Source organism: Nocardia sp. NPDC051750, assembly GCF_044453135.1.
In the GTDB taxonomy this organism is placed as follows: Bacteria; Actinomycetota; Actinomycetes; order Mycobacteriales; family Mycobacteriaceae; genus Nocardia.
On sequence record NZ_JBITCK010000005.1, the window covers coordinates 535003 to 592673 of the forward strand.

Genomic DNA, 57671 nt, shown 5'->3' on the forward strand with positions numbered 1-57671 from the left:
AGACCCTGGCAGATTTCGAATAGGGATCGGCACTCCGCACCGGCGGCCGAATGTGGCCGCAATCCACCCGGTCGCCGTCGACGCCATTTTCTACCAGGCGCGCATACCGCATTACCGACGCCGCTCGGCTCTTGTCTCCGGCAGATCTTTGCCAGGTCTGCCGCCCCTTATCCACGCACTGGTTCATCATATGCAAAAGGAGATAATTATGGGAAAGCTCGACGGCAAGGTCGCTTTCATCACCGGCGCCGCGCGGGGCCAGGGCCGCAGTCACGCGATCCGGCTGGCACAAGAGGGTGCCGATATCATCGCGCTGGATATCTGTGCCCAATTGGGTTCGGTGCAGTACTCGATGGGAACCGCCGATGAGCTGGCGCAGACCGTGGAGGAGGTCGAGAAGCAGGGGCGCCGGATCGTAGCCCGGCAGGCGGACGTCCGCGATGTCGCCGCGTTGCGGAAGGTCTTCGAGGAGGGTGTCGCGGAACTCGGCCCGGTCGATATCGTCCTGGCCAACGCGGGCATCGGAGCCGGCGGTGCTGCCGTGGCGGAGGAACAGGAGTGGGAGGAGGTGGTCGCGGTGAACCTGACCGGTGTCTGGAACACCGGTCGCGTGGCGATCCCGTCGATGATCGAGCGAGGCAAGGGCGGATCGATCGTACTCACGAGCTCCACCGGCGGCCTCATCGGTGTCGGCATTCCGACGGCAGGATTCCTCGGTTATACCGCGGCCAAGCACGGTGTCGTCGGGTTGATGAGGTCCTGGGCCAACTACCTTGCGCCGCACAATATCCGGGTGAACAGTGTCGCCCCGACCGCGGTCCGCACGCCCATGGCCGGTGACGGCAACTTGGAGGCGATCATGGAACGCAACCCGGCGCTGGCCCATGCACTGTCCAACGCGATGCCGGTGGATCTGGTGGAGCCGCTCGATGTCTCCAATGCCATCGCATGGCTGGTCTCCGACGATGCACGCTATGTCTCGGGCTCTGTCATCCCGGTCGACGCCGGTCAGTTGAACAAGAGATAGTCCGGTACGAATACACCCGTACGCGAGATATGGTCCGAATCCGTAGCTGCGGATTCGTCATCGACCAGGGCGACGCCGGTCGGTGCGTGGTGGAAGCTTTTCGGCTCCGCTCTGCTGACCCGACACGACAGCCTCTCGGCTCGGGGGCGTGGACTCACTCGCCGGAGTCCTGCTCCGGGTCCGTGATGACCAACGTCATGACAACCTCCAGCAATCCGAGTGTCTCGCGTGACGGGTCGAGCAGGGATTGGATGCGCAGGCCGTCCATCAGTGCGAGCACCAGGGTCACCTTCTCGTCCGCCGACAGGTAGGGGCTGTCTCGCGAGGTGGGAAGGTGGCTGCCACTGAACCTGGTTCGCATCCGTTCGCGCCGGCCGACGAAGAAGTCATGGGCGGGATGTGCGGGGTCCGTTGCTGCGATGGCCAATGCCATCCAATTGCGCTGGTACCCGGGATCGTCGAATTCGTCGCGCAGAACTTCGCTCAATATGTGTTGCCTGCTCGCTCCGGCCTCGATGATCCGTGCCGCCAGCTCCTCCTCGTCTGCTTCGCGCTGGGCGAGCGCCGCCAACAGCAGTTCGTCCTTGCCCGAAAAGTGGCGAAGCAATGCCGAATGGGTCACCTGCGCCCGCCCGGCGATGTCCCGCAGTGACGCTCGCTCGTACCCGTGCTGAGCGAAGCTCTCCAGAGCGGCGCGGACGATCTGTGCGCGGCGGGCAGGAGTCGAGGCGTTCGGGCCTCGGCGCCGTTTCCTCGGTTCGGCCTTTTCGGGAGAGGTCACGGAAGTCCTTTGATCGGATGCAGCCGGCAGGAGGTGCGCACGGTCTGTCGTATGCCGAGTGTAGTAATTGTAAAAAGTAACCACTATGGTTACCGTTTAGGTGGGTGCGGCATCGTGCGCGGGCACTTCTGAACGTCGCTCCCACGGCTTCAACAGAACAAAGGAGACCCATGTCCATCCCTGATGTATCGAACAAATCCCTCGCCGAGCTCGTCTCTCTGCGAGGCCGGCGTGCGGTCGTCACCGGGGGTGGCCGTGGCCTGGGCAGGGCGATCGCCCTGCGGATGGCCGAAGCCGGCGCCGACGTGGTGATCGGCGATATCGACGAAAGCCTGGCGTCGACCGCTGCCGCTGAAATAGGGGAACGCTGCGGTGTCCGTACGCTCGGCCTCGCCATGGACGTCACCGACGCAGACTCCGTCGCGGCGGCGGCCGACCGTACGGTGGCCGAGCTCGGTAGCCTGGACGTCTGGGTGAACAACGCCGGCGTCTTTCCCAGCGTCTCTGTCTTCGAGATGAGCGAGGCGACCTGGGACCAGGTATTCGCGGTGAATGCCCGGGGCGTGTTCCTCGGCGCCCGCGAGGCGGCCCGGCACATGGCCGCCGCCGGCGCCGGCGGTGTGATCGTCAACATCATCTCCACCGCCGGTTTCCGCGGCAGCGCACCGGGCCTTGCTGCCTATGTCGGATCGAAACACGCCGCCCGTGGCATCACTCGCGAGTTATCTCTCGAACTCGCTCCATTGGGCATCCGCGTGCTCGGAGTTGCACCGAGCTATGTCCCGACGGAAGGCAATATGATCGCCGCGGCAGCCGCCACCCCGAGCGGCGGCGATGCCGACGCCCCGCCCACCCCGCTCATGCTCACCGCTCCTGTCGGCCGTCTCGGCGTCCCCGACGATATCGCCCGCGTCGCCCTCTTCTGTGCATCCGACCTGTCGGCGTTCATGACAGGCAGCACCTTGCTGGCCGATGGCGGCAGCACGGTGTAAACCTGGCGCGGAGGACGATCATTTCGCGAACGCTGCCGCACTGTTCGCCGCTCACACAGCGCTTCCAGGACCGATCGTGCCCGGCTCCGAGCGTAGGTTTCGGGTTCCGGTCAGTCGTTCGGGATGAGGGTGTACTTCGTGGCGAGGTATTCGTGGATACCCTCGAATCCACCCTCGCGGCCGACGCCGGATTGCTTGACGCCGCCGAACGGTGCCGCAGCGTTGGAAACGACGCCGGCGTTCAGTCCCATCATGCCGGTTTCGAGTCGGTCGATCATTCGGTGTCCGCGAGCGAGGTCACGGGTGTAGACGTAGGAGACCAGGCCGTATTCCGTGTCGTTGGCGAGGCGGACGGCTTCATCCTCCGTGGCGAAGGTGGCGACGGCGAGAACCGGTCCGAAAATTTCCTCGCGAAGGATGGCGCTGCCCTCGGCGACACCGGTGAGAACAGTGGGTTCGTAGAAACTTCCCGGACGGTCGATTCGCGTACCGCCGGTGCGCACCACCGCACCGCGGGCGGCGGCATCGGCGACGAGTTCGGCGGCTTTGGCCACGGCGCCGTCGTCGATGAGCGGGCCGATCGTCACCCCCTCCTCCGTGCCACGGCCGATTCTCATCGCCGCGACACGGGAGGTGATCCGTTCGGCGAACTCCTCGGCGATCCGCTCGTGCACGATGAACCGGTTCGCGGCCGTGCAGGCCTGCCCGATATTGCGGAATTTGGCCGCCAGGGCCCCTTCGACGGCCTTGTCGAGGTCGGCGTCGTCGAAAATAACGAAAGGAGCGTTGCCGCCGAGTTCCATCGAGACACGCAGGACCGTATCGGCGGCCTGGGCGATGAGCTTGCGACCCACCCCGGTCGAGCCGGTGAACGACAGTTTCCGCAGCCGGGGGTCGGCGATGAGGGGTGCCGAGATACGGCTCGCGGAGGTGGTGGTCACCACGTTCACCACACCGGCGGGCAGGCCGGCCTCGGCCAGTAATTGGGCAAAGAGCAGGGCGGTCAGCGGTGTGGCCTCCGCGGGTTTGAGTACCGTGCTGCAGCCCGCGGCCAGCGCCGGCGCGATCTTGCGGGTGGCCATGGCGAACGGGAAGTTCCAGGGTGTGATGAAGTACGAGGGTCCCACCGGATGCTGCGAGACGATCATCCGCCCCGTACCTTCGGGGTTGCTGCCGTACCGGCCGTGTACGCGGACGGCTTCCTCGCTGAACCAGCGCAGGAATTCGCCGCCGTAGGCCACTTCACCGCGCGCTTCCGCCAGCGGTTTACCCATTTCCACCGTCATCAGCAGCGCCAGATCCTCGGCCCGTTCCTGCACGATTTCCCAAGCGCGACGCAGGATTTCACTGCGTGTGCGGGGTGCGGTGGCCGCCCACTGCTCCTGTGCGGCGACCGCCGAGTCCAGGGCGCGGATCCCATCCTCGGGTGTGGCATCGGCGACCTCGCGAACCACCTGTCCCGTGGCGGGATCATGCACCGCGAATGTGGCGCCGCCGGTGGCATCGACCCATTTGCCGCCGATGAACAGCTGGTTCGGGAGGGCGGCAAGTAGCGCATTCTCTCGGTCGGTCACTACGTCACTCCTCAGGGTGGAACAGTCGGGGACGGATCGTCGGGTATCGCCGAATGCCGTTGCTGTTGTGCGGTTCGGGCTCGTTCAGTACGAGGTACGCGGCGAGTCTCCGGTGCTGCCGAGATAGCTCTGAGCCAGCTGCTCGGAACCTCGCGCAAGCAGCGCCACATCGGCGCCGACGAGAACGAAATCGGCTCCCGCCGCGGCATAGTCGCGCGCGGCGGCCGGGTCGAAGGCGTTCACGCCGATGGGTTTACCGGCCGCGGCGATACCGGCGAAGGCACGTTTCACTGCCGCGACCACCTCGGGGTGGGTCTGTTGCCCGAGCAAGCCCATCGAGGCGGCGAGATCGCTCGGGCCCACGAATACGCCGTCCACACCGGGTGTTTCGGCGATCGCGCGAGCGTTCTCGACACCGTCGATAGTTTCGATCTGCACGAATACCGACACATGGTCGGCGTCGTCGGTCAGATAACCCTCGACGCGGTTCCAACGGGCGGAGCGGGCCAGCGCACTGCCCACGCCGCGGCGCCCGGCGGGCGGGTACCGGGTCATCCCCGCAACGGCCGCGGCCTCGTCGGGGGTCGAGATCATCGGCACCAGCAGGTTCTGCGCGCCGAGGTCGAGTACCTGTTTGATGATCACCGTTTCGCCGGCGGGTACCCGGACCAGCGGGGTGGAGGGATAGCCGGAGACGGCGTAGAGCTGGGCGAGGGTGGATTCGAGGCCGTTGGGTGCGTGTTCCATATCGATGAGCAGCCAGTCCAGGCCCGCGCCGGCCATGATCTCGGCGACCACGGGCGAACCGGAGCAGATCCATCCGCCGTAGAGGGTGCGGTCGGTGGCGGCCAGCCGGTCGCGGAAGGTGGGGCTCAGGCGAAGCGGCACGAGATCGTTCCCATCGGTCCGTAGTCGGCGAGCACGGTATCGCCCTGCTCGACCCACATCGGTCGGGTGAAGGAGCCGGCCAGGACGATCTCGCCGGCGTCGAGGTTGTCGTCGTGCTGGGCGAGTTTGTTCGCCAGCCACGCCACACCCGTGGCGGGGTGATTGAGTACCGCCGCGGCGACTCCCGATTCCTCGATGGTCTCGTTGCGGTACAGCAGGGCCGAGACCCAGCGCAGGTCGATATCGCCAGGTTTCATCGGGTTCCCGCCGTACACCAGTCCGCCGAAGGCGGCGTTGTCGCTGATGGTGTCGACGATCGTCCGGCCCGGTATTTCGACACGCGAGGACAGGATCTCCAGCGCCGGGACGACATACTCGGTCGCGCGCAGCACATCGAACACCGTTGCGTCGGGCCCGCGCAGCGGCGCACCGAGGACAAAGGCGAGTTCGACCTCGATCCGGACGTTGGAGAACTGCGCGTGCTCAATGACCGCACCGTTGTCGAATACCGCGTCGGCGAAAATGGCGCCGTAATCGGGTTCGGTGATACCGGTGGCGGCCTGCATGACCTTGCTGGTGAGCCCGATCTTGCGGCCCACCGGCCGGCGGCCCGCGGCGATCCCGCGGCGGCGCCATTCGTTCTGCACGGCGTAGGAATCCTCGACGGTCATCGCCGGGTAGCGCCCGGTCAGCAGCGGTACGGTCGCGCGGTCGCGTTCCGCGGCAGCGAGTTCGTCGGCGATCGCCGTGATGGTTGCGGCGTCCAGCGCCATCGGAAATCCTTCCTGTCGGCCGGTCCCGCGCGGCGGGCCCGGCCTCGGTCGTCAGAGCTGGTGGCCCAGCTTGTACTCACCCTTTTTCCAGTCCGGAAGATCCTCGTCACCGGGTTCGCGGGTGTAGGAGAAACCGTCGGCTCCGATGGTGACCTCCAGCTCACTGGAATCGGTCCGCGACACGACCGGTTGCGGTTTGCCGTCAAGATCGAGTACCAGCGAGGCGTCGGTGTACCAGGACGGCACGACGGGGGTGCCCCACCAGTCGCGGCGCTGGTTGTCGTGCACATCCCAGGTGACGACCGGGTTGTCGGGGTCGCCGGTGTAGTAGTCCTGGGTGTAGATCTCGATGCGGTGGCCGTCGGGATCGCGCAGGTAAAGGTAGAAGGCATTGGACACACCGTGCCGCCCGGGACCGCGTTCGATGCGGTCGGACAGCCGTAGCGCGCCGAGTTTGTCGCAGATCGCCAGGATGTTGTGCTTCTCGTGGGTGGCGAAGGCGACGTGGTGCAGGCGCGGGCCGTCACCGCCGGTGGTCGCGGTGTCGTGCACGGTCGGTTTGCGGCGCATCCAGGCGGCGTAGGTGGTGCCTGCTTCGTCCTGGATATCCTCGGTCACCCGGAAGCCCAGGTCCTGGTAGTGCTTCACCGCGCGGGGCACGTCGGGGGTGACCTGGTTGAAATGGTCGAGCCGGACCAGCGCACCGGGGCTGTAGAGGTCGTAGCGCCAGGCCAAACGCTCGACATGCTCGGTCTCGTAGAAGAATTCGTATGGGAACCCGAGCGGGTCGACGACACGCACCGAATCGCCGATGCCCTTGGTGAAGCCTTCCGCCCGGCGTTCGGTCCGGCAGCCGAGTTCGGTATAGAAGGCGACTGCCCGATCCAGATCCTCGGGAGTCCGCACGCGATAGGACAGTGCGGCCAGCGCGGCGACCGGCCCGCGGCGGATCACCAGGTTGTGGTGGATGAACTCTTCGAGGGTGCGCAGGTAGACCGCGTTCTCGTCTTCCTCGGTGACGGTCATCCCGAGTACGTCCACGTAGAACTCGCGGGAGCGGACCAGGTCGGTGACGACGAGTTCGGCGTAGGCGGCGCGCACGATATCCGGCGGCGGCGCGGTGGGGGTCGCCACCGGGTCGTCGGCGTGGATGGGGGCTTCCTGGGTGACGAAGAAGCCGGAGGAGGTACGGGTGCGTTCGGTCATTGCTGCTGCCTTGGAGTGAGTAAGGGTCGGGAGAGGTCCGGGTGGGAGCTCACGCGGACTTGCCGAAGGTGGGGTTGTGCACCTTGCCGAGCGTGATGTGCACGGCCTGCTGATCGGTGTAGAAGTCGATGGAGCGGTAGCCGCCCTCGTGGCCCAGACCGGAGGCCTTCACACCACCGAACGGGGTGCGCAGATCGCGCACATTGTTCGAGTTCAGCCACACCATGCCGGCCTCGACAGCTTGGGAGAAGTTGTGCGCGCGCTTGAGGTCGTTGGTCCAGATATAGGCGGCCAGACCGTATTTCACGCCGTTGGCGAGTTCGAGCGCTTCTTCCTCGGTATCGAACGGCGTGATCGCCACGACCGGGCCGAAGATCTCCTCCTGGAAGATCCGGGCGTCGGGTTTCACATCGGCGAAGACGGTGGGGCGCACGAAGTTCCCCGTCGGGAACTCGGCCGGGCGGTCCCCACCGGCCACCAGGCGGGCCTCGCTCTTGCCGATCTCGATATAGCTGACGACCTTGTCGTAGTGCTCGGGGTGCACCAGCGCGCCGACCTCGGTGGCGGGGTCGTGCGGGTGACCGACCTTCACTCGTTCGGCCTGCGCGGCATAGCGTTCGACGAATTCGTCGTACACCTCACGTTGCACCAGTATCCGGCTACCCGCGGTGCAGCGTTCACCGTTGAGGGAGAACACACCGAAGACGGTGGCGTCGAGGGCGGCGTCGAGATCGGCGTCGGCGAAAACCACCGCCGGAGATTTCCCGCCGAGTTCCATCGACAGGCCCTTCAGATAGGGCGCGGCATTGCCGAAGATGATCTGCCCGGTGCGGCTTTCGCCGGTGAACGAGATCAGCGGCACGTCGGGATGTTTGACGAGGGCGTCACCCGCGTCCTCGCCGAGACCGTTGACCAGGTTGAACACACCCTGCGGCAACCCGGCTTCCTCGAAGATGCCCGCCCACAGCGACGCCGACAGCGGCGTGAACTCCGCGGGCTTGAGCACCACAGTGTTCCCGGTGGCCAGCGCCGGCGCCAGTTTCCAGCTCTCCAGCATGAACGGCGTATTCCACGGCGTGATCAGGCCCGCGACACCGATCGGTTTGCGGTTCACATAGTTGATCTGACGGCCCGGCACCTTGTAGGTGTCATCGGCCTGGGCGACGATCAGATCGGCGAAGAAACGGAAATTCTCCGCGGCCCGGCGCGCCTGCCCCAGCGCCTGGGTGATCGGCAGACCGGAATCGAAACTCTCCAGTTCCGCCAGGCGGGCGTCGCGCGATTCGACGATATCGGCGATCCGGTTCAGCACCCGGGAACGCTCACGCGGCAACATCTTCGGCCACGGGCCCTCGGTGAACGCCTTGCGGGCCGCGGCAACGGCGCGATCGATATCGGCCTTCTTACCCGCGGCGGCCTGCACATAGGTGTCGTTGGTGACCGGGTCGAGCACATCGAAGGTGGCGCCGTCGACGGAATCGACGAAGGCACCGTCGATGTAATGGCGGATACCGTCGGGTAGATCAGCCGGTACATGATGCTGTGGCGACACACTGTCGGCCATGGGAATCCTCCTGTACGAGGTCGGGGAAAGGGGTCAGTCGGTGGGTTCGGCCGCATCGAACCGGTGCGCGCCGGGTTCGTACTGGCCGAGATAGGCGTTCATGGTGCGCCAGCGGTGCTGCCGCGCGGCCATCTCGATTTCGAGGGGATCGGCCCGCCGGCGGATGAGGTCGACGATCTGATCGTGTTCTTCCACCGATTCACGAGCCCGGTCGGGAACGAACGCGAAGGTCGAGGACCGCAACCCGGACATCCGGGTCCAGCCACGGTGCACCAGATCGAGGATGTGCGGGTTCGGGCAGGGTTCGAACAGCACGCTGTGGAACTGCTCGTTGATATGGGTGAACAAATTCGGGTCGAAATCGTCGAGCAGCGCCCGCAGCCGCGCGTTCACAGCCGCGGCCCGATCGAGATCGGCCTCGGTGAGATGCGGCACCGCCAGCGCGGTCGCCGCTCCTTCCACAACGCCGAGCGTCTCCATCGTGTGCAGGTATTCGCTCTGATCGATCTGCGCGACCCGGGCACCGACATTACGCTCGAACTCGACGAGCCCTTCGGCCTCGAGCCGCCGGATCGCTTCCCGCACCGGCACCACACTCATCCCGAGAGATTCGGCGATCGACCCCAGGACCAGCCGATACCCGGGAACGAACCGGCGGTCGGCGATGCGGGTATGAATCCATTCGTAAGCGCGCTGCGATTTGCTCCCGGCAGCGACAACCGGATCACCCGTCGGCATATGCCCGTGCCTCCTCGTAGCGCGCCCGCCATTCGGCGTTCATCGGGAACAGGCCGTCGACCGGATGCCCGGCCGCGACCTGTTCGGCGATCCAGGCGTCCTCGGCCTCCTGCGCCAGCGCGGCGTCGACAACTTCTTCGGCCATGGCTGCCGGGATGACGATGACACCGTCGTCGTCGCCGACAATGATGTCGCCCGGCAGAACCGTCGCGCCGCCACAGGCCACCGCGATATCGCTTTCCCAGGGCACATGTTTGCGGCCGAGCACAGCGGGATGCCCGCCCTGCCCGAACACCGGCACCCCGATCTGGGCGACCGCCGCGGAATCCCGGACACCGCCGTCGGTGACGATCCCCGCGGCTTCGCGGGCTTTGGCACGCAGCGCGAGAACATCACCGAGCGTGCCCGAACCTCGCTCACCACGTGCCTCGATCACGATGACCTCGCCGGGCGCGACACTGTCGAAGACGCGCTTCTGCGCGTTGTAGCCGCCACCGTGGCTACGGAACAGATCTTCCCGGTTCGGCACGAAACGCAGAGTCTTCGCCGTCCCGACCATCTTGGTTCCGGGCCGCAACGAATGCACACCGTCGATGGACACATTGTCGAGACCGCGCTTACGCAGGATCCCGGACAACCCGGCGACGGGCGCCTCCATGAGCTTGGCGCGCAGCTCGGGCGAAAGACCGGCGTTATCCGGTTCCACCGGGCCGAGCCCCGCGGCTTCCCGCGACCCCCACGCCTCTTCGCGCTGCCGATCGTCGACAGAGGGCAACGAGCCCAGCGCCGGGTCGAAGCTATCCGGACCGTCGGCGACCCGCGTCTCGAGCCGACCGGTCGACAACCCGGCCGCGGGCGCGTCGACTTCTACCTCCACGACATCCCCCGGCACCGCGACCGACGCACCGGCGGGAGTCCCGGTCAGGATGACATCACCGGTCTCCAGAGTCAGATGCTGGGACAGATCGGCCACGATCTGGGTCAGCGGAAAGATCAGTCCCGCGGTCGTATCGTCCTGCACCAGCTTGCCGTTGTGCCAGGTCCGCAGCCGGAGCGCGGCCGGATCGACCTGACGGGCATCGATCAGCCGGGGCCCCAGCGGCGTATAACCGTCGCGCCCCTTGTTACGGACGTTCGACCCTTTGTCGTTACCCCGGAGATCATAGAGCCCCCAGTCGTTCGCAGCCGTAACCCACGCGACGTGCGACCAGGCATCTTCGCGCGACACGCGGCGGGCCGATGCGCCGATGACAAGCGCGATCTCCCCTTCGAAAGCGAGCAGTTCGGTGCCTCCCGGCAGCTCGACCACCGACTCGGTCGCAGCGACCGAACTCGCGGGCTTGAAGAAGTACGACGGCGCACCCGGCCGACGCCCGCGCTGAGCGGCGCGCGACTCATAACTGAGGTGTACCGCGATAATTTTCCCCGGCACCGAGGACAGGCCGGAGAACCGAGTTTCGGCAGGTAGCGCAGGAGAAGGAACACTCTCACCCGAGGTCATATCCGAAATCGTATATGATTTGTGTCGTTCAGGCAACGCTCAACCGGACACCGCGGCGACTCCGGCTGCGCGGCACCGCAGAAGAGGCCGGCTAGCGAGGCTTATCCTGCTTTCCTTCGAGATAGCGGCCGCGCGCTCGGATGAGCGAATAGCGAATTCACTGTTCTATCGTCGAGTGACAGGCGCGACGTGTCCGCGCGGACCACACAGAAGGAGGGCGGCTCACGTGGCCGACAAACCAGGACAGTCCGCTGGATCGCAGACCCTGCGGCGCGGTATCCGGCTGCTCGAAATCCTCGCCGCCGCCGGGCGGAGCCTGAGCATCGACGAGCTCGCCGAAACACTGGGTGTGCACCGCTCGGTGGCCTACCGGCTGCTGCGCACGCTGGAGGATCACGGTCTCGTCGCCCGCGACCCGGCGGGGCGGATCGTGCTCGGTGCGGGCCTGGCCGCCCTCGCTTCCGGTGTGTCCCTCGACCTCCAGCAGGCGGCTTTGCCCGAACTGCGCGCAGCCGCCAACGAACTGGGTATGACCTGCCTGCTGGTTGTCCGGCTCGACGACGACGAGGCCGTCACCCTCACCAGCGCGGCCCCCGAACAGACCGTCGCGGTAACCTACCGGCCCGGTCATCGGCATCCGCTCACCCGGGGCGGCCCGGGCAAAGCGATCCTGATGGAACTGCCCGAGCACACCTGGCCCGCCGAGTTGCGTGCCGAACTGGTGAGCAGTCGCGCCCGCGGCTTCGCCGTCAGCAGCGACGAAGTGGTGCCGTCGCTGCGGTCGGTGGCGGTGCCACTCGTGGTTCCCGGCCAGCCGCGCGGATCCATTGCCGCCATCCATGTTTCCTTTCCCCGGCACGAGGCCGAGATCGCCGAGCACCTGCGGACCGCGGCCGGGCGGGTCGCGCGGGCGCTCGGCGGTTAGCCGGCCGCCGGATCAGGCCCCGCTGGGCCGGGGCAAGAAGATCCCGGCGAAGAACTCGGCCAGTTCGCCGGTGGCGTCGAGCGGCAGCACCTGGGAGATGTACTGGTCGGGGCGGACGACCACGATTGCACCGGCCCGCGAGATTCCCTGGGCGGTGAAGATATCGTCGGCGGGAGCGGTGGCATACACCTTCTCGTAGTCGGTGAGCTGGAACGGCCCGACCTTCGGCAGGAACACCGCGGGCACCTTGCTCAGGTCCACCTCGGTGTGAGGCTGCTGGTAGATCACCTTCACGTCGAACCAGGCGTCGAGATCCGCGTCCGCGGGAGTGTGGGCGAGCAAAGGTGACGACGGCGCGGTGACCAGCCAGTCGGCCAGCTCAGTGGTCCGGGAGGGCTCACCCGCGGCAGGCTCGTCGGCGAAAACGTAGATACGCCACCGGCCGTCGGCCGTCGCGTGATGACCGAGATGCTTCGGATTCGCATCGCAGACCCGGATGACCATATTCGACTTGAACCGCTTACCCACCGGAAACCCCGTCGCGAGTTCTTGATGAGTGTTCGCGGCAACCAGCATCGACGGCGTGTACTCGGTCATGAAACCGGCCGGGAACTCCGCGGTTTTGACGTAGAATTCCTCGAGCTGGGCCGGGTCGTCCATCTCCTCGGGGCGGGTCGCCATCAGCGTCGACCATTCCCGGTCGAAGTCGATGAGGTTCTGTGCGATCACCTGACGTTCGGCCGAATAGGTGTCCAGGATCGATTCCGGCGCCCGGCCGTCGAGCACATGCCCCAGTTTCCAGGCGATATTCCAGCCGTCCTGCATCGACACATTCATGCCTTGACCGGCTTTCGCCGAATGGGTATGGCAGGCATCGCCGGTGATGAACACCCGCGGGGTCCGGGTGCCGCTGTGCTCGGGCGCGACATCGTCGAACTTGTCGGTCACTCGGTGGCCGACCTCGTACACACTGCGCCACGCCACATGTTTCACCGTCACCGTGTACGGGTGCATGATCTTGTTCGCGCGTGCCTCGACCTCTTCCTGCGAGGTCAGCCGGACCTTGCCGTTATCGTCTGCGGGCACCTCGCCGAGGTCGACATACATCCGGAACAGGTGGTTGCCCTCGCGCGGAATGTGCAGGATGCTGCCGCCGTCGTGCGATTGGATCGCGCATTTCAGGCGGATATCGGGGAAGTCGGTCTCGGCGAGCACATCCATCACACCCCAGGCGTGATTGGCCTTCTCACCCAGGAACCGGCGGCCGATCGCTTCGCGGACCCGGCTGTGCGCGCCGTCGCATCCGATCACGTACTTGGCCTTGATGTTCCGGGTCTCCCCCGCGTGCTCGCCCGCCGTACGCCGAAGTGTCACAGTGACGGGATGGTCGCCACCCTCGGACACCTCGAGGCCCACGAATTCGTAGCCGTAATCCGGTTCCAGCCGCGACGGTGAATTCCGGGCCACCTCGGCGAAGTAGTCGAGCACCCGCGCCTGGTTGACGATCAGATGCGGGAACTCGCTGATTCCGGCTTCGTCGTCGAGGGCGCGGGCCGCGCGAACGATATTCGCCGGGTTCTGCGGATCCGGCTTCCAGAACGCCATCTCGGTGATGCGGTAGGCCTCGGCGGTGATGCGCTCGGCGAAACCGAACGCCTGGAAGGTCTCCACACTGCGCGCCTGGATCCCGTCCGCCTGCCCGACCTCGAGCCGGCCCGGCCGCTTCTCCACGAGGCGGGCGTTGATATTCGGGAACTGCGCGAGTTGCGCGGCGGCGATCATGCCCGCGGGTCCGGAACCGACGATGAGCACATCGACCTCGTCGGGAAGTTCGACGGGACGGTCGACGCCGAAACCGGCGGGCGCCTGGATGCGCGGGTCACCGGACACATAGCCGTGGTGGTGGAACTGCACGGGCTCTCCTCACTCCGTTGCGGGCGAGTCGCATTTGTTCGATAATAGAACAGCGAATTCTAATATTGACTGCTGTGGTGATGGTATGCCGTGACCCGGCTCTCACACAAGTCAGCCCCCGACCGGGATCACTTCTCCCATGCATAGATGCCCACCTGCTGCTTTGCCTCGCTGGCGGGGCTCAGATCGATACCCTTGCGATCCCGCAGCAGCAAGGTGCCGACCAGACCCAGCGCGGTCATACCGAGCAGGTAGTAGGCGACATTCGTCGAGGAGCCGGTGCTCTGCTGGATCCACTGCGCGATCGTCGGGGCGAAGGCACCGCCGAGAATCGAGCCGAGCGCATACGAGATCGACACTCCGGAGAACCGTACGGACGCGGGGAACAGCTCGGTGTACCACACCGCTTGGGCGCCATAGGTCAAACCGAGGCCCAACGTGAGCAACACCAGGCCGACGCCGAGCAGTACAACGTTCCCGGTGTTCACCAGCGGAAAGAGCGTGAGTACGAAAATGCCCTGCACACACCAGCCGACGAGGTAGGTGTTGCGGCGGCCGATGACATCGCAGATCCACCCGGCCGCGAGGGTCGCGAGCAGCCAGCTGATCGACGAGACGGTCACGGCCCACAGCACGGCCCCGCGATCGAGCGCGAGGGCGCCGTCCGGATCGGTGGCGTAGCCCTGGATGTAGCCGCCCGTGGTCATATACCCGACCGCGCTGTTGCCGACGAAGACCAGCGCCGACAGCAGCACCAGCGGAGTGAAGCGCGCGAACAGATCGACGATCGGCGCCTTGGTCTGTTCCTTACGCTCGGCGATCTCGGCGAACACCGGGCTCTCCTCGACACTGCGGCGCAGCCAGGAACCCACCAGGATGAGCACCACGGAGAACAGGAACGGAATCCGCCAGCCCCAGTCCAGGAACGCGTCACCCGGGAAAAGCGCATCCATACTCGCCATCATGGCGCTGGCCATGAGCAACCCGATCGGCACACCGATCTGCGGCATGGCACCGAACAGGCCGCGGCGGTTGCGCGGCGCATGTTCGACGGCCATGAGCACCGCCCCACCCCATTCGCCACCCGCGGAAACACCCTGCAGGATCCGCAGCAGCACCAGCAGCAGCGGTGCACCGATACCGATCGCCTCGTACGTGGGCAGCAGACCGATGAGCGCGGTGGAGGCGCCCATCAGGATGAGGGTGGTCACCAGCACCGGGCGCCGGCCGATCTTGTCGCCGAAATGCCCGGCGAGGAACGCACCGAGCGGCCGGAACAGGAAGCTCACGCCGACCGTCAGGAAGGACAGGATCGTGCCGAACCCGGGACCGGCCGGTTCGAAGAACAGGGTGCCGAACACCAGACCGGCAGCCGAGGCGTAGATGAAGTAGTCGTACCACTCCACCGCCGTGCCGACGACGGTCGCGAACGCGACACGTCTCCGGTCGACAGCGGAGACGGTCGAAAGATCCGTGGACATCTGCACTCCTTTGTGAGGTGGGTCTCGCAGCGACCGGGCGATGCCTGAATGATCGTATATGATTTGAGATATGACAATGCCCGAGTCTGTGGTGGGCTTCGATTCGAACAGGAATCGCCTGTTCAAAGGCATAAATCGGAGACGCATAAGGAAAGGCCCCGCCCGGAACACGGGCAGGGCCTGAACCACATCTACGGTGCGTCAACAGTGCGTACCGGTGGCCGCCCCGGCTCGGGCCGGCCACCGCATCGCTCAGCCGATCATTCCGGGTTCCGGTGCGCCGCTCGGCTGCGGGAGGGTTTTGCGGCGCGGCCGAAGAACGGTCGCACCGGTCTCCTGCTCGGCCTGGTTCTCCACGCCGAGATCGATGCCGCTCCGGTCACGCAGGAGCACGGTCGCCGCCACCGCGAGCACGAACATACCGAGCAGATACACCCCCACCGCATGGATGCTCCCGGTCGACTGCACCAGCGCTGTGGCGATCGTCGGCGCGAACGCACCGCCGAGGATGGCACCGAGTGCGTAGGAGATGGCGACACCGGAAAAGCGCACCGAGGCCGGGAAGAGCTCCGAATACCAGGCGGCCTGCGGGCCGTAGGCCAGTCCGAGCCCGAATGTGAACAGTGCGAGACCGGCGAACAGCAGTCCCGCATCACCGGAGTCGACCAGCAGGAACATCGGGAAAACGGTGACGATGAGGCTGCCGTAGCCGATGAGGTAGGTCCGCTTGCGGCCGAAGCGGTCGGCGAGGTACCCGGACAGGTAGGTCGTCAACGCCCACAGGGCGGCGGCACCGGTGATCGCCAGCAGCACAGGGGTGCGGTCGAGACCGACGGGCCCGTCGGGGTCCGTGGCGTAGCCGGTGATGAACCCGCCCGTCGTCATGTACCCCGCGGCGTTGTTACCGGCGAAGACCAGGGCCGCGAGCACGACGAGGAGCCAGTGCTTGCGGAACAGCTCCACCACGGGCACCTTCGTCCGCTGCTTCTTCTCCGCCATCTCGGCAAAAACCGGGCTCTCGTCGACTGACCGCCGCACGATGTAACCCACGCCGATCAGCACGACGCTGATCAGGAACGGCACCCGCCAGCCCCATTCCAGGAACGCATCGCCCGGGGAGATCACGCCCGTCATCAGTGCGGTGACTCCCGAGGCGAGCAGCATCCCCAGCGGCACACCCAGCTGCGGGAACGCACCGGCGCGACCCCTGCGGTCCCGTGGGGCGTGCTCCACGGCCATCAGCACCGCGCCGCCCCACTCGCCACCCGCCGCGATACCCTGCACGATCCGCAGGACGAGCAGCAGAATCGGGGCGAGAATCCCCGCCGTCTCGTAGGTGGGCAGCAACCCGATGAGACTGGTCGCGCCGCCCATGAGCAGCAACGTGAGGACGAGCATGGCGCGCCGCCCGATCAGGTCGCCGAAATGCCCCGCCAGGAACGCGCCGAGCGGGCGGAAGACGAAGCTGATGCCGACGGTCGCGAACGACAGCAGCAGCCCGATCTCCGCACCGGCCGGGGCGAAGAACACCTGCGAGAAGACCAGACCCGCGGCCGTTCCGTAGATGAAGAAGTCGTACCACTCGATGGTCGTGCCGACGACGGTCGCCAGTGCGACCCGCCGCTGAGTGGCCGCCGCGCTGCGCGCGGGGGCTTGTGTACTGCTCATGGTGGTTCCTCGAAATAGGTGGGTCAGGATTCCCAGGTGACGGGCAAAGTGGTGAGGCCGCGGAACACCCAGCCGTGCCAGGCCTCGGCACGGCGTGGGTCGGGGCGCAATCCGGGGAGGTGTGCGTAGAGCAGCGGTACCGCGATTTCGCCTATCGAGATGCGGGCGGCCCAGTGCCCGGCGCACAGGTGGACACCGCTGCCGAACGCGAGGTGCGGTTGCCGTGGGCGCGCGATATCGAACACATCGGGCCGGTCGAAGGCGGCGCCGTCCCGGTTGGCCGCGGCGACCACCACACCGATCGGCGCACCCGCCGGAAGCGGCACGCCCTGCAGCATCACCGGGCGCGTCGTCTCCCGCGGGTACATCCCGATCGGAGAAAGCCAGCGCACGGTCTCCTCGAAGACAGCGGGCCACAGCGCCGGGTCGGCGAGCACGCGGTCGCGCTGGTCCGGATGCCGGGACAGCGCCCACACCGCCCCCGTCACGACGTGCTGGGGTTCGTTCATACCGCCGGAGATCGTGAGCTTGACGTTCGCGGCGACGTCCGAGAGCGGGAGTCCGCCCTGGACCAGTGCCGAAATAATCGTGTTGTCGGGATGTACCCGATAGTGCGGGATCAGTTCGTCGAGCAGCGCGTCGACCTCGCTGCGGGCGGCGTCGCAGCGTCGCCAGATTTCGGGGTCGTCGTGCAGGTTGCCGGTGCCCGCGATGAACGCGTGCGACCACCGCTGCATATCCGCGACCCCCGCACCCTTCAGTCCGAGCAGGTCGATGAGGTTCTGCGCGGCGACCGGGCCGGCGTAGTCGCGGTTGAGGTCGGCCTCGTCCGGTCCGAGTTCACGCAGGACCTCCAGGTGGATGCGCGCGTTGCGGGCGAACACCGGCTCCCATTGCGCACGTAGTGTTTTCGGCCGCAGCACCGGGTTGACAGCCCGTCGCTCATCGGCGTGCTCGGGGTCGTCCTTGCGCAACATCGGCGGCGCGCCGAGGGCCCGGGCCAGGGTGGCGGCGCCGCCGCTCACGTTCGCGCTGAACGTCTCCTGGTCCTCCTCGACGGCACGGCAGGCCGCGGCGGAAGTGACGAGGTAGCGGCCGAGCGCCGGGACCCACGCCACGGGAGTGGAGTCCAGCAGCCGGCGGTAGGTGGGATAGGGGTCGGCCTGCATGGCCGCGGGCTCGACCCAGTCGGCGAGGGGTGCCCGGGAAGTCGACGTCGTTGTCATAGTGCTTCCTTCAGTTGTCTACGTGCGGGCCGCGACAGGGTCCCTGGCGAACTCCTTGAGGCTGAACTCCGGGTCGCCGACCTGGGCGGGACCGGGTGAGCGGCCGGCGGCGAGCAGCCGCCGCGCGGCCATATGGTCGGCAGGCCGGTTCACCGACTCGACCGAGGCCAGGCGGCCGCCCCGGAAGCAGCAGACGGAGAATCGGCCCGTGGCGGGGTCGCCGCAGACGACGCTGCGGTCTCCGGGCAGTCGCAGCCCGGCGATCTGCAGTTTCAGCGCGCCCTGGTGGCTCCAGAACCACGGCACTTCGGTGTAAGGGCCTGCGGTGCCGAGGATTACAGCAGCGACGTGCCTGCCCTGGTCGGTCGCGTTCTGCACCGATTCGAGGCGAATCCGGGTGCCGGTGTGGGTGCTCGGGTGGTTCGCGCAGTCGCCCACCGCGTAGATCGCCGGATCAGGTGTGCGCAGGTTCTCGTCCACGACGATTCCGTCGGTCACCGGCAGCCCTGCCTCGGCGGCGAGCGTGGTCCGCGGCACCACCCCGATCCCGGCCAGCACGAGGTCTGCCCGGTATTCGGTGCCGGTGCTGCTCACCGCGCCGGTCACGCGACCCCGGTCTCCGGTGAAGGCGGTGACGGCCTCGCCCAGCCGCAGGTCGGTGCCCGCGCGCCGGTGTACCTCGGCGATATGGCCGGCCGTCTCTTCGGTCAGTGCCCGGGACAGCGGCCGGTCCGCGGCTTCGAGGACCGTCACATCCAGTCCGTGGGCGCGGGCGGCCGCCGCGACCTCGAGCCCCACGAAGCCGGCGCCGACCACGAGAACGCGTTGCGCACGGGACAATCCGTCCGCCAGCGCCTCGGCGTCGTCGAGAGTGCGCAGGGTGTGGATCCCGGCCAGGTCGGCGCCCGGAACTGCCGGCGTCCGGTTCGCTGCCCCGGTGGCGAGCACCAGGATGTCGTAGCCCAGAGTGGCGCCGTCGTCGAGCAGGACCGTCTGTTCCTTGCGGTCCAGCGCGGTCGCGGTCACCCCCGTGCGCAGGTCGATCCGCTGGTCGGTGAAGACCTGCTCGGCCCGTAGCGGCAGCGGCACGGGTGACCCGCCGGGTGCGAGATGTTCCTTCGACAGCGGCGGCCGCTGGTACGGCAGCACGACCTCGTCGCCGACGAGGGTGATCGGCCCGTCGTGGCCACCGGCGCGCAGCGCTTCGGCGACCTGCACGCCGGATTGTCCGGCACCGACCACGACGACCCGGGCGCCGGAGGCCCGCTCAGATCTGGTTCGCGGGCACATCGACCTCGACCTCCTCCAACCCACCTGCACTGCCGAGGGTCACCTGGCAGCCGAGCCGGCTGCGGCGTTCGTCGCGCGGGGCGGAGGTGCATTCCAGCATTTCCTCCTCGTCCTCGCCGAGCGCGGGCAGCGCGTCGAGGTAGGCCTCACGCACGTACACGTGGCAGGTGGCGCACATGGCCTGTCCGCCGCATTCACCGACGATCCCCGCGACGCCGTTCTGCACTGCCGCGCGCATGATGTTCGAGTCGGCTTCGATGGCAACGACATCCGTCGCTCCGCTGTCGTGATGGAAGATCACCTTGGGCATGGTCACTCCTTCGTTCGTATCTCTGCTCAGCCCCAGCGCACCGGCAGCCTGGTCACTCCGCGGAACACCCAGCCACCCACCGTTGCCGGGGAGGCCGGGTGGAGGCGCAGCCCCGGAAGCTCGGCGAACAGGCGTGGTAGCGCAACCGCCACCACCGACGCCCGCGCGACCCAGGCACCCGCACAGAAGTGGTTGCCGCCGCCGAAGGCGAGGTGGGGTTTCTTGGGCCGGTCGATGTTGTAGGACTCGGGGTCGGTGAAAACGGCGGGGTCACGGTTGGCGGCGCCGACGACCACGCCGAGGCGCGCGCCGCGCGGCACCGCCATTCCGGCGAGTTCGGTATCGCGGGTGACTTCGCGGGGATACATACTGATCGGCGCCACCCAGCGGATCGACTCCTCGAACGCATCCGACCAGCGCTGCCCGGCGAGCACGCTCGCGAGCTGGGCGGGGTGCGACAGCAGCGCCCACACAGTCGTCGCGATCGCGTCGCGGGGCTCGTTCAGCCCGCCGCCGATGGTCATTTTCAGGTTCGCGCGCACCGATTCGAGTGGCAGCGCGGTACCGGCCAGCTGGGACAGCAGGCTCGCGTCCGGTTCGGCCCGCAACACGGGCAGCATCTCGTCGATCGCGGCGTCGACTTCGGCGGACGAACGCTGCGCCAGCGCCCAGACGTCCGGGTCGTCGGCGTAATTGCCGGTCCCGTCGATGAGAGTCTGCGACCAGCGCTGCAGGTCTTCCTGCCCGGCATTACGCAGGCCCAGGATGATCCGCAGGTTCTCCGCCGCGTACGGCGCCGCGAACTCCGACATCAGATCCGCACCCGGCCCCGCGTCCCGTAACCGGGCCAGGTAGGTCGTGGCGTTCCGCGCGAACGCCGCGTTCCAGTGCTCCTTGATCGCCTTGGGCCGCAGTACGGCGCCGTAGGATTTGCGTTCGACGTTGTGCTCGGGGTCGTTCTTGCGGAGCATGCTGTGCCCCATCGACCGTTTCATCAGCGAACCGGTCTCGTCGGCCGAGAACAGTTTCTGGTCCAGTTCGACCGTGTGACAGGCGTCGTAGCCGAGCACCAGATACCGGTTCACCGCCGGGACCCAGTGGATCGGCGCGATATCCCGCAGCTGCTGGTAGATCGGGTAGGGGTCGGCGTAGAGGTCCGGGATCGTCACCCAGTCCGCCGCCGGAATCGGCTCGGCCCCCATCGTTTCCACGGTCATCGTCGACCCCGCCTTCTGCTCGGTTCAGGATTCACCGAGTATGAGCAGGGCCACATCCTCAGGTAAAATTCAAATAATTTCGGTAAAAGCCAAGCAAAGGTTGGTTATGGCGGCGTACACCCTGCGGCAGCTCGCGTACTTCGTCGCCGTCGCCGAGGCCGGGTCGATCTCCGGTGCGGCCGCAACATTGCACGTCACGCCCACCGCCGTCGCCGCCGCGATCACCGACCTGGAACGCATCCTGCGCACCCAGCTCATGGTCCGGCGTAAGGCGCACGGGATAGCGCTGACACCGACCGGAAATTTCCTGTCCGAACGCGCACGGGCCCTACTACGCGACGCCGACGAACTCGAACTCGCGGCAGCCAGCGGCGGAAAGGAGCTCGCCGGCCCGCTCACGCTCGGCTGCTACGTCACCATCGCACCGACCATCGTCCCGATGTTGATGGAGTGGATCACGACCCACCACCCGAAGGTGGAGCTCACCGTCGTCACCGGCAGCCAGGCCGAACTCCCCCAGCGGCTCCTCGCCGGCGCCCTGGACCTCGCGATCGGCTACGACATCGCGCTACCGGAAGGGCTGGAGTCGGTGCTGCTGTACCGGACACCCGCCTACGTCCTGCTACCGGAGGGCCACCCCCTCACCGCACAGGAGGTCGTACCACTCGAAGCGCTGGCGAACGAACCGCAGATCCTGCTCGATATCCCCCCGGCCGCACAACACACCATGCTGCTGTTCGAGAACGCCGGCGTCATCCCGCGAATCGCCCAGCGCACATACGATTTCGAGCTCACGCGCTCGCTCGTGGCCAGAGGGTTCGGCTACGCCGTACTCATCCAGCGCCCCGCCGTCGACCACACCTACGAAGGCCGGCCGGTAGCGGTCCGGGAGATCACGCCGGCCAATCCGAGCGGCGGCGTGCGAATGATCTGGCCGCGAGGAGTGCGGCTGTCGGACCGGGCCGCCGCGATGGTCGCCTTCGCCACCCAACACGCCCACGACCTCGACCCGCGGATCCGGCGCCAGGCGCTGGGCCTACCCTGATCCGGTATCGGCGTGTCGGATCGACGGCTGATACGGGAGGCAGGGCGACCCTTCAGGAAGGCGGCTTCGAGGGCACGACGAATACCGCTCCTGGAAATACGCATTGATAGCCATCTGCTAGTAGTGGCACCTACGCCGGAGCATTGTGGACGACACCGGCAGCCCTCGCCGCGGCAACAGATAGCCCCTGACTATCACCATGGGACAGAATTCTGCGCAACAGGAGATAAGCACTCGGATCCGCGCTATCGAGCCGAAGATTCGGCCGGGACCAGTAGAACTCGTCCACGTCCGGAGCGATAGCCGCAAACTCGCCCACCACCTGTGCCGCCACGCGAACATACAGCCTCGGCCTGACCTCCTGTCCTCGCGATGACATGCAAGCGGCCGAGCCCGGAGCTGTCCACTCCGAACGATCCTTGTTTTATTCGAATCGAAACGTATAGTATCGGTTCTTCCGGTTGTGGTGATCTGCGTCTCTTATCCGAGGCGAGCCGCACCGTCGAACAGAGAGGTTCGTGCCTTCCATGGATGCATCGCCCGGCGCCTCCAACGGCGTGTCCACAGTGACCGATTCGATCGGTCTGACCTGGCGTCATTGGCTCTACTTCGTGCTCATCACCCTGGTCCTGCTCGCCGACGGGATGGAGGTCACGATGGTCAGCCATACTTTCCCGTCGCTGGCCAAGGAGTGGGGTGTCTCGGTCGGCGGCGGGATCACACTGGTTGTCACGGGCGGGTTCATCGCCATGGCGGTCGGCGCGCTCGTCGCCGGTCGGCTCGCAGACCTGTTCGGCCGCAAGAGCGTACTGGTCTCGGCGACACTACTGTTCGCTGTGACAACCGCGCTGGGCGCCACGTCAGCGAACTTCACCGCATTCACGGCGTGGCGGTTTCTCGCCTGCCTGGGAATCGGCGCCGTAATGCCGACCGGAATCACCCTGCTCGCCGACCTTGCCCCGGCGCGGCAGCGCGCTTCTCTGGTTGCGGCGGGCTACGCCGGCGTGGGGCTGGGCACGGTGGTCGGAGCCGGGTTGGCCGGCCTGCTCATTCCGACCGGCGGATGGCGTGCACTGCTCGTCGCGGGCGGCGTCGTCTCCCTCGTTCTCGCCCTCCTGCTCGCATTCGTCGTTCCCGAGTCACCCGCGTACTACGCCGCCCACGGCGCGGTCGACAAGGCGAAACAGGTGCTGGCCCGACTTGCCCCGGGCACGGATCTTTCCGCGGTCGTGGTCGCCGGACCGTCCGATGATGTGGATAAACAGGAAGCGTTTGCCGTTATCCTGTCTCGGCGTTTCGCCGCCACCACGGTACTGCTGTGGCTGTTCGGCTTCTTCTCGCTCGGCACCCAGCTACTGATCGCCCAGTACCTGCCGACCCTGCTCCAACAGCCCGTGCCGGGGCTCACCACCGTGCAGAGCAGCACGATCGTCGGCACGTACGGCTTCGCGAGCGTGGTGGGAGGCCTTGCACTCAGCGGGATCCTGGCGCGGGTCTCCCGTTACCGAGTCATCGGGTTCGCGCTGGCGCTCTCCGTCGTGGTGGCGCTCGCCATCGGCCTCGCGCCGGATCCCGGATTCGGCACACTCTTGCTGCTGCTCACGATCGCCGGCCTCATCCTTCCGACCGCGTTCGGGCCGACACGGAACATCCTCGCAACAGCCGCCTACCCGGCTCGGGTCAGAGGCACCGGGGTGGGAAGCACCGAGCTGTGCGCCCGGGCGGGATCGGCAGTCGGTGGCCTGGTCGGCGGCACGCTGATCGGCGCCGGGCTCGGCCTCGCGGGCCTCTTCCTCACTTTGCTGCTCCCGATCGGCGTGCTCCTCAGCACCCTCGCGGGTCTCAAATTCGACGCGAGGCGAAGCGGAGCCGACTCCATTGCCGGTATCCGGGATGAGGACCTGTCCCTTAGTGCGCCGGAGACGAGGGCCGGCGCACTGAGGGCGGGCGCTACGACGCCCTGACAGCCGACCGATAGCCTGCTGGGCGTGCGAAGCCTGCGCGGCGGAGCGCGCTGCCACCCGATGGCGAGAGAGGCTCCGCGCAGCGGGCCGACACGGCGCCGGCCGGCATCTACGACACAGAGATTGCCAATCTGTCGAGGAATGCCCGAGCGCGGGGTCCGAGTGTCATATGTTTCGGCCAAGCCGCGACGACGGTGGTCTGTCCGGCGCGCGGACGCAGGGGGCGAGTAACGACCTTCGTTCCCTCGGTAGTGGTCATAGGCGGGTTGGGCCGGGACATGAGTAGCCCGTATCCCACACCTCGCCCGACGAGGGCGCGGACCAATTCGATGGTCGGCGCGGCAATACCGACATTCGGCTGGAGACCGAGGCCGGCGAAGACCCGGTGCGTGTTGGCGGTACTCGGCGCCGAGTCGAGCAAGACGAGGGGTTCCCCGGCCAGGTCGCTCAGGGCCACGTCCGGCAGCGTGGCCAAGCGGTGATCGGCGGGAAGTACAGCCATCACCTCGGTCTCGTATACCACCTGCTTATTGAGGTCGGAAGGCAAGAACATGTCGTAGAGAACCGCGAAGTCCAGCCGTCCGTCCGCAAGGGCAGGTAGCAGTTCGTCGTCCCCGCCGACCTGAACTCCGATCCGTGCCCGAGGATGACGCTCGGCGAAGTAGGCGAGCGTGGCAGGCAGGACGGTGTCGGCGAAGCCGACATAGCATCCGACGCGAACCGGTCCGGTGATCTCGCCGCGAGTAGCAGCAAGATCGCCGACGAGCGAGTCCACCTCGTCTGCCAGTTGCCCGGCGCGCCGGGCGAAGTACTGACCCGCAGGAGTCAGTTGCAGCCCTTTCGCCTTGCGGCGCACGCAGAGTTGCTCACCCACGATTCGCTCGATTTCCGAAACTGCCTGGGAGAGACCGGATTCAGAAATATGCAGCGCAGCCGCGGCCTCCGCCAGGGTGGAGTGCTGCGGCAGGGCAGCGAACAACTCCAGGTGCCGCACCGTGAGCCGGCCCATACATCCTCCATAAAACTGAATAAGAAGCGGTGTTTTCTTCACTTTACGAGAATGAAAGTGTGATGTGGACTAAAGACTGCAGGAAATGTGGCATAGGGCATGAAAGGCGAGAACCGGCATGATCAGATCGCAGGTACCGGTGGCGGACTGGGTGGACGCCGCTGCACTGGCCGCAGATCCATACCCGTCCTACCAGCGGCTACGCAACGAAGCGCCGATAGCGTGGGTGCCGGCCCTGGGACGTTACTTGGTCACCGGCTACGCGGAGTGCCACGCAATCGAATGCGACCAGACGACCTACACCGCCGATGTGGGCGGTTCCGGGGCCACCATGAAGCGCGCGCTGGGCGGGCACCCGATGCTACGCAAGGACGATCCCGAGCACGCGTGTGAGCGCTCCGCCATCAACCCGACCCTGCGGCCCAAAGCCATCGAGTCGATCTGGGCCGAGGCATTCACCCGCAACGCCACCGCCTATCTCGACGTGCTGGCCGAACAGGGTCCGGACACCGCCGAGCTGAATCGCGACTACGCGTCCCCGGTCGCGTCGCAGAATTTGATCGATCTGCTCGGACTGCCGGATGTGGACGTGGATTCGATGCGGCGATGGTCGCACGCATTCATCGCCGGTGCCGGCAACCTCTTGGACGATCCGGCGATCTGGCGCCGTTGTGAGGATGCGCGCACCGAGGTCGATGCGCTGATCGCCGAGTTGATCCCGTTCTACGAACGCAATCCGAACGAGTCCATGACCTCCGCACTGATCCATGCCGGACTTCCGCACGAGATCGTCGCCGCCAACGTGAAGCTGACCATCACCGGTGGTATGAACGAACCTCAGCACATGATCACGAACATGGTGTGGGCGTTGTCGGGTCACCCCGACCAGCGGGCGCGAGTTCTCACCGACCCCGCGCTATGGCCCATGGTCTTCGACGAGACAGCACGATGGCTCTCCCCGATCGGCATGTACCCTCGCCAGACCACTCGTGAAGTCGAGCTGGGTGGCGTGACGCTTCCCGCCGAAGCAGCGATCGGCGTGGTGGTCGGTGCGGCAAACCGCGACAGCGGTCATTTCGACGGCGATCCGGAACTCTTCGATATATCCCGTCCGCGACAGCCCCACCTCGCGTTCGGCAGCGGAGTGCACCTGTGCGCCGGCCTGTGGGCGGCAAAGACCTCTGTCGGCCGGATTGCCGTCCCGCTGCTCTATCGCCGATTCCCCGGCCTGCGCGTGGACACCTCGCGTGAAACCCGCTGGTTCGGCTGGGTTTTTCGCGGCCTCACCGATCTCCCCGTTACCTGGGACGACTGACAGGAAACCCATGCCCGAAATCACTTTCCACCACTCCGACGGCCGCAACGACGTGGTCGAGGTCGCCGAAGGTACCTCGATCATGCGTGCCGCCCTGACCCGCTCCATCCCGGGAATCATCGGCGAATGCGGCGGCCAGGCAATGTGCGCGACCTGCCACGTCTACATCCGCTCCGACGATCATCTCGGCAAACTCCCCCGGCTCGGGGAAGACGAGGACGAGATGCTGGATTGCACGGCACATCCCCGTGACCCGCGACGCTCGCGGCTGGGCTGCCAGGTGCCGGTCACCGAGGCCCTCGACGGCTTGGAAATCGATCTACCCGAGACTCAGATCTGACATGACCGGAATCGTCGTCGTCGGCGCCGGACATGCCGGCGTCCAACTTGCCGACTCCCTGCGAACAGGCGGCTACTCCGGCCGGCTCAGCATCCTGAGTGCCGAGAACGAGCTGCCGTATCAACGTCCGCCCTTGTCCAAGGACTACCTCACGGGTGATGATCCACAACCGCTGCCGTTACGCGGCCCCGACTTCTACCGCGAGCGCGACATAGATCTGCGCGTCGGCACGGCAGTCACCGAGATCGATCGCCACGGCCGCCGGCTGAAGTGCGCCGACGGCACCCCCCTGGCCTACACCGAACTCGTGATCGCCACCGGTTCCCGCAACAGAGTCCTGGACATACCCGGCGCCCACGGCTCCAGCGTGCATTATCTGCGGAACACCACCGACGCCACCCATCTACACAGCGAACTCGGCCGCGCCGTCACCGCGGTCGTCGTGGGAGCCGGCTTCATCGGACTGGAGTTCGCCGCCGCCGCAACCGGGCGCGGCATCGCTGTGACCGTCGTCGAGGCCGGGCCGAGGCCCTTGTTACGGGCATTGACCGAACCGACGACCAACCGCCTCATTGCCGAGCATCAACGCGCTGGAGTGACTTTTCGCTTCGATACCACCATCGCAGAGATCGAACGCAGTGACCGCCGGGTCACTGCGGTCATCTGCTCCGATGACGAACGAATCGCCGCCGATCTGGTTGTCGTCGGAATCGGCGCCGAACCCGTCACCGAACTGGGCTCCGCATCAGGACTCCATATCGGCAACGGGATCCACGTGAACGAATACCTGCGCACCACAGACGAGCACATCTGGGCTATCGGCGATTGCGCGGAATTCCCGTGCGTGCACGCCCGGGCTCGCGTCCGGCGGGAATCGGTCCAGAATGCGGCCGATCAGGCCCGCACCCTGGCCCGGACGCTCACCGGAACACCGGCTGTCTACCAGGACCTCCCGTGGTTCTGGAGCCACCAGGGCGCCTGCAAGATTCAGATTGCCGGGGCCGGTGGCGAAGTCGATCGCACTGTGATTCCGGCCGATTCGGGCAGCAAGTTCTCCACGTGGTGTTTCCGCGACGACGTTCTGGTGGCAGTCGAGTCGGTCAACCAACCCGCGGTCCACTCGGCCGCACGGAAGCTGCTCTCGAGCCCGCGGAAGCCGACCTACAGCGAACTAGCAGACGCCGACTTCGACCTCCGGCGCATGGTCCGCCCGCAGAGCGCCTTCGCGTGACGCAGCTGGAAATAGTCAGTTCGATCCCGACAAAGGAGTACGGGACACCTCATGTCTGTAGCCGGTCTCTCACTATTTGTACTCGCCGCAATATTCATCATCGGAACCGTCTGGCCCGTCAGCATCGGCGTGGCGGCCTTCGCGTCGGTATTCCTCGTCGGCATCCTCGCCGCGGGGATACCGACGGAGACGCTCATCGGCCTTTTCCCTGCGGACCTGTTCATCCTGCTCGTAGGAATCACTTATCTCTTTGCTGTCGCACAACAGAACGGGACGATGGCCTTCATCACCGAGACGACCGTGCGACTCGTTCGCGGGCGGGCCGCGGTGATCCCCTGGATCTTCCACTTCATCGCCATCCTTTTCAGCGCTCTCGGCGCCGGGCCGGCGGCGGCGACTGTCGTGCTGGCACCGCTGGCGCTCGGGATCGCCCGGCAGGCGCGAATCAGCCTCCTGCTGATGGGCATCATGGTCATTCACGGAAGTCATGCCGGTTCGATGTCACCCATCGGTCCCATCGGCGCATTCGTCAACAGCGCAGCGGCCAACGCCGGGATTCCCGTTCCCTCGGGCACTGTTCTCATGAACTCCTTGCTGTTCAATGTTGCCCTCGCACTCGCCGCCTACTTGTTGTTCGGTGGTATCGGGCTGCTCCGGCGCGGGCGGGATGAGGTCGTGGCCGTCGACACCGGCTCCGCTACTGCGCGGGAGGACAAGGCCGGTCAGGAACAGATCGCAACCGCTGTACAGCCCACGCCCGCGGATTCGGTGAGCGAAGAGAAGCCTGCGCTCGCAGGAGCCGCCGTGACCGTACTGGCCCCTCCGGCCGAGGACGGACGAGCACGGGCCACTCCTCGGCGCATCGCGACACTTGCGGGTATAGGACTGCTTGTCGTGCTGGGTATCGGCTTCGGGCTGAACATCGGATTCAGCGCGTTCGCGATCGGGTTGGTGCTGACATTGATGTCACCGAAGGACGATACGAAGGCGATCGCCGCAATGCCGTGGTCCACGATCCTCATGCTCGGCGGAATCATCACCTATATCGGCCTGGTCGGCGAAGTCGGCGGAATCGGGCTGATCTCGGATGCACTGCTCGGAACCGGATCTCCCCTCCTGGCAATCCTCCTCATCGCTCTGGTCGGCGCCATCACCTCGCTGATGTCGGCGACAGGAGCCGTCATCGGTGTCCTGATCCCGATGCTAGGAGCTGTTCTCGGAGCGCATCCCGCGGTTCCCGCCGCCGGAGCAGTATCGGCGCTGGCCATATCCTCCAGCGTGGTCGACAGCAGCCCGCTGTCCATGCAAGGAGCTGTGCTCATCGCGAATGTCGAGGAGCAGCAGCGAACCGCGTTCTTCCGCCGGCTCCTCGCTTGGGGAGCGTCGATGGTTGTCATCGGTACCGTAGTGCCGGTATTCATCTTCGTCCTCGTGCCCATGTGGTTCGGATGAGCGGGCCACCGGTGCAGGACCTGGACGTCACGAGAGGCCGTCGGCGCCCGATTCCTTGCGGGACGAGTATCCAATGTCTAGGATTCGATTCGAAACGTTTCGTACCATATATGGAAGTAGGCCCATGACCCTCGTACTCGATGACGCCGCCGTGCGCTCGGTCTTCGAATGGCGCTCCGCCATCGACGCACTCCGGGCCGCCTACGCCGCAGCCGACGACGAGGGCCGCTTCCCGCCCCGCGTGCTCGCCCGCGGGGACAGCGGAATGCTGCGGACGCTCAGTGGCGTGCCCGGCAACGGCGCTTTGATGGGCACCAAGACGATCGCGGGTTCCTTCGGCGAGCGCCGGATGTTCTCGTACCTGGTGGCGCTGTTCGACCCGGCCACAGCCGAACTCGCGGCCCTGCTCGACGGCAACTCGATCACCGGCTTCCGCACCGCCGCGACCTCCGCCCTGGCAACAGACCTGCTGGCACGGCCCGGCGAGCTCGACGTCGCTGTCATCGGTTCCGGATTCGAGGCGCGCAAGCACGTGGAGGCACTCGCCGCGGTGCGCCGGCTCGCCTCGGTGCGCGTTTTCAGTCCGCGAGAGGCCAGTCGGAACCGCTTCAGCACGGACCTCTCGCACACGGCCGCATCCGTTGAGCCGAGCGGTTCCGCAGAGGCTGCCGTGGCTGCCGCGTCCGTGGTCATCTGCGCCGCCCGCTCCTATGACGAGACCCCCACCTTCCGCGGGTCGTGGTTACAGCCGGGCTCGACAGTCGTGTCGATCGGGTCCACCTTGCGCGAACAGCGCGAGGTGGACCCCGAGACCATCGAACGCGCCGATGTCGTCGTCGCGGACATGGTCGAAGAGGTTCTCCACGACACGGGCGACCTCCTCGCCGCGAAGGCAGCCGGAATAGACATCTCCGGCCGCATTCGGTCACTGGCCGATGTGGTCGCCGGCCGGCGGGACGGACGAACCGGCCCCGAGCAGATCGTGCTCTACAAGTCGGTCGGGTCGGCCGTCCAGGACCTCGCCGTCGCGGCTGTCTGTGTCGAGGCGGCGAAGAAGGCGGGTCTCGGCGCCCAGCTCCCCATCCATATCCAGCCGGTCGAGAAGTGAGGCAACCGTGACCGCTACCACCGAAGAATCTGCCGGCGCGTACCTGGGAGACCCGAGCCTGCTGCGCACCGCCGCCTACGTCGACGGGCGCTGGGTCTCGGATGGTGACGCGGGGACCTTCACCGTCACCAATCCCTCGACCGGGGGCGTGCTCGCCGAGCTACCGTCACTGAGCCGCGAACAGACGAAAGCAGCCATCGAGGCCGCAGAGCGCGCGCTCGCGGGCTGGCGCAGGCTGGCAGGCAAGGAACGTTCCCGGATTCTGCGCCGCTGGTTCGACCTTGTCACCGAGCACACCGATGACCTCGCCGCCATCATCACGCTGGAAGAGGGCAAGCCCCTGTCGGAGGCGCGGGCCGAGGTGGCCTACGCGGCGTCGTTCATCGAATGGTTCGCCGAGGAGGCCAAGCGGGTCCGTGGCGATATCTTCCACGCACCGACAGCATCGCGCCGGATCGTCGTGCTCAAGGAGCCTGTGGGCGTCTGCGCGGCAATAACCCCGTGGAATTTTCCCGCGGCGATGATCACCCGTAAGGCGGCGCCCGCGCTGGCGGCGGGCTGCACCATGGTCGTGAAACCGGCCTCGCAGACGCCACTGACAGCACTCGCCCTGGCCGAGCTGGCCGACCGCGCGGGTATCCCCGCCGGCGTGCTGAGCGTCGTCATCGGCAGTGCGCGCACGATCGGCCCCGAACTCACCGGCAACCCGATCATTCGCAAGGTCACCTTCACCGGCTCCACCGAGGTCGGCCGTCAGCTGATGGAGGAGTCCGCGGCCACGATCAAGAAGGTCTCGATGGAGCTCGGCGGAAACGCCCCGGTCCTCGTCTTCGACGACGCCGACCTCGACACCGCCGTGACGGGCGTCCTTGCCGCGAAGTACCGCAATTCCGGCGAATCCTGTATCGGCGCCAATCGTGTGTACGTGCAGTCGGGAATATACGCCCGCTTCGCCCAGGAGTACGCCGAGCGCACCTCTCGGCTGGTCGTCGGTGACGGTTTCGGTGAAGGCGTCGCGATCGGACCGCTCATCGATGCCGCCGGTGTCGCGAAGGTCGACGAGCATGTCCGCGACGCCGCCGCCAAGGGCGCGACGGTTGCCGTCGGCGGCCGCGTCAGCGAAGTGGGGGAACTGTTCTACGAGCCCACGGTGCTGACGGGCGTCACCCAGGACATGAGGATCGCCCATGAGGAGACGTTCGGACCGATCACTCCGCTTATCCGATTCGACGACGAGCCCGACGCCCTCCGCATGGCGAACGATACCGAATTCGGACTCGCCTCCTACATTTTCAGCGCCGACGCCGACCGCATCTGGCGGGTCGCGGCCGCCCTCGAGGCCGGCATGGTCGGGATCAACACCGGCCTGATCTCCAACGAGGTCGCACCCTTCGGTGGCATCAAGCAGTCCGGTATCGGCCGCGAGGGCTCGGTCTACGGCATCGACGAGTACCTCGAAATCAAATACCTGTCCTGGGAAGGCGCCGGGGAACACTGATCCCCGGAGAAAAGAGACGAACACATGGCTACTTACACCAAGACCGAGTCGCGGGTCTGGGCTCGAGAGAAGCTCATCGGCGCCGTCAACTGCACGATCCCCTCGTTCACGGCCGATTTGAAGAACCTCAACGAGAAGGGCATCCGCCACGATATCGCTCTCGCCAAGGAGCACGGTTTCATCGGGAGCCTGGCCATCGGTGAGGTGAGCATCTCCCTCGACGAGTACATCGAATTCGTCCGGATCTCGAAAGATGAGGCCGGCGATGATTTCTTCATCTGCCACCACGCCTGCTTCAACACGCTCGAAGACAACATCGAAATGGCGCAGCGGGCGGAAGCCGCCGGCGCCGACCTCATCCTGCTGACCTACCCACCGAGCTTCTACCCCGAAACCGAGGATGAGGTCTTCGAGTACACCAAGGCGTTCGCGGACGCGACCGGCCTTGCGATCATTCTCTTCCCGATGACGATCTGGAACTTCTCGCGCCTGCATCCGTCCGATATCTCGACCCGGCTGACCCGGCGGATCCTCGACGCCGCACCAAACGTCGCCGTCATCAAAGCCGAGGGCGGCTACCCCAACATCATGAACGCCGTGGAGTGTCATCGACTCTTCGGTGACGAGGTCGTTATCTCGGTGCCGATCGAAGGTGACCTGATCCCGCTGTCGCAGGTCATCCCGATTCAGCTGTCGGCGACCAGCGACCACGAGTACTTCGGCCCGCTCATCCCCCGGATCATGCGGCTCATCCGGGACGGCAAACACGACGAGGCCACCGAACTGTACTGGCGGCTGCACCCGGCACGCGTGGCGAAGAACGGCCTCTTCGCGGCGGTCCACGGCGGCTCGGTACTCAACCGGATGGGCTGGAAGTTCCAGGGCTGGCTGCAGGGTTACAACGGCGGCCCGCTGCGCATGCCCACCATGCGACTTCAGGACAAGCAGATGAAGGGCTACCGCGCGGCGCTGATCGAGGCAGGCTTCGACATCCCGGACGAGCCTTTCAAGAACTTCTTCATCGGCCGCAACCCGGCCTGACCTTACGACCAGAAGCAGCTGGCTTCGCCCACTGGAAATATCGGAGGATCATCAGCCATGCCACAGCAGGTCCGCGGAGTCATCGCCCGGAAGCCCGGTGCACCGGTCGAACTGACCGATATCGTCATTCCCGACCCCGGCCCGGGAGAGGTCGTGGTATCCGTGGCCGCGTGCGGGGTGTGCCACACCGACCTCACCTACCGCGAGGGCGGCATCAACGACGAGTTCCCGTTCCTGCTCGGCCACGAAGCCGCCGGCACCGTCGACAGTGTCGGCGAGGGAGTCGAGTCCGTCGCGGTCGGCGATTTCGTGGTGCTGAACTGGCGGGCAGTCTGCGGTAACTGCCGGGCCTGTAAACGGGGCCGGCCGCAGTACTGTTTCGACACCTTCAACGCCACTCAGAAGATGACGCTGACCGACGGCACCGAACTCACACCGGCACTCGGTATCGGCGCCTTCGCCGAGAAAACTCTTGTCCATGCCGGTCAATGCACAAAGGTCGACGCCGCGGCCGATCCGGCCGTGGCCGGTCTGATCGGCTGCGGGGTGATGGCCGGGCTCGGTGCCGCGGTGAACACCGGCAATGTCGGCCGGGGCGATTCGGTCGCGGTGATCGGCTGCGGCGGTGTCGGCGACGCCGCCATCGTGGGCGCCCGCCTGGCGGGAGCGTCCACCATCATCGCCGTCGACCGCGACGAGAAGAAACTCACCTGGGCCCGCGAACTGGGCGCCACCCACACCATCGACGCCACCACCGCCGACACCGTCGCCGCCGTACAAGAACTCACCGGCGGATTCGGCGCCGATATCGTCATCGACGCCGTCGGCCGCCCCGAAACCTGGCGGCAGGCCTTCTACGCCCGCGACCTCGCCGGCACCGTCGTCCTGGTCGGCGTACCCACCCCCGATATGCGCCTCGACATGCCACTGATCGACTTCTTCTCCCACGGCGGAGCACTGAAATCCTCCTGGTACGGCGACTGCCTGCCCGAACGCGACTTCCCCATGCTGATCGACCTGTACCAGCAAGGCCGGCTGCCGCTGGACAAGTTCGTCACCGAACGTATCGGTCTCGACGAGGTAGAGCAGGCATTCCACACCATGCACGAAGGCAACGTACTGCGCTCGGTGGTCGTCCTGTGACCGGACGGCTCCGCATCGAGCAGGTCATCACCTCCGGACTCTTCGAACTCGACGGCGGCAGCTGGGAAGTCGACAACAACGTATGGGTCGTCGGCAACGACGACGAAGTCGTCGTCGACGCCGCACACGAAGCCGGACCCGTCATCGAAGCCATCGGCGACCGCAACGTCGTCGCCGTCATCTGCACCCACGCCCACAACGACCACATCACCTTCGCCCCGCAACTCGGCGAGCACACCTGCGCACCGGTACTGGTCCACCCCGGCGACGACCCTCTCTGGCAGCAAACCCATCCCGACCAGAAATACTGGCCGCTCACCGATACCCAGCGCATCGCCGTCGCGGGAACCGAGCTGCACATCATCCACGCACCCGGGCATTCACCGGGATCGGTATGCCTGCACGTCCCCGAAGCCGCCGCCCTGTTCTCCGGCGACACCCTGTTCGCCGGAGGCCCGGGAGCCACGGGCCGCTCGTTCTCCGATTTCCCCACCATCATCGGCTCCCTCCGCGACCGCCTGCTCACCCTCCCCGAGCACACCCGCGTCTACACCGGCCACGGCGACGGCACCACCATCGGCACCGAAGCACCCCACCTCGCCGAATGGATCGCCCGCGGCCACTGACCGGCTTCCTCCGACCGCACCGCCCGAACCAGAAAGCGACACCCCGGCCCATGCACCGCAACGCCCCGGCGCACGACATCGACGAGTCCGAGCTCACCGTCACCGCACCGAAAACTCAGGCAGCCGGGGTGAAAGCGGTCGCCGTCGCCCTCGAGCGCGCCGTCGCGGAGATGGGCATACACCGCACCGCGCGCACCCTGACTCGCCTGAATCAGCGGCGCGGATTCGACTGCCCCGGCTGCGCCTGGCCGGAACCATCCGGCCACCGCCGCCCCGCCGAATTCTGCGAGAACGGCGCCAAGGCCGTCGCAGAGGAAGCGACACTACGCACCGTCGACCCGGATTTCTTCGCCCGGCACCCGATCCAGGACCTCGAAGGCAAGTCCGGATACTGGCTCGGCCAACAGGGCCGGCTCACGCATCCCATGGTCGTGCGACCGGGTGACACGCACTACTCCCCCATCGGGTGGGACGAGGCATACCGCGTGATCGCCACCGCCTTGCGTGGCTTGGAATCCCCCGACGAGGCCGTGTTCTACACCTCGGGCCGCACCGCCAACGAAACCGCGTTCCTCTACCAGTTGCTGGTGCGCAGCTTCGGGACCAACAACCTGCCCGACTGCTCGAACATGTGCCACGAATCCTCCGGTGCGGCGCTGACCAGCTCGATAGGCATCGGCAAGGGGTCGGTATCGATCGACGACTTCACCGAAGCCGACCTGATCGTGGTGGCAGGCCAGAACCCCGGCACCAACCATCCACGCATGCTCTCTGCGCTGCAAAAGGCCAAGGCGTCGGGTGCGAAGATCATCGCGATCAACCCCCTGCCCGAAACCGGGCTGCTCGGATTCCGGGACCCGCAAACGGTCAGCGGACTGACCACGGGTGTCAGCATCGCCGACGAGTTCCTGCAGATCCGCCTCGGCGGCGATATGGCCCTGTTCCAGGGACTGGGCAAGCTACTGTTCGACGCCGAGAACCGTGCACCCGGCACCGTGATCGACCGGGAATTCATCGCCGCCCACACTCACGGCTTCGACGCCTACGCGCAGCGCATGCGCGCGGTCGACCTCACCGTCGTCGAGCGCGCGACCGGTCTGACCCGCACGCAGCTCGAGCACACCGCCGAGCTGCTGGCCACCTCGAAAGCCACCATCCTCTGCTGGGCGATGGGCCTGACCCAGCAACGGCACGGTGTCGCCACCATCGAAGAAGGCACCAACCTGCTATTGCTACGCGGCATGATCGGCAAACCCGGCGCGGGCGTCTGTCCGGTACGGGGCCATTCCAACGTCCAAGGCGACCGCACCATGGGTATCTGGGAGAAGATGCCCGAGTCGTTCCTCGACGCGTTGGACACCGAATTCGGTATCACCAGCCCCCGCCACCACGGATATGACACCGTCGAAGCCATCCGCGCCATGCGCGCGGGCAAGGCCACGGTCTTCCTCGGCATGGGTGGCAACTTCGTCTCCGCCTCCCCGGACACCGCCGTCACCGAAGCCGCACTGCGCAACTGCGACCTCACCGTCCACGTCTCGACCAAGCTCAACCGCAGCCATATCGTGCACGGCCGCACCGCACTGATTCTCCCTACGCTCGGCCGCTCCGATACCGACCTGTCGCCCAGCGGAGTCAGACAGCAAGTGTCGGTGGAAGATTCGATGTCGATCGTGCACCTTTCCACCGGCAGACTGCGGCCGGTCAGCGACCGGCTGCGGAGTGAAGTCGCCATCGTTTGTGAACTCGCCGCAGCGCTCTTCGGGCCGGATCATCCCGTACCATGGTCGACGTTCCGAGCAGACTACGACGCCATTCGCGACGCTATCGGGCGTGTAGTGCCGGGCTGCGCCGACTACAACCGCAAGGTACGCGGTCGCGATGGTTTCCAGCTCCCTCACCCACCCCGCGATGCCCGCCAATTCCCGACCAGCACAGGGAAAGCCAACTTCGCGAGCAACGAATTGCACTGGCTCCCGGTCCCGGAGGGCCGGCTCATTCTGCAGACGCTGCGCAGCCACGACCAGTACAACACCACCATCTACGGCCTCGACGACCGCTACCGCGGAATCCACCACGGCCGGAAAGTCGTACTGGTCAATCCGGACGACATCACCGCCCTCGGTTTCACCGACGGCGATCTCGTGAACCTGATATCGGAGTGGACCGACGGTACCGAGCGCCGGGTCACCGGCTTCCGGATCGTCGCCTACTCCACACCCAGCGGCAACGCCGCCGCTTATTACCCCGAAACCAACCCGCTGGTCCCGCTCGACCACGTCGCCGAGCGATCGAACACACCGGTCTCCAAAGCCGTCACCATCCGGCTGGAACCCTACCGCGCAGGATCACGCCATTGAGCCGAGTCACCACCCGCCGGAAGACTCTGCGGATATCACCTGCGGGACATCTCCGCAGGCCCGACACTCTCGCGGTCGAAGAACCCCTCGAGCTGCGCATCGGCGGTGAGCCACTGACCGTCACCATGCGCACCCCGGGCAACGATATCGACCTCGCCTACGGATTCTTGTTCGGCGAGAACCTCATCGGATCGGCCGATGATATCGTCTCCGCCCGATACTGCGCCGGCACTGATGCCGAAGGCCACAACACCTACAACACCCTCGACATCCACCTACGCACGCCCGTACCCCTGCCCGGACGCCGCTTCATCACCAACAGCGCCTGCGGACTCTGCGGCACAACAGCGCTCGACGATGTGCTTTCCCGAGCTCGGTTCCCTGCTGCTGCCCACGATTTCAGCATGGAATCCACCACCCTGATCGAACTGCCCGACAGGCTCCGTTCCCGGCAATCGGCGTTCAGCACGACAGGAGGGCTACACGCCGCCGGCCTGTTCGATGCCGACGGCACCGCTCTCGTCGTCCGCGAAGACGTCGGCCGGCACAACGCGGTAGACAAGGTCATCGGCTGGGCACTACGCGAAAACCGGCTTCCCGCAGCGGACCTCGTGCTCATGGTGAGCAGCCGGGCCTCCTTCGAACTGGTACAGAAGGCAGTGGCGGCCGCGATCCCGATACTCGCCGCAGTTTCGGCGCCCAGCTCACTGGCCGTCGACCTCGCCGCCGAAGCCGGCCTCACCCTCATCGGCTTTCTGCGCGGCGAAACCATGAACGTGTACAGCGCGACCGAACGCATCACTACCGAGCTTCCCGGCGCACCACTCTGAGGATTGACTGATCACATCCTAGACGTACCGTTTCATATGCGTCACGCTGCGGAACGCAGCTCCAAGGAAGGCAGATGATTCATGACCGTTCGACTGCGCCAATCGGTTTTCGTCCCACCACCCGTCTACGTTGTGGCCGACCAGCTCGGGCTACTCGCCGCAGCCGGGCTCGAGGTCGAAACCATACTCACGCGCTCGTCGGATCAGCAGCGGGCCCAACTCACCGCCGGTGAATGCGAGCTCGCCGTTACCGCGATCGACAATCTGATCGTCTGGAATGCCGCCGGAGCCGGCGTCCGGCTGCTCGCGCAACTGGAGCAGACCACGCCCCTCTCACTGGTGGGCGCTCGCGGTGTCGACACGATCGATGCGCTGCGCGGGGCCGAATTGGGGGTGGACGCGGTCGACAACGGTTTTTCCGTCGTACTCCGATATGTCCTGCGCGCGCACGGACTCGCGCCCGGTGACTATCTACTGAGGCCGGTCGGCGGAGTGCGTGAACGCTTCGAGGCGCTTCGGACGGGCCGGATAGCGGCAACACTTCTGGGCCCACCGCTGGACGAATACGCAAGGCAGGAAGAGCTGGTACCCCTGCTCACCGTGGCCGACGAACTGCCCGACTACCCAGGACAAGGGTTGGTGGCCGGTCCCTCCGCGCCGCCCCGGTCGTCGGAGACGATCGGCGTATACCTGTCCTGCTTGGATCAGGCGCGCCGCTGGCTGGCCGCGGCCGACAGTGCGGACGCCGTCGACGTGCTGGTCCGGGGCGGCTACACCGAATCCTCCGCACAGGTGAGCATCGATACCACTCCGGCGTCTCTGCGGCCGGACTCCGCCGGCCTGCGGCGCCTCTACTCCCTCCGTGCCGGATTGGACATGATGCCGCACGGCGCCCCCGGAGCAGACGAACTGCTCGCTTCCGCAGACCTCGCAGCGGGAGAGGCCGGATGAGCACCCCTGCCGTCAGCGGAAACTCGGGCAACACCCACATCGCCGATGCCGTGCACGCACTGCTGGATACCGATCAAGTGTCGCGCTTGCTCGGGATAGAGGTCCCGTCGGCGGCCCAGGGGCGCGCGGTGGCTCGTATGCGGGTCCGCCCGGATATGGTCAACGGACACCGGATTCTGCACGGCGGCCTGCTGTTCACCCTGGCCGATACGGCATTCGCCTGCGCGGCCAACAGTTTCGGACCGGCCGCGGTGACCGCGGCCGCGGATGTGCAGTTTCTGCGTCCGGCGCTTCTCGGCGATCTACTCACCGCGGAGGCAATCGTCGGTACCCGTTCCGGACGGACTCTCATCTGCGACGTAACCATCCGCCGCGACAACGATGTCCTCGCCGAGTTCCGTGCGCGCGGCAGCCTGATAGTTGAGCGGCATCCCGGATTGTAGCTCCGCTACCTGCGTAAATAGCGATCTACACAAGGGCATTGTGATCCGCGCCGCATCGACGTAGAGTAGCAATTCGATACGATACGTTTAGTACACAAGGGAGTGGTTGGTGTCGTACCAATATGAAGTTGCGGTCATCGGCTGCGGACCCGTGGGAGCGACCGCACTGGCACTGCTGGGGCGTGCGGGGATATCGACGATCGGGATCGAACGGGAAACCGCAGCCTGGCCGCATGCCCGCGCCGTGCATTTCGACGGTGAAACGCTGCGGACCCTGCAGGGACTCGGCATCGGCGAGCAGGTCGCCGCGCTCTGCGAGCCGATGACCGGTTTCCGCATGGAGAACGAAGAGGGCGAAACCCTGGTCGAGGTGCCCACCGGTCAGTTCGGTGCACAGGCATGGCACGACGACCTCATGTTCCATCAGCCCGATATGGAGGCGCTACTGCGTAGCGAACTCGAGCGGTACTCGAATGTGGATCTGCGCACGGGCTTGACGCTCGTCGATTTCGCACAAGAGGGCGACGCAGTCCGGTGTCGGCTGGAGGATACCGACAGGGTTGCCGAGTCGATCACCGCCCGCTGGGTGATCGCGTGCGACGGCGCCAACTCCGCGGTCCGGCGCGGACTGGGAATCAAAACCGAAAAGATCGGTTCCGACGACCCGTGGCTGGTCGTCGACGGGATGTTGCGCAACAGCCCGGGCCTGCCCGGCACCATGACTTTCCTCGGACATCACACCCGGCCGGGTCTGTGGGTGCGACTGCCCGGCGAACGCGTCCGGATGGAATTCAAGGTCATGCCGGGCGACGACCACGAGGAGATCGTGACCCGGGAGGCCATCGAGCGCATCAGCCGTGGTGTCCTGCCCGTGACGCACTTCGAACCCGACCGCATCGCCATCTACACCTTCCGTGCCCGCGTCGCCGAGCAGTGGCGTTCCGGGAACGTATTTCTCGCGGGCGATGCCGCCCATCAGGCGCCGCCGCTTTTCGGCCAGGGTCTGTGCGCCGGAATGCGCGATGTCACCAATCTGGTGTGGAAACTGGCGGCGGTCGCTCGCGGCACCGCACAGCCGGATCTCCTCGAGACCTATGAGAGCGAGCGGCGGCCACATGCCCGCTACTGGGTGGAAAAGGCCGCCACCATGGCGCACCTGGTCCAGACCACAGATCCGGCGACGGCGGCCGGCCGCGATGCGCATATTCGCGACCATCCCGAAGACGTCTATCCGCCTCTTCCGGCCCTGGGGCCGGGACTGCACGCCGGGCCCGCCGATCCACACGCGGGGCAGCTGTCGAAGCAGCCGATGCCGGCCGGCGGGACACGTCTCGACGACATCGTGGGTCCGCGGTTCCTACTCGCCACCACTCCCGAACTGTTCGCCGAACTACCTGAGGTCAGGCGAAACGAGCTCGAGGCCAACCCTGAGATCGTGGTGCTGACTGCTCCGGAACAGATCCGCGAACTCCTCGCGTCGGTCGGTTCGGACGCCGTCGTCGTGCGACCGGACCGCTATCTGCTCGGCACCGCCCATACACAGGCAGAGCTGGAGCAACTGCTCGCCATCGTCCCCGCACTCGCTACTGTCCCGCGGCAGCCCGCCGGCGCGCCCAGTAGTGACCTCGTGACCGGTGCCACCAGCTGATCCCGGCATGCCGTACGTCCAAGGAGGAAAGCCCATGTCGTTCAGTCCCATCACCCATCTACGTCATGTCGATATCGCCGTACCCGATTTCGACAAACAGGTCGCCTTCTACACCGACAACTGGGGTTTGGTCACCACCGGTAGCGAGCGTGACGTCACCTACTTCGCCGCCGAAGGCTCACCCGAGCAGTACATCGTCCGGGTCCGCCGGGCCGCCGAGAAACGGCTCGACCTGATCGCGCTCGGTGCCGCCGATCGCGAGTCCGTGGACGCGCTCGCCGCACGCCTCGGCACCGAGGGCGTCACCCTGGTCAGCGAGCCGGGTGACCTCCAGACACCCGGCGGCGGTTACGGTTTCCGGTTCTTCGACCTCGAGGGCCGCACAGTCGAGGTATCGGCCGATGTCCAAACCCGACAGCACCGCAAGATCGAGGAAAAAGAAGACATCCCGGTGCGGCTGTCGCACGTAGTGTTCAATTCCCCCGAGCCGGAGAAGATGACGGCCTGGTACGAACAGCATCTGAACTTCCGGCTCTCGGACACGAATACGCATCCACGGATGGGCGGACTGTTCTGGTTCCTGCGCTGCAGCGACCAGCACCACAGCATCGCGATCTCCCGCGGCCCGCACACGGCGTTGAACCATGTTTCGTTCGAGCTGCGCGGTCTCGACGAATACCTGCGCGGAAGCGGACGACTGATGCGCGCCGGAATTCCCAAGATCTGGGGCCCCGGCCGCCACCGCGCCGGCGACAACACCTTCACGTACTTCCACGACCCCCACGGCAACACCATGGAGTACACCACCGAGCTCGCCACCATCGACGAGGACACCTGGCATCCAAGCATCTTCGATGTCACCGAACCGGAGACCTCCGACGTCTGGGGCATCGCCGAAACCGCGGACGAGTGGATCAGCAAGCAAATGTTCAACGACCCGGACAAGGGTGTGTTCGTCGCACCACCGATGTGAGGCGACATCGCGCGAGCGAAAGGGCGGGGTAGACGGAGGTCCGTCTGCCCCGCCCTTTCGCTGCTCTACCCGTGGGCACGGACGCAACCGTCGGTGGTGATCTGCGGGTGAGCCCTCCGCCCGGATCGGACGTCCGAGGACGGACCGCGGACGTCTTTGTGTGAACGCTTCGAGAAGACGCCGAAGCCCCGGGTTCATGTTTCGAACTCGGGGCTTCGAATCCGCCAGGAGTCGGCCGCCGGGTTGTTTCCGGCCCTATCCCCTGACGATGCCTTGCGCGTTCAGTCTTCGGTGCGGGCGGAGCGACAGACAGTACGCTGACTGCCCAGGCCGGTGATCTCGGCCTCCATCACGTCTCCGGACCGCAGGAAGCGACCGTGGTGAGAACCGTTACCGGCGGGCGATCCGGTGATGACCATATCGCCCGGCCGGAGCGTGGTGTAGCTGGAGATGTAGGAGATCAGCTGCGCGGGTCCGAACAGCATGTCACTGGTGGAACCCTTCTGCATGATGGTTCCGTTGAGGCGCAGCGTGATCTCCAGATCGAGCGGATCCGGGACGAATTTCGCGGGAGTCAGGTAGGGCCCGGTCGGGTAGAAGGTGGGCGAATTCTTCGCCCGCATCCAGTCGGTGCCCATCATGGGAATATCGCTTCTGCCCACCAGGGTTCGTGTGGTCAGGTCGTTGCAGATGGTGTAACCGGCGACCGCGTCGAGGGCCTGCTCCACGCTGACATCGCGTGCCGGGCGCCCGATGATCACGCCGAGTTCCAGTTCCCAGTCGTGGTTGTCACCGACCGCCGGCAAAATCACTTCGTCGTACGGGCCGCTGATGGCCGCCGGTACGCCGACCCAGACGTAAGGGTCGCCGTGTGCCGCGCGTTCATCGGTTTCCCGGGCGGCCTGCTCACGCAATTCCGCCTCGGTCGCCCCCGGAGTACCGATGCGGTGCGCGACGGTGATCTGGATGATGTGCTCACGGTAATTGGCGCCCGCGGCAAAGATCTGACCCGGTGGCTGTACCGGTGCCGAGACGTGGAGCTCCCCCACCGGACGGCCGTCACCGGTGACGCTGCCGGCCAGATGCTGTAACCGTTCGAGAGAGGCGTCCCAATCATCGAGCAGCGCGGCGACGGTCGCAGCGTGCGGCAAGGCGGTTTGCGTGTCGTACACGCGGCCGTCGACAACGATTCCGGGAAAGGGCGACTGCCCTTCCTCCGAGAACGTGCCGAGGGCGAATCTGGTCTCACTCATGGTGTCCTCACAGTGTGTCGGCGGTGCGCGAAGTCCTCGTATTCTCGGAGCAGGCCGCTGTCGTCGACGGCGCCGAGATCGACGACCGCCGTCAGCGGCGACCCCTGCAGCATGCGTTTGACAGGAACCTCGAGCTTCTTCCCGGTTCGGGTGTGCGGGATAGCGCGCATGAACACGATGTCGTCGGGCACATGCCGCGGCGACAGCGACGTTCGCAGTGACTCGCCGATCCGGGCCTTCAGTGCGTCCGGATCCGCACCGTCCATCGCGGCCACGAACAACACCATGTCGTAGTCGTCGGCGCCGAGCTCGGCGCCCACCACGAGCGCTTCACTCACCTCGGCGAAGTCCTCGACCACCCGGTAGATCTCGGCCGAACCGATCCGCACCCCTTGACGGTTCAACGTGGAGTCCGAACGACCACCGATCACCGAGCTGCCGTCGGTATCGAATTCGATGAAATCGCCGTGCCGCCACACGCCGGGGAACATGTCGAAATAGCTTTCCCGGTAGCGCTGATCTCCCGGATCGTTCCAGAAACGCAACGGCATGGACGGCATGGGCTCGGTAACGACCAGCTCCCCAGGTCTGCCGATAACCGGCGTGCCGTCGCTGTCCCACGCGGCGACTGCGACACCGAGAGCCGGCGCCTGCAACCTGGGTTTGCGCACCGGTAGTTCCGGGACACCGCCGACGAAGATGGATCCGATATCGGTGCCGCCGCTCATCGATGTCAGCCACATATCGTCGAAATTCTCGTACACCCAGTCGAAACCGGCTTCCGACAACGGTGACCCGGTGACCTGCAGTGTCTGCAACCGACCCTGCCGCGGTTCGAGTCCTGCCTTCGAACACGCGTGGATGTAGCCGGCGCTGAGCCCCAGGATATCGACACCGTGTTCGGCCGCGACCTGCCAGACCCGTCCCAGCTCGGGCCGGACCGGACTGCCGTCGAGCAGCACGACGGTCGCGCCGGCACCGAGCCCGGAGACCAGTGTGTTCCAGACGACCCAGGACGTACTGGCGACATTCATATAGCGGTCGCCACTGTGCATATCGCTGTGGAACCGCAGCATTTTCAGATGTTCCAGCAGCACTCCACCATGGCCGTGCACGATGCCTTTGGGAATACCGGTGGTGCCGGAGGAGAACAGCACCCAAAGCGGGTGGTCGAACGGCAGCTCGGCGAACTCCGGCTCGGCGGTCCCCGCGGTGACCGCACCCCAGGCGTGCACCGGTGTACCCACGGCCGGTTGTTCTCCCGGGCGCAGGTCCGCCACCCAGATCACCTGCTCGAGGTCCGGCAGCCGGGTGGCGACCTCGGTCATTTCGGTCGTCCGCGGGTGCTCGCGCCCCCCGTGCCGGTAGCCGTCGACAGCGATCAGCACGCGTGGGGCCAGCTGGGCGAACCGCGAAACGATCGCGTCGGTGCCGAATTCCGGTGAACAGACCGACCAGACGGCGCCGACCGCGGCACAAGCCAGCAGCCCGATCACCGCCTCAGCTCGGTTCGGTAGCACCGCGGCCACCCGATCCCCGGGACGGACACCCATCGACTGCAATGTTGCGGCCAACGCCGCGACCCGCTGGTTCAGCTCGATGCCGGTCACCGTGTGGGACCGATTGTCGTCGTCGACGACGACCAGCGCGGTCTCCGGGGCGTTCCGCAGCAGATGCCGGGCGTAGTTGACTGTCCGACCGGGAAACCACGCGCCCCCGATGATGTCGTCCGGAGCGATGGGTCCGGTAGCCGCGCCGCCGAGCTCGACCTGCTCGAAATCGGCCACAGCAGACCAGAACTGATCGGGTTCTTCAATCGACCACCGCCACAGATCCAGGTAATCGGCGTCGCGCAACTCGGCCCGGAGGCCGGACCTGAAACGGGTCAATTCGGCCGCGTCCACCCGTTGCCGAGTGGGCCGCCACACGACATCACCCGTCACGGCCCGCTCTCCTCGAACAACGGCAGCGAACCGATGAGGATGAAAGCCATGCGGCAGGGTTTGTCGCTGCGGTTGGACCACGAATGGCTGGTGCCGCGCTGCACGACCACATCGCCGGCCTTCATCAACCGTTCACCCTCGTCGGTCATCAGCCAGATCTCCCCGTCGAGCACGATGCCGTAGTCGAGGGAATCGGTGCGGTGGAACCAGAAGTGCCGGGAGTCCTCCGCGGCCGCCGCGCGCGCGTGTTCGCCGCCGAACTCGCTGAACATCGTCGTCGCCGCTGTTTCGCTGTACGCGGTATCCGGCGGAAAAGTGGCGACCCGGAATATGGTGCCGCCGGCCTTGGGATACATGGGTATCTGGGTCTCGGCGGTGGCCGCGTCGTCATTGCCGGCGTTGGAGATATCGCCGGGTTCGGTCTGCCAGGCCACGCTCGAACCGAAGCCCGGGACATCGTCGGAGAGGAAGATATTCGGGCACGGGCCGTCGGAGACGATGATGGAACGGCCGTGTTCGTCGTGCCCCGTGACGATCCGGCGCACGGGCGGTACGACGTGGTTGCCGGTCATCGGGCGATCTCCTCGGACTGTCCGGCGCCGAAGGGGTAAGGACGCGGCTCGGGCCACCACGGCGCGACCACGGGCTCGGCGCTCATCCGGTTGCGCAGGACACCGACGCCGCTGAGCTCGAGTTCGACGACATCGCCCGGCCGGAGTTTCTTGTCGATTTCCAGGGCGGAGCCGTTGGGCAGGGTGCCCGAACCGATGAGGTCGCCCGGCTGCAGAACGTCACCGATCGAGACATAGGCGAGCAGCTCGGCGGGCGTGTAGATCATTCCTTCGGCCTTGGTGCTGGTCCATTCCTCGCCGTTGACGCGAACCGATCCCGTGATCGCGTCGAAGTCGGCGATCTCGTCCATGGTGGTGATCCACGGGCCGATTCCGTAGGCGAAGTCCTTGCACTTCTGCGGGCCCATACCCATGCCCATCTCGGCTCCCTGCACGTCCCGCGCGCTGAAATCGTTGAAGATCGTCAGGCCGAACAACCGCTCCTGAGCCTCGCCAGGGGTGAGATTGCTGCCGTGCGCACCTACGATCAGCCCGATCTCGAGCTCGTAATCGACGAATTCGGAGAAGCCCGGATACGGCACTTCCTGATCATGGCCATAGCTCACCCCGGTCGACCCCTTGAAGTAGCCCGGCGTCTTGAACAGCTGAGGATTGGGCAGCCCACCGCCGACCTTCTCGTGGAACTGCTGCATATGCAGCGGAAAGGTCAGACCATCGCGGATTACCGGCGAATCCACTGCCGCCACCCAATCGACGTCGTCGACAGGCACTGACGCGTCGTCTCCGGCCCGGTCCACGGCCCACTGAGCCGCGTCGAGGAACGCGGGACCGGCTGCGATCGCCGCCGCCATGCTCGACGGAAAGTAGGCCGCCGCCAGCCGCCGCGCCGCGGCGGCCGAGGCCGAAGTGCCCTGGCGAGCTATCCGATAGGCCTGCGCCAGATCGATCACTCGCTCCCGCTCGGGCTCGACGGCCACGAGCCGGATCTGGTCACCATCGGGGGACGAACGGGAAATGCGGCCCAGCTTCATTACCAACTACCTCCATAGTATTCGAAACGTTTCGTATCGTATAAGACCAGTCTAGCGATGTCCATGCCATAAGTAGAGGTTGTTTCGCGCTATCATTCGCTGGTGGCTGTACGAAGCGAATCGAGTCGCCAAGCGATTTTGGACGCAACCATGGACCTCTTGGTCCGGGACCGTCGCCGGGCTACCACGGTGCAGAAGCTGACCATCGAGATGATCGCCAAACGCGCGAAGGTCAGCAAGGCGACGATCTACCGCTGGTGGCCCAACAAGGCCGCAGTCGTCATAGACGCCTTCATGGAGAGTCACCTCCCCCAGGTCCGCATCAACGAGGACCTACCGGTACGCGAGGCCCTGGAATCACACGTCAAAGCGCTGATCACGCGCTATGCCGGACCCCAGGGCCGGCTTATCGCGCAGATCATCGCCGAGGGCCAGTACGACCCCGCCACACTCGACGACTTCCGGACCCGGTTCTGGAACGATCGGTATGCCGCGGTGGACAAGCTGATTCGGCGCGGGATCGACGAGGGCATCTTCCGCTCCGATATCAACCCCGGCGATGCCGCAGAGATGATCTACGCTCCGATATACTTCCACCTGCTCATCGGGGTCGGACCACTCGACGAAGCCCTCGCCACCCGGCTCGTCGAACAGGCCGTCCGTGGCCTCGCGGCGCACCTGCCGGAAGCGGGGAATGAGCACGGCCGCCATGGCGCCGCGTAGATTCCGGGGCAAACCAACGGGTTTGATGAGCTCGGTGAACGCAATCTCGCGGATACGGTGGATGTCGGCCGACCCGGCTTGGTTGTTCGCCTGCTTCGCCAACATCTGACGGCACGCGCGTCGACCACTATCCAGGTCCGTCGCGCTCGACGGCAGCGAAGCGAGTGAGGAGCCCACCGAGATCGCCACCACCAGCGAGCTCCTGGCCGAGCACGACACCGCTTTCGAGCGCCATGACCCCACCGGCGCCGAGATGTGCACACATGGTGTGCATCGCATCGCCGAGGGCACGACCCGGGCCGGAATGCCAGGGCGCCGCGCTCTGGTCAAGCCCCGGCCAGCAGAGAGGTACCGGCATCTCGGAGCATGATTCGGTAGACCACGCTGGCGGTTTGGCGTTTCAGGCATCGCAGCGCCGCCCTTGTGGACTGATGCCCGACACAATATGAACCAGGCCTGCGGGTCCGTGTAGCGCTCACTCGATACTTTGCGTACCGGGCTATCACGGCCTCGTTGCGGATCGGATCGGCCAGTGTGGGTTCGTCCGTCCGCTCGCCGATCTCTCCCAGCCGGTGGCGATCGGGCCACGCCTCGGCAGCGGTTTCCCTGAGGTTTCGTAGCCAGACAACTTCCAGGAATTCAGTCTCGAGCCGGTGATTGGCCAGGCGCCATACGTAGGATGCCAGGAGATGACATCGTTCTGGAAGCGCGCCAGCTGACCTAGGCCGTCAGGGAGAGTGCGTTTGCGGTCTTTAGCGAGGTAGGCGTTCCTCACAATCCGAACGCATCTGGCCCGGCACGACCGTGGGTTTCGGGTTCTGGGCCGGGCTCCACTGCTGCGGATCGACTTGTCCCCGGAGCCGTCCGGCGCGCACGAGCCAGGTGCGGGCACCCGAGTAGACGGGGCAGTCAGCGCGGGCGCGGGTGTCGACGGCGACGCCGGTGGTGGCGGCGGTGGTGGCGGCGGGGGCGCCTGCGGTGCCGGTGGAGGCAAGGGCGAGGTCTCCGACGATTCCGGAGTGAGTGTAGGTGATTCGCTCGGTTCTCCCGTGCCCGGTTGCGCGGCAACAACACCGCCCCCGGTCACCACCAACACCACCAACACCACCATCGCGGCCACGCCCGCGCGAACACGCCTTCCACGCCGTAGCGGAGCGGTCGAATCGACCCGCAGACACTCTCCTCATCCCGCAGCCGGTTCTTCACTACAGCCTCGCCAGTCAAACACCAGACTCAGGACCGAACTTCCCCCGTCCTACCCGGTCCACAGGCACATAAAGAGAGCCCGCGTCGAATACTGTTGCCGAACAGCACCTTTAGACGCGATACCAGCGAGTTCTACCTCGAAAGGGGCCCGGCCGAACGATGTCCACTGATTCAACGCCGGCATCGGCTGCCCGATCCCGACGGTGCCGCGGTTGATTCGTCGTCCCGCCCCACTGATCACGCTCTACACGCTGCCGCCTCCTGCCTCCCGACGAAATAGCTCACAGTCGGCGAGGACACCCCCGTGGGGAGCGGGAATTGAGGTTTCCGGCACCCGCAGCGCCACGATAGGGGTTCGCCGCCCCGAAATGATACATACGCGAGTCGGCTCTCAGGACTGTCTCAGCTGAACCCGACTTGCGCCCCCACGCTACTGACCTGCACATATGGTTCGAGCAATTGATGCTCACACCAAATAACTGCAGGTAGAAGGCAGAGAGATATGTGTCCGGAGGGGAACCGACCCAAAACCCCGCGCTTGTACATCGCACGGTGCTGCGGCTGCCGTAAACCACAGGATCAAGTCCCGGATGCCGAGTCGGCGACACCGGCACAAACCGCCAGACCGTGTCGATCTCAACATCGACTACTGCCCGGATGGCTGCGGTCGGCATCGTCTACTCGACCTACGTCACCGGCTCGGGAGAACCCAGCGCCTGGAACGGCAGCGGCAGCCTGATCGAGAAGCAAATTCGCCTTGTCGTAACCGGTGCCCGCCCGAAGCCTCCACTGCAAGGACCGAATCGCTTCGGATTCATGCCGGAAAGGGACCCGAAAAATCTCTCCACGTCTGTACACCGGCTCGCAACCTGTGACTCCCAAACCGGGCGGTGGATGCTTTCGCTCAGATCTGTTGTGTCACTTCGAGCACGATCTTGCCGACGTGGGCGTTGTCGGCCAGCCCTTCCTGCGCCTCCAGTACCTGGCTCCAGGCGTAGGTGCGGTCGATAACGGGACGCAGGGTGTCGGCGTTGGTTTCCAGATCGACTGTTCGTGATGCTCGGGCGATGGCGAATTTTTCTTCGTCGCTGCGGGTCCGGAAGGTCACGCCGATCAACTCGACGCGTTTGCGGGCGAGTTCTTCCATATCCAGTGTGCCGGTGGCACTGCCGAGGCGGCCGACACCGACGATGTGACCTTTGATGGCCGCCGCATGGAGGTTGTCTTCGAGGTAGGGGCCGTCCAGAACCCGCGCATGCGTGCGGGAACGCGTGGTGCCGTAGACCCGGCCCGCGCCGAGCATCCTCGCCAGCTGGATTGCCTGGGTGTCCACGCCCGACGCAGCGGCATGCACGAGGACGGCTTCTCCGGCTCCACACGCCCGGCTGTGACCAGCGCATTGCGTTCGGTCATCAATGCGCTGATGGCGGCAGCACCGTCAACGAAAGACCGGCCCTCGGGACCGGCACCACGGCCGGCACGATGACTCGTTCGGCCAGACCACCGGGCGCCATGGCCATGACGCGATCACCGGCGGTGATCCCCGGTGACATCGGCGGCGGCGACCTCGACGACTTCGCCGCATGCGTCCAGGCCTGCGGCCGCCGGCCCCTCGGCGTTGCCGGGTGTGTGGGTACCGGCGCGGATCGACGGCCAACTGGAACCGGGTCGGCCGACCATCCGGTGTGCTTCTGCGGAAGCGGGCAATCACCGTGCCCGGGTTCCCGTCGACAGCGACGGGCGACTGACGGCTCCGGACTGGGTTACCGAGGAACACTGGGCACCAGCGCCGGTCGGCGAAGCCACACGGCAAACGGAACGGGCGGGAGCATCGGGTAGGCACCGGGCCGATCCCCGACGGCAAACCACATTTCCCCTGGTGACGACCCACGAATGCGGCACGCGCTACCAGAAGCATTTGCGTTCTGTGTGACCTGCGTCGTATGGTCGAGCCCTGAGCGGAATTCGATTCCACTCAGCGGAATTTTCCCTGGTGCGGTTTCCGTACTTCTCGACACTCCTCGCTCAATCCGGAGGTACCCGTGGCGTCACCGATGACGGCCGACACAGCAGTTCCACCACGCGCTCGATGGTGGCGAGTCGGTGTCCTGCTGTTCCTCATCTACCTGGTCTGCTACGCAGATCGATCGAATATCAGCGTCGCTGTGCCGGACATGGTCGAACATCTGCGACTGTCCGGGACGATCACCGGCGTCGTCCTGTCGGCGTTCTTCTGGGGCTACGTGATCACCCAGGTCCCGGGTGGTTTCCTGGCCACGAAGGTCGGCCCGAAACAGGTCATCATCGTGTCGCTGGTCGTGGTGGGTGTCGCTGCCTGCGCCACAGGTTTCGCACCCAACCTGCCGGCACTACTGGCCATCCGCTTCGCGATGGGCCTCGCCGAAGGCGCGGTGTTCCCCTCGTTCGCGGTGATGTTCGTGCGCTGGTTCCCGGGCCGGGAACGCGGTCGGGCCGTCAGCCTCACACAGTACGCACTGCCGCTGTCCTCGGCCCTGATGGCGCCGATCGCCGGCTGGATGATCGATACCTGGCACTTCCAGACGATGTTCGTGCTACAGGGCATTCCGGCGCTGATCCTGGCCGCGGTGTTCTATCTGCTCGTGCCGAACGACCCCGCCGAGGACAAACGCTTGGACCCGGCCGAACTGCGGCTCATCCTCGCCGAACGCGATGAGGAGACCAAACCGGAATCCGGGCTGCTCAAGGCCCTGGCCCGGCCCATCGTCGCCGGATTGTGCGTGACGTACTTCCTCTGGATCACCGGGATGTACGCCTTCGGGCTGTGGCTGCCCACGCTGATCAAGGAGATCTCGTCCAATGGCATCGAAGCGGTCGGCTGGCTCACCGCGATTCCGTACGCGTTCGCTACGGTCGCGATGTACTTCAACTCGCGCTGGTCGGACAAGACCTCGTTGTCCCGCGGCTGGATCATCGCAACCTCGCTGAGCGTGGCGGGCCTGGCGATCCTGGCTCAGCACTACATCAGCGGCGGGGTTCTGTGGCAGATGATCCTGCTGTGCGTGGCCGCGGTCGGCCTCTACTCGTCGTTCGGCACGTGGTGGACCTGGGTGCTGAGTCAGGTGCCGCGTAACCAGGCCGGTCCCTCGGTGGGGTTGGTCAACTTCGTCGGCAACTTCGGCGGCATCGTCGGACCGATCGTGGTCGGCTGGGCTGCGGGGGGCGATTCGCTGGCGGGCGGTTTCTACGTCCTCGGATTCGCGCTGATCGCGAGCGCGGCCGTCGCCGCCGTCCTCGCCGCCCGCGGGTACGACCGGAGTCCCGAACTCGAGGGCGCCGGCGATCACCAGCTGGTGTCCGAGAAGTAGAGCAGCCGACCGAAAGCAGGAGACCATTGACCCCGCCCCCCGAAACGGTCCGTGACACCGGGCCGGCCGACGGATCCGCCGTGGTGCTACTGCACTCACTGTTCTTCGACGGATCAATGTTCGACGCGCTCGTCGCCGAACTTCCGGCACGGCACCGCTACATCCGGCCCGATCTGCGGGGCCAAGGTTCGTTCACCGGTAGCGGCCGGGCGCCGACCATGGATGTGCTCTTCGACGACGCCGTAGCGCTCATCGAATCCCGGTGTAACCGGCCGGTTCACCTTGTGGGTAGCTCCATGGGAGCCTATGTCGCGTTGCGCGTGGCCTCCCGGCGCCCGGACCTGCTGGCCTCCTGCACTCTGCTCGGCGCCACCGCGGAGGCAGAAGCCCGGCCGGAGATTTTCCGGGCGCTCGAAACCGCGGTACGCGGCAACGAGCCGGATATTGTGGCCCGGATCGAACACACCATGTTCGGTGATGTGTTCCTGGGCGATACAGCCCGGTCGGCCACCCGGCGGCACTGGGCACAGGTGTTCGCCGCGCATGTACCCGAGGTGGCGGACGCGCTGCACGGCGTCTACACCCGTCCGGCAATGGTCGCAGAACTGGCCGCGATACCGCTGCCGCTGCTGCTCGTCGCCGGCGAACTCGATCGCGCGAAACGGCCCGCCGATATGGCGGCCATCGCAGATCGAGTCCCGGGCAGTCGTCTCGTCGTCCTCGAGACCGCGGGTCACACCCCGGTCATCGAGGAGCCCGCCGCGATCGCGCGAGAACTCGTGTCGTGGTGGGCCACCCCACCGAATTCACCCCATCCAGACAACGGAGGTCGGAAGTCATGACCCTGCTCGAACCGCTCCACGACCTCGACGAGGTGGTGGCCCTGACTCCGGACAGGACCGAACTGCTGGGAAGTCACTGCGATACCTGCGAATCCCGGTTCTTTCCCCGCCGGCAACTGTGCTTCGAATGCGGCGCCGACACCGTGCGCGACATGGGGCTGGGCCGCACCGGAATCCTCTACTCCTACACGCGAGTCGAGCTCTCCTCCTCCCGGATCACGCCGTACACGCTCGGCTACATCGACCTCGACAGCGGTACGCGGGTGCTCGCGGATATCTCGGTCCCCGAAGACCGGCTCGTCCCGGACCTGCCGGTGACGCTGACAACAGCAGCAGACGGCACGTGGAGCTTCGGCCCGGCCGAGAACCCCGCAGACGGAACGGACGAGAACTGATGAACGACGCATTTGTGGTATCCGCAGCGATGCTGCCGATGGGTAAGCACCTCAGCTCGGGATATGCGGGCCTGGCGGCCCCGCCGGCCCGGCAGGCCGTCCTCGACGCCGGGGTCGAGCGCGGCGATATCGACGCCGTGTTCTGCGGACATGCCTTCGGCGGCATGCTGACCGGCCAGCGGATCGCCAAGGAACTCGGTCTCGGCGGTATCCCGATCGTCAATACCGACAACGCCTGTTCCGGTGGCGCGACGGCACTGCACTTGGCCCAGAAATCGATCGCGGCGGGCGAGCACGACATCGTCCTGGTGATCGGCGTCGACAAGCTCACCCAGTTCGGTGGCGGCACACTACCGCTGGTGGCCGAGGACCCCGAGGTCCGGCAGGGCATGGTCATGCCCGCGGTGTACGCGATGCGGGCCCGGCGCTACCTCTACGAGCGAAAGGCCGAACCCGCCGATCTGGCACAGGTGAGCGTGAAGGCCCGCCGGCACGGCGTGCTCAATCCCTACGCGCAGTTCCAGAAGGAAGTCGACGTCGAGAAGGTGCTGTCCTCCCGCGTCATCGCCGACCCGCTCACGCTGCTGCAGTGCTGCCCCACCGGCGACGGTGCCGCTGCTGTCATGGTCGTCTCGGAGAAGGTGTTCCGCACTATGAACAGACCGGGGATGCGGATCAGTGCGTCGGTACTGCATTCGGGCACCGCGACCAGCGGCGCCCGGAACATGCTGCGACCGGAGATCTCCTACCACTCGGCCCGGGAAGCCTACGCCCAGGCGGGGATAACCGCCGCCGATCTCGATACCGTCGAGCTCCACGATGCCTTCAGCATCGCCGAGCTCGTCTATTACGAGGCCCTCGGCCTGTGCCCGGAAGGCGAGTCGCTCGAACTGCTGCGTTCCGGCGAAACCACGTTCGGCGGTTCTGTCGTCGTCAACCCCAGTGGGGGCCTGCTCTCCAAGGGACACCCGGTGGGTGCCAGCGGCGTCGCGCAAGTGGTGGAGATGTTCTGGCAGCTGACCGGTGCCGCCGGTGAACGGCAGGTGCCGGGCGCGAAAATTGCTCTGACACACGTCACCGGCGGAGGGATCTCCGGCTTCGACCACGGGGCCTGCGCCGTACACATTTTCGAGCGAGCGGACTGATATGGCGACCGACGACGCGAGCAACGGCGAGAACGGCAACAAGAACAACGGGCAGAAGCAGGACAATTCGGCAGCGGGGACGGTGAAACGCACCGTCCGTATGCTGGCCGCGCTCGCCGACCTCGGCGGCGAGGCCGGTGTCGGCAAGATCGCTGACCATATGGCGCTGCCCGCCTCGACCGTGCACCGGTTGCTGAAGATCCTCACCGAGGAAGGTGTGGTGGTTCGCGATCCGGATACACACAATTACTCGATCGGTGCCGAGCTGTACCGGATCTCGTCGCGCGTCACTGCCCAGGTCGATATCACCGCGATCGTGCGGCCGTATCTCGAGGCCGTGGCGAACACCTTCGACGAGACGGTGATCTTCGGCATCTACATGCCTGCGAACAAGGCACTCTCTTTCACAGCCCGCGCGGACGGCGCCCAGTTGCTCCGCTATCGCATCGAACTGCACCGTCCGCTCTCGCTCGTCTGGGGCGCCTCGGGTAAAGCCGTACTGGCACAGCTCGACAGCGCCACGGTCGCCGATGTGCTCGAACACGAGCGCGGGCTCGCCGGCGGCGGCCGCGCGCCCGGCTCGGCGGCGGAACTACCCACCCTCGACGAACTCGAGCGCGACCTACAGGCAGTGCGTGCAGCGGGTTACGCCATCAGCGAGGGCGAGAAGCTGCCGCAGGCACGTGGTATCGGCACACCTGTCTTCGACGCCCGAGGCGTGGTCGGGTCCATCACGCTCACCTCACCGAAGGATCGGCTCCCACACGGTGAGATCAGCACCATCGCCGCCGCGCTCATCGATGCCGCCCAGTCGATATCGCGCGACCTCGGTTCCACCGCAGCGAATTTCCGTCCAGGAGTTGTTTCACCATGACGCCGTCCCGTTCACCGCTAGAGGGCCTGAAGGTTGTCGATCTCACGACCTTCCTCTCGGGTCCCTTCTGCACGCAGGTACTCGCCGATATGGGCGCCGAGATCATCAAAGTCGAAGCGCCGTCCGGTGATTCGAGCCGATCCATCCCGCCGCATTTCATCGACGGCGACAGCGCCTACTACCTCGGGAACAACCGGAACAAGAAGAGTATCGTCGTCGACCTCAAATCCGCTGCGGGCCTGGCCGTCCTGCGCGATCTGATCGCGCAGGCCGACGTGGTGGTGGAGAACTACCGGCCCGGAGTAAGCGCGCGGCTCGGTTTCGATCCCGCCGAGATGCGGCGCCGCCATCCGGCACTTATCTGGGCGTCCATCAGCGGTTTCGGCCAGACCGGGCCGTGGAAGGAGCGACCGGCCTACGACATGATCGTCCAGGCGCTCTCCGGCGCGATGAGCCTCACCGGCGAACCGGGGCAGCCGGCGGTCCGCCTCGGCATCCCCGCGGGGGATGTTGTGGCGGGTATGTACGCCGCCATCGGTATCTGCGCGGCGGCGGCTTCCCGGGCGGTGGACGGCCAGGGCGATCACATCGATGTGTCGATGCTGGACTCGCTGATCTCCCTGCTGTCCTATCAGGGTGTCTACTCGATGATCAGTGGCCGGGCACCCGCCCCGCAAGCCGCCCGGCACGACTCCATCCCGACCTACCGTTCGTTCGTCGGTGGCGACGGCCGTGAACTCGTCGTCACCGCGAACACCGACCGCATGTGGCGTGCGATGTGCGATGTTCTGGGACTTCCGGAGCTCACCACTGATCCGCGGTTCGCCGATCAGCGTGCCCGGCTGGCGAACAAAATCGACCTGTGGGGGCTGTTCGAGCGCGCGTTCACCGAGCGCAGCGCGCTGGAATGGGTGGAGTTGCTCCAGGCTGCGGGTGTTCCGGCGGCGTTGATCACGAATGTGCCCGAGGCACTGGCCGAGGCCCGCACGGCCGGTCGCGAGATGGTACTCGACCTCGATGACAATCGGGGCAATTCGGTCTCCGTGCTCGGTAATCCGATCAAGTTCCTCGACTCGCCGATGGTCGAGCCTGCCTACCCGCCGACGCTGGGGGCGGATTCGGCCGAAATACTTGCCGAATTGGGCCGGACCGCCGCCGAGATCGATGAACTGCTGTCCTCGGGGGCCGTCTCCGCGGGTTCGCGGTGAGTACTCCGACCGTGGTCGCGCTGCATTCGCTCGGGCTGGATTCCGGGTCCTTCGATGCGTGGGCGCATGCGGTATCGCCGCGATACCGCTGGGACGGTGAGGATCTCGCCGGCCACGGCTCCCGGGCCGGACTGCGAAACGCCACGCTGGCCACGATGGCACGTACGGTAAGCAACCGTATCAGCGCACTCGACGGCGTACATCTGGTCGGCCATTCGCTGGGCGGGGCGGTCGCCGCCCTGGCCGCTGCGGCCGCACCACCCGGGGCGGTGCGTTCGCTGATCCTGATCGCTACACCACCGCAGGGTTTCCCATCGTTCGCCGAACGCGCGGAGCCGGTGGCCGCCACAGGTTCCATGGCACCAGTGGTCGAACCCACGCTGCACCGCTGGTTCGATCCCGCCCAGCTGGCAGCCGATACTCCGTCCATACGGTACTGCCGCGACCGGCTGACCACCCTGCCGCCGAACACCTGGATCACGGCGTGGCGCTCGTTCGCACAGTTCGGCGGCTATGCCGAACTCGGCGCCGCGCTGCCGCCGACCCTCCTGATCTCCGGCGCGGCGGACCAGTCCACATCACCCGAGCAGGTCGGAGCCATTCGACCGCATGTTCCGAGGGCGGTCGGCCACGAGATCGTCGCCGACGCGGGTCACATGCTGATCTTCGATCACGCGGACGAACTCGCCGCCCTCTCGTGCCGGTTCTGGCAGACAATGGAGGAGCAACAGTGACTACCAATCACAGCGGCCGCATCGTGGTCGTCACCGGCGGAAACGCCGGCATCGGCCGCGCGTGCGCCCAGGCGTTCAGCACTGCGGGCGCGCTCGTCACGGTGCTCGACCGCGACAAAGCCACCGACCTACCCGACCGTGTCCGGGCCCATCGGGTGGACGTCACCGACGACGCCGCCGTCGAGGCCGCGATCGACGCGATCGGCGCCGAACACGGCCGCATCGACGTACTGGTCAACAATGCCGGGGTCAGCGGTGTCGGCACCATCGAGGACGGCACCCTCGACGACTGGAACAGGCTCTGGGATATCAATGTGCTCGGTTACGTCCGGGTCACCCGCGCCGC

General features: G+C 66.2%; 54 protein-coding genes (2 of these 54 only partly in view). 30 read left to right on the plus strand and 24 right to left on the minus strand.

The annotated features are described in order from the left end of the window. Together ACIA75_RS24350 and ACIA75_RS24355 are read left to right on the plus strand one after the other, a co-directional pair. Positions 1 to 23, plus strand: the 3' portion of a protein-coding gene (locus tag ACIA75_RS24350; RefSeq protein WP_397108028.1) for an ABC transporter substrate-binding protein. The gene continues 1309 nt to the left of window position 1, outside the view; 23 of the gene's 1332 nt are visible here — the last part of the coding sequence; its start codon lies off the left edge, out of view; its stop codon occupies positions 21 to 23. A gap of 185 nt (positions 24 to 208) precedes the next feature. Next, entirely contained in the window at positions 209 to 1027 is an 819-nt protein-coding gene (locus ACIA75_RS24355) for a mycofactocin-coupled SDR family oxidoreductase (protein WP_397107709.1), read from the plus strand. 154 nt (positions 1028 to 1181) lie between these two features. Here ACIA75_RS24355 and ACIA75_RS24360 read toward each other — a convergent pair whose 3' ends face one another. Then, positions 1182 to 1808, minus strand: a complete 627-nt coding sequence (locus ACIA75_RS24360; protein WP_397107711.1) for a TetR/AcrR family transcriptional regulator — start codon at positions 1806 to 1808, stop codon at positions 1182 to 1184. A gap of 170 nt (positions 1809 to 1978) precedes the next feature. Between ACIA75_RS24360 and ACIA75_RS24365 the strand changes: the two genes are divergently transcribed. After that, positions 1979 to 2800, plus strand: coding sequence for an SDR family NAD(P)-dependent oxidoreductase (locus ACIA75_RS24365; RefSeq protein ID WP_397107713.1), 822 nt, complete (start codon positions 1979 to 1981; stop codon positions 2798 to 2800). A 110-nt stretch (positions 2801 to 2910) separates the two neighbouring features. On the opposite strand, the gene ACIA75_RS24370 is transcribed toward ACIA75_RS24365, so the two are convergent. The 7 genes from ACIA75_RS24370 to ACIA75_RS24400 form a co-directional block, all read right to left on the minus strand. Continuing rightward, positions 2911 to 4374: an NAD-dependent succinate-semialdehyde dehydrogenase gene (locus tag ACIA75_RS24370; protein WP_397107715.1), complete on the minus strand. Its 1464-nt coding sequence runs from the start codon at positions 4372 to 4374 to the stop codon at positions 2911 to 2913. Positions 4375 to 4458: 84 nt separating this feature from the next. After that, positions 4459 to 5262, minus strand: a complete 804-nt coding sequence (locus tag ACIA75_RS24375) for an HpcH/HpaI aldolase/citrate lyase family protein (protein ID WP_397107717.1) — start codon at positions 5260 to 5262, stop codon at positions 4459 to 4461. Continuing rightward, on the minus strand, positions 5247 to 6035 hold the full coding sequence (gene hpaH / locus ACIA75_RS24380; RefSeq protein WP_397107719.1) for a 2-oxo-hept-4-ene-1,7-dioate hydratase: 789 nt from the start codon (positions 6033 to 6035) through the stop codon (positions 5247 to 5249). The genes ACIA75_RS24375 and hpaH overlap by 16 nt, the downstream gene beginning before the upstream one ends. A 51-nt stretch (positions 6036 to 6086) precedes the next feature. After that, positions 6087 to 7241 (minus strand): 3,4-dihydroxyphenylacetate 2,3-dioxygenase, encoded by a 1155-nt coding sequence (hpaD, locus tag ACIA75_RS24385; RefSeq protein WP_397107721.1) that lies wholly within the window; start codon positions 7239 to 7241, stop codon positions 6087 to 6089. 49 nt (positions 7242 to 7290) lie between these two features. Then, complete coding sequence (gene hpaE, locus ACIA75_RS24390; protein ID WP_397107723.1) at positions 7291 to 8805, minus strand: 5-carboxymethyl-2-hydroxymuconate semialdehyde dehydrogenase; 1515 nt, start codon at positions 8803 to 8805, stop codon at positions 7291 to 7293. 33 nt (positions 8806 to 8838) lie between these two features. Then, the gene (locus ACIA75_RS24395; RefSeq protein ID WP_397107725.1) at positions 8839 to 9543 is read right to left on the minus strand and encodes a GntR family transcriptional regulator; all 705 of its coding nucleotides are present in this window, start codon (positions 9541 to 9543) and stop codon (positions 8839 to 8841) included. Continuing rightward, entirely contained in the window at positions 9530 to 11044 is a 1515-nt protein-coding gene (locus ACIA75_RS24400; protein ID WP_397107727.1) for a fumarylacetoacetate hydrolase family protein, read from the minus strand. Before ACIA75_RS24400 ends, ACIA75_RS24395 begins: the two co-directional genes overlap by 14 nt. Positions 11045 to 11270: 226 nt before the next feature. Between ACIA75_RS24400 and ACIA75_RS24405 the strand changes: the two genes are divergently transcribed. Next, positions 11271 to 11969 (plus strand): IclR family transcriptional regulator, encoded by a 699-nt coding sequence (locus ACIA75_RS24405; protein WP_397107729.1) that lies wholly within the window; start codon positions 11271 to 11273, stop codon positions 11967 to 11969. 12 nt (positions 11970 to 11981) lie between these two features. On the opposite strand, the gene ACIA75_RS24410 is transcribed toward ACIA75_RS24405, so the two are convergent. The 7 genes from ACIA75_RS24410 to ACIA75_RS24440 all read right to left on the minus strand — a co-directional run bounded on the left by ACIA75_RS24410 (position 11982) and on the right by ACIA75_RS24440 (position 21075). Then, positions 11982 to 13883 carry an FAD-binding monooxygenase gene (locus tag ACIA75_RS24410; protein ID WP_397107731.1) on the minus strand — a complete coding sequence of 634 codons (1902 nt, stop codon included), beginning with the start codon at positions 13881 to 13883 and terminating at the stop codon, positions 11982 to 11984. A 128-nt stretch (positions 13884 to 14011) separates the two neighbouring features. Then, on the minus strand, positions 14012 to 15364 hold the full coding sequence (locus ACIA75_RS24415) for an MFS transporter (RefSeq protein ID WP_397107733.1): 1353 nt from the start codon (positions 15362 to 15364) through the stop codon (positions 14012 to 14014). 252 nt (positions 15365 to 15616) lie between these two features. Continuing rightward, a complete protein-coding gene (locus ACIA75_RS24420; protein WP_397107735.1) occupies positions 15617 to 17032 on the minus strand; it encodes an MFS transporter in 1416 nt (471 codons plus the stop codon). A gap of 23 nt (positions 17033 to 17055) precedes the next feature. After that, positions 17056 to 18258, minus strand: a complete 1203-nt coding sequence (locus ACIA75_RS24425; RefSeq protein WP_397107737.1) for a cytochrome P450 — start codon at positions 18256 to 18258, stop codon at positions 17056 to 17058. An 18-nt stretch (positions 18259 to 18276) separates the two neighbouring features. Continuing rightward, positions 18277 to 19548 carry an NAD(P)/FAD-dependent oxidoreductase gene (locus ACIA75_RS24430; RefSeq protein WP_397107739.1) on the minus strand — a complete coding sequence of 424 codons (1272 nt, stop codon included), beginning with the start codon at positions 19546 to 19548 and terminating at the stop codon, positions 18277 to 18279. Further along, the gene (locus tag ACIA75_RS24435; protein WP_397107741.1) at positions 19526 to 19858 is read right to left on the minus strand and encodes a 2Fe-2S iron-sulfur cluster-binding protein; all 333 of its coding nucleotides are present in this window, start codon (positions 19856 to 19858) and stop codon (positions 19526 to 19528) included. The genes ACIA75_RS24430 and ACIA75_RS24435 overlap by 23 nt, the downstream gene beginning before the upstream one ends. A 26-nt stretch (positions 19859 to 19884) precedes the next feature. Continuing rightward, on the minus strand, positions 19885 to 21075 hold the full coding sequence (locus ACIA75_RS24440; RefSeq protein WP_397107743.1) for a cytochrome P450: 1191 nt from the start codon (positions 21073 to 21075) through the stop codon (positions 19885 to 19887). A 106-nt stretch (positions 21076 to 21181) separates the two neighbouring features. On the opposite strand from ACIA75_RS24440, the gene ACIA75_RS24445 reads away from it, so the two are divergent. Further along, positions 21182 to 22120 carry a LysR family transcriptional regulator gene (locus ACIA75_RS24445; RefSeq protein WP_397107746.1) on the plus strand — a complete coding sequence of 313 codons (939 nt, stop codon included), beginning with the start codon at positions 21182 to 21184 and terminating at the stop codon, positions 22118 to 22120. A gap of 527 nt (positions 22121 to 22647) precedes the next feature. Next, complete coding sequence (locus ACIA75_RS24450; RefSeq protein ID WP_397107748.1) at positions 22648 to 24084, plus strand: MFS transporter; 1437 nt, start codon at positions 22648 to 22650, stop codon at positions 24082 to 24084. A 109-nt stretch (positions 24085 to 24193) separates the two neighbouring features. On the opposite strand, the gene ACIA75_RS24455 is transcribed toward ACIA75_RS24450, so the two are convergent. After that, entirely contained in the window at positions 24194 to 25093 is a 900-nt protein-coding gene (locus ACIA75_RS24455; RefSeq protein WP_397107750.1) for a LysR substrate-binding domain-containing protein, read from the minus strand. Between the two features lie 118 nt (positions 25094 to 25211). On the opposite strand from ACIA75_RS24455, the gene ACIA75_RS24460 reads away from it, so the two are divergent. The 15 genes from ACIA75_RS24460 to ACIA75_RS24530 all read left to right on the plus strand — a co-directional run bounded on the left by ACIA75_RS24460 (position 25212) and on the right by ACIA75_RS24530 (position 42052). Then, positions 25212 to 26408: a cytochrome P450 gene (locus tag ACIA75_RS24460; RefSeq protein ID WP_397107752.1), complete on the plus strand. Its 1197-nt coding sequence runs from the start codon at positions 25212 to 25214 to the stop codon at positions 26406 to 26408. Positions 26409 to 26418: 10 nt separating this feature from the next. Continuing rightward, entirely contained in the window at positions 26419 to 26748 is a 330-nt protein-coding gene (locus ACIA75_RS24465) for a 2Fe-2S iron-sulfur cluster-binding protein (RefSeq protein WP_397107755.1), read from the plus strand. Position 26749: 1 nt separating this feature from the next. Continuing rightward, positions 26750 to 27979, plus strand: a complete 1230-nt coding sequence (locus tag ACIA75_RS24470) for an NAD(P)/FAD-dependent oxidoreductase (RefSeq protein WP_397107757.1) — start codon at positions 26750 to 26752, stop codon at positions 27977 to 27979. Positions 27980 to 28030: 51 nt separating this feature from the next. Then, the gene (locus ACIA75_RS24475) at positions 28031 to 29431 is read left to right on the plus strand and encodes an SLC13 family permease (protein WP_397107759.1); all 1401 of its coding nucleotides are present in this window, start codon (positions 28031 to 28033) and stop codon (positions 29429 to 29431) included. A 124-nt stretch (positions 29432 to 29555) separates the two neighbouring features. Then, positions 29556 to 30539 (plus strand): ornithine cyclodeaminase family protein, encoded by a 984-nt coding sequence (locus ACIA75_RS24480; RefSeq protein WP_397107761.1) that lies wholly within the window; start codon positions 29556 to 29558, stop codon positions 30537 to 30539. Positions 30540 to 30546: 7 nt separating this feature from the next. Then, positions 30547 to 32037 (plus strand): NAD-dependent succinate-semialdehyde dehydrogenase, encoded by a 1491-nt coding sequence (locus tag ACIA75_RS24485; RefSeq protein WP_397107763.1) that lies wholly within the window; start codon positions 30547 to 30549, stop codon positions 32035 to 32037. Positions 32038 to 32061: 24 nt separating this feature from the next. Further along, positions 32062 to 33078: a dihydrodipicolinate synthase family protein gene (locus tag ACIA75_RS24490; RefSeq protein ID WP_397107765.1), complete on the plus strand. Its 1017-nt coding sequence runs from the start codon at positions 32062 to 32064 to the stop codon at positions 33076 to 33078. A 57-nt stretch (positions 33079 to 33135) separates the two neighbouring features. Next, entirely contained in the window at positions 33136 to 34221 is a 1086-nt protein-coding gene (locus ACIA75_RS24495) for an S-(hydroxymethyl)mycothiol dehydrogenase (RefSeq protein WP_397107767.1), read from the plus strand. Next, on the plus strand, positions 34218 to 34847 hold the full coding sequence (locus ACIA75_RS24500; protein WP_397107769.1) for an MBL fold metallo-hydrolase: 630 nt from the start codon (positions 34218 to 34220) through the stop codon (positions 34845 to 34847). The genes ACIA75_RS24495 and ACIA75_RS24500 overlap by 4 nt, the downstream gene beginning before the upstream one ends. A 50-nt stretch (positions 34848 to 34897) precedes the next feature. Next, entirely contained in the window at positions 34898 to 37207 is a 2310-nt protein-coding gene (locus ACIA75_RS24505; protein ID WP_397107771.1) for an FdhF/YdeP family oxidoreductase, read from the plus strand. Continuing rightward, a complete protein-coding gene (gene fdhD / locus ACIA75_RS24510) occupies positions 37204 to 38037 on the plus strand; it encodes a formate dehydrogenase accessory sulfurtransferase FdhD (protein WP_397107773.1) in 834 nt (277 codons plus the stop codon). Before ACIA75_RS24505 ends, fdhD begins: the two co-directional genes overlap by 4 nt. Positions 38038 to 38118: 81 nt before the next feature. After that, a complete protein-coding gene (locus ACIA75_RS24515; RefSeq protein ID WP_397107775.1) occupies positions 38119 to 38988 on the plus strand; it encodes an ABC transporter substrate-binding protein in 870 nt (289 codons plus the stop codon). Further along, complete coding sequence (locus ACIA75_RS24520; RefSeq protein ID WP_397107777.1) at positions 38985 to 39431, plus strand: hotdog fold thioesterase; 447 nt, start codon at positions 38985 to 38987, stop codon at positions 39429 to 39431. Before ACIA75_RS24515 ends, ACIA75_RS24520 begins: the two co-directional genes overlap by 4 nt. 109 nt (positions 39432 to 39540) lie before the next feature. Then, a complete protein-coding gene (locus tag ACIA75_RS24525) occupies positions 39541 to 41079 on the plus strand; it encodes a bifunctional 3-(3-hydroxy-phenyl)propionate/3-hydroxycinnamic acid hydroxylase (protein ID WP_397107779.1) in 1539 nt (512 codons plus the stop codon). A 34-nt stretch (positions 41080 to 41113) separates the two neighbouring features. Further along, entirely contained in the window at positions 41114 to 42052 is a 939-nt protein-coding gene (locus tag ACIA75_RS24530) for a VOC family protein (protein WP_397107781.1), read from the plus strand. Between the two features lie 281 nt (positions 42053 to 42333). Here the strand turns inward: ACIA75_RS24530 and ACIA75_RS24535 are convergent, their stop codons facing one another. The 4 genes from ACIA75_RS24535 to ACIA75_RS24550 are packed head-to-tail and all read right to left on the minus strand — an operon-like array spanning position 42334 to position 46851. Continuing rightward, entirely contained in the window at positions 42334 to 43305 is a 972-nt protein-coding gene (locus ACIA75_RS24535; RefSeq protein WP_397107783.1) for a fumarylacetoacetate hydrolase family protein, read from the minus strand. After that, positions 43302 to 45248: an acetoacetate--CoA ligase gene (locus tag ACIA75_RS24540; protein ID WP_397107785.1), complete on the minus strand. Its 1947-nt coding sequence runs from the start codon at positions 45246 to 45248 to the stop codon at positions 43302 to 43304. Before ACIA75_RS24540 ends, ACIA75_RS24535 begins: the two co-directional genes overlap by 4 nt. After that, positions 45245 to 45820 carry a cupin domain-containing protein gene (locus tag ACIA75_RS24545; protein WP_397107787.1) on the minus strand — a complete coding sequence of 192 codons (576 nt, stop codon included), beginning with the start codon at positions 45818 to 45820 and terminating at the stop codon, positions 45245 to 45247. The genes ACIA75_RS24540 and ACIA75_RS24545 overlap by 4 nt, the downstream gene beginning before the upstream one ends. After that, positions 45817 to 46851, minus strand: a complete 1035-nt coding sequence (locus ACIA75_RS24550; RefSeq protein WP_397107789.1) for a fumarylacetoacetate hydrolase family protein — start codon at positions 46849 to 46851, stop codon at positions 45817 to 45819. The genes ACIA75_RS24545 and ACIA75_RS24550 overlap by 4 nt, the downstream gene beginning before the upstream one ends. A 102-nt stretch (positions 46852 to 46953) precedes the next feature. On the opposite strand from ACIA75_RS24550, the gene ACIA75_RS24555 reads away from it, so the two are divergent. Beyond that, entirely contained in the window at positions 46954 to 47574 is a 621-nt protein-coding gene (locus tag ACIA75_RS24555) for a TetR/AcrR family transcriptional regulator (RefSeq protein WP_397107791.1), read from the plus strand. 127 nt (positions 47575 to 47701) lie between these two features. Here the strand turns inward: ACIA75_RS24555 and ACIA75_RS24560 are convergent, their stop codons facing one another. From ACIA75_RS24560 to ACIA75_RS24575, 4 genes are all read right to left on the minus strand, one after another. Beyond that, a complete protein-coding gene (locus ACIA75_RS24560; RefSeq protein WP_397107793.1) occupies positions 47702 to 47932 on the minus strand; it encodes a hypothetical protein in 231 nt (76 codons plus the stop codon). 144 nt (positions 47933 to 48076) lie between these two features. After that, positions 48077 to 48685, minus strand: coding sequence for a hypothetical protein (locus tag ACIA75_RS24565; protein ID WP_397108030.1), 609 nt, complete (start codon positions 48683 to 48685; stop codon positions 48077 to 48079). Between the two features lie 999 nt (positions 48686 to 49684). Next, on the minus strand, positions 49685 to 50134 hold the full coding sequence (locus ACIA75_RS24570; protein ID WP_397107795.1) for a zinc-binding dehydrogenase: 450 nt from the start codon (positions 50132 to 50134) through the stop codon (positions 49685 to 49687). Between the two features lie 173 nt (positions 50135 to 50307). Further along, positions 50308 to 50460 carry a hypothetical protein gene (locus ACIA75_RS24575; RefSeq protein WP_397107797.1) on the minus strand — a complete coding sequence of 51 codons (153 nt, stop codon included), beginning with the start codon at positions 50458 to 50460 and terminating at the stop codon, positions 50308 to 50310. Positions 50461 to 50834: 374 nt separating this feature from the next. On the opposite strand from ACIA75_RS24575, the gene ACIA75_RS24580 reads away from it, so the two are divergent. The 8 genes in view from ACIA75_RS24580 to ACIA75_RS24615 are tightly spaced (at most 26 nt apart) and all read left to right on the plus strand, a layout consistent with a single transcriptional unit that may run on beyond the window. Next, a complete protein-coding gene (locus ACIA75_RS24580) occupies positions 50835 to 52127 on the plus strand; it encodes an MFS transporter (RefSeq protein ID WP_397107799.1) in 1293 nt (430 codons plus the stop codon). A 26-nt stretch (positions 52128 to 52153) separates the two neighbouring features. After that, positions 52154 to 52969, plus strand: coding sequence for an alpha/beta fold hydrolase (locus tag ACIA75_RS24585; RefSeq protein WP_397107801.1), 816 nt, complete (start codon positions 52154 to 52156; stop codon positions 52967 to 52969). Beyond that, on the plus strand, positions 52966 to 53364 hold the full coding sequence (locus ACIA75_RS24590) for a Zn-ribbon domain-containing OB-fold protein (protein WP_397107803.1): 399 nt from the start codon (positions 52966 to 52968) through the stop codon (positions 53362 to 53364). Before ACIA75_RS24585 ends, ACIA75_RS24590 begins: the two co-directional genes overlap by 4 nt. Beyond that, positions 53364 to 54509, plus strand: a complete 1146-nt coding sequence (locus ACIA75_RS24595; RefSeq protein WP_397107805.1) for a thiolase family protein — start codon at positions 53364 to 53366, stop codon at positions 54507 to 54509. Before ACIA75_RS24590 ends, ACIA75_RS24595 begins: the two co-directional genes overlap by 1 nt. Before the next feature lies 1 nt (position 54510). Then, positions 54511 to 55383 (plus strand): IclR family transcriptional regulator, encoded by an 873-nt coding sequence (locus ACIA75_RS24600; RefSeq protein WP_397107807.1) that lies wholly within the window; start codon positions 54511 to 54513, stop codon positions 55381 to 55383. Next, entirely contained in the window at positions 55380 to 56591 is a 1212-nt protein-coding gene (locus ACIA75_RS24605; protein WP_397107809.1) for a CaiB/BaiF CoA transferase family protein, read from the plus strand. The genes ACIA75_RS24600 and ACIA75_RS24605 overlap by 4 nt, the downstream gene beginning before the upstream one ends. Then, positions 56588 to 57325 carry an alpha/beta fold hydrolase gene (locus ACIA75_RS24610; protein WP_397107811.1) on the plus strand — a complete coding sequence of 246 codons (738 nt, stop codon included), beginning with the start codon at positions 56588 to 56590 and terminating at the stop codon, positions 57323 to 57325. Before ACIA75_RS24605 ends, ACIA75_RS24610 begins: the two co-directional genes overlap by 4 nt. Then, positions 57322 to 57671, plus strand: partial view of an SDR family NAD(P)-dependent oxidoreductase gene (locus ACIA75_RS24615; protein ID WP_397107813.1) — the 5' portion only. 406 nt of this gene lie beyond the right edge of the window; only the first 350 of its 756 coding nucleotides appear in the window; its start codon is at positions 57322 to 57324; the stop codon falls past the right edge of the window. The genes ACIA75_RS24610 and ACIA75_RS24615 overlap by 4 nt, the downstream gene beginning before the upstream one ends.

What these genes read in the sequence shown, in the direction of transcription:
- ACIA75_RS24425 (WP_397107737.1), bottom strand. Translation starts at nt 18,258, where the DNA reads ATGACAACGACGTCGACTTCCCGGGCACCCCTCGCCGACTGGGTCGAG.
- hpaE (WP_397107723.1), bottom strand. Translation starts at nt 8,805, where the DNA reads ATGGCCGACAGTGTGTCGCCACAGCATCATGTACCGGCTGATCTACCC.
- ACIA75_RS24595 (WP_397107805.1), top strand. Translation starts at nt 53,364, where the DNA reads ATGAACGACGCATTTGTGGTATCCGCAGCGATGCTGCCGATGGGTAAG.
- ACIA75_RS24445 (WP_397107746.1), top strand. Translation starts at nt 21,182, where the DNA reads ATGGCGGCGTACACCCTGCGGCAGCTCGCGTACTTCGTCGCCGTCGCC.
- ACIA75_RS24580 (WP_397107799.1), top strand. Translation starts at nt 50,835, where the DNA reads ATGACGGCCGACACAGCAGTTCCACCACGCGCTCGATGGTGGCGAGTC.
- ACIA75_RS24365 (WP_397107713.1), top strand. Translation starts at nt 1,979, where the DNA reads ATGTCCATCCCTGATGTATCGAACAAATCCCTCGCCGAGCTCGTCTCT.
- ACIA75_RS24480 (WP_397107761.1), top strand. Translation starts at nt 29,556, where the DNA reads ATGACCCTCGTACTCGATGACGCCGCCGTGCGCTCGGTCTTCGAATGG.
- ACIA75_RS24565 (WP_397108030.1), bottom strand. Translation starts at nt 48,685, where the DNA reads ATGGTGGTGTTGGTGGTGTTGGTGGTGACCGGGGGCGGTGTTGTTGCC.
- ACIA75_RS24535 (WP_397107783.1), bottom strand. Translation starts at nt 43,305, where the DNA reads ATGAGTGAGACCAGATTCGCCCTCGGCACGTTCTCGGAGGAAGGGCAG.
- ACIA75_RS24490 (WP_397107765.1), top strand. Translation starts at nt 32,062, where the DNA reads ATGGCTACTTACACCAAGACCGAGTCGCGGGTCTGGGCTCGAGAGAAG.
- ACIA75_RS24605 (WP_397107809.1), top strand. Translation starts at nt 55,380, where the DNA reads ATGACGCCGTCCCGTTCACCGCTAGAGGGCCTGAAGGTTGTCGATCTC.
- ACIA75_RS24430 (WP_397107739.1), bottom strand. Translation starts at nt 19,548, where the DNA reads ATGTGCCCGCGAACCAGATCTGAGCGGGCCTCCGGCGCCCGGGTCGTC.
- ACIA75_RS24395 (WP_397107725.1), bottom strand. Translation starts at nt 9,543, where the DNA reads ATGCCGACGGGTGATCCGGTTGTCGCTGCCGGGAGCAAATCGCAGCGC.
- ACIA75_RS24465 (WP_397107755.1), top strand. Translation starts at nt 26,419, where the DNA reads ATGCCCGAAATCACTTTCCACCACTCCGACGGCCGCAACGACGTGGTC.
- hpaD (WP_397107721.1), bottom strand. Translation starts at nt 7,241, where the DNA reads ATGACCGAACGCACCCGTACCTCCTCCGGCTTCTTCGTCACCCAGGAA.
- ACIA75_RS24415 (WP_397107733.1), bottom strand. Translation starts at nt 15,364, where the DNA reads ATGTCCACGGATCTTTCGACCGTCTCCGCTGTCGACCGGAGACGTGTC.
- hpaH (WP_397107719.1), bottom strand. Translation starts at nt 6,035, where the DNA reads ATGGCGCTGGACGCCGCAACCATCACGGCGATCGCCGACGAACTCGCT.
- ACIA75_RS24495 (WP_397107767.1), top strand. Translation starts at nt 33,136, where the DNA reads ATGCCACAGCAGGTCCGCGGAGTCATCGCCCGGAAGCCCGGTGCACCG.
- ACIA75_RS24470 (WP_397107757.1), top strand. Translation starts at nt 26,750, where the DNA reads ATGACCGGAATCGTCGTCGTCGGCGCCGGACATGCCGGCGTCCAACTT.
- ACIA75_RS24515 (WP_397107775.1), top strand. Translation starts at nt 38,119, where the DNA reads ATGACCGTTCGACTGCGCCAATCGGTTTTCGTCCCACCACCCGTCTAC.
- ACIA75_RS24475 (WP_397107759.1), top strand. Translation starts at nt 28,031, where the DNA reads ATGTCTGTAGCCGGTCTCTCACTATTTGTACTCGCCGCAATATTCATC.
- ACIA75_RS24590 (WP_397107803.1), top strand. Translation starts at nt 52,966, where the DNA reads ATGACCCTGCTCGAACCGCTCCACGACCTCGACGAGGTGGTGGCCCTG.
- ACIA75_RS24560 (WP_397107793.1), bottom strand. Translation starts at nt 47,932, where the DNA reads ATGCCGGTACCTCTCTGCTGGCCGGGGCTTGACCAGAGCGCGGCGCCC.
- ACIA75_RS24435 (WP_397107741.1), bottom strand. Translation starts at nt 19,858, where the DNA reads ATGCCCAAGGTGATCTTCCATCACGACAGCGGAGCGACGGATGTCGTT.
- ACIA75_RS24550 (WP_397107789.1), bottom strand. Translation starts at nt 46,851, where the DNA reads ATGAAGCTGGGCCGCATTTCCCGTTCGTCCCCCGATGGTGACCAGATC.
- ACIA75_RS24355 (WP_397107709.1), top strand. Translation starts at nt 209, where the DNA reads ATGGGAAAGCTCGACGGCAAGGTCGCTTTCATCACCGGCGCCGCGCGG.
- ACIA75_RS24440 (WP_397107743.1), bottom strand. Translation starts at nt 21,075, where the DNA reads ATGACCGTGGAAACGATGGGGGCCGAGCCGATTCCGGCGGCGGACTGG.
- ACIA75_RS24575 (WP_397107797.1), bottom strand. Translation starts at nt 50,460, where the DNA reads ATGGTCGGCCGACCCGGTTCCAGTTGGCCGTCGATCCGCGCCGGTACC.
- ACIA75_RS24545 (WP_397107787.1), bottom strand. Translation starts at nt 45,820, where the DNA reads ATGACCGGCAACCACGTCGTACCGCCCGTGCGCCGGATCGTCACGGGG.
- ACIA75_RS24450 (WP_397107748.1), top strand. Translation starts at nt 22,648, where the DNA reads ATGGATGCATCGCCCGGCGCCTCCAACGGCGTGTCCACAGTGACCGAT.
- ACIA75_RS24460 (WP_397107752.1), top strand. Translation starts at nt 25,212, where the DNA reads ATGATCAGATCGCAGGTACCGGTGGCGGACTGGGTGGACGCCGCTGCA.
- ACIA75_RS24520 (WP_397107777.1), top strand. Translation starts at nt 38,985, where the DNA reads ATGAGCACCCCTGCCGTCAGCGGAAACTCGGGCAACACCCACATCGCC.
- ACIA75_RS24420 (WP_397107735.1), bottom strand. Translation starts at nt 17,032, where the DNA reads ATGAGCAGTACACAAGCCCCCGCGCGCAGCGCGGCGGCCACTCAGCGG.
- ACIA75_RS24600 (WP_397107807.1), top strand. Translation starts at nt 54,511, where the DNA reads ATGGCGACCGACGACGCGAGCAACGGCGAGAACGGCAACAAGAACAAC.
- ACIA75_RS24505 (WP_397107771.1), top strand. Translation starts at nt 34,898, where the DNA reads ATGCACCGCAACGCCCCGGCGCACGACATCGACGAGTCCGAGCTCACC.
- ACIA75_RS24455 (WP_397107750.1), bottom strand. Translation starts at nt 25,093, where the DNA reads ATGGGCCGGCTCACGGTGCGGCACCTGGAGTTGTTCGCTGCCCTGCCG.
- ACIA75_RS24400 (WP_397107727.1), bottom strand. Translation starts at nt 11,044, where the DNA reads ATGACCTCGGGTGAGAGTGTTCCTTCTCCTGCGCTACCTGCCGAAACT.
- ACIA75_RS24530 (WP_397107781.1), top strand. Translation starts at nt 41,114, where the DNA reads ATGTCGTTCAGTCCCATCACCCATCTACGTCATGTCGATATCGCCGTA.